Annotated in this window: 50 protein-coding genes and 1 pseudogene (1 of these 51 running past the window's edge); 22 read left to right on the top strand and 29 right to left on the bottom strand. The window is 59.7% G+C overall.

Annotated elements, in window-relative coordinates; translation table 11 throughout:
* The 3 genes in view from ACR0KW_RS19660 to ACR0KW_RS19650 are tightly spaced (at most 51 nt apart) and all read right to left on the bottom strand, a layout consistent with a single transcriptional unit that may run on beyond the window.
* A protein-coding gene (locus tag ACR0KW_RS19660; protein WP_480806503.1) for an MFS transporter crosses the window boundary here: on the bottom strand, positions 1-983 show its 5' portion. It extends 571 nt beyond the left edge of the window; the window shows 983 of its 1,554 coding nt (coding positions 1-983); the start codon lies at positions 981-983; its stop codon lies off the left edge, out of view.
* 51 nt (positions 984-1,034) lie between these two features.
* The gene (locus ACR0KW_RS19655) at positions 1,035-1,394 is read right to left on the bottom strand and encodes a hypothetical protein (protein ID WP_480806502.1); all 360 of its coding nucleotides are present in this window, start codon (positions 1,392-1,394) and stop codon (positions 1,035-1,037) included.
* Positions 1,395-1,405: 11 nt separating this feature from the next.
* Positions 1,406-2,167 (bottom strand): DUF6478 family protein, encoded by a 762-nt coding sequence (locus ACR0KW_RS19650; protein ID WP_480806501.1) that lies wholly within the window; start codon positions 2,165-2,167, stop codon positions 1,406-1,408.
* Positions 2,168-2,410: 243 nt separating this feature from the next.
* Between ACR0KW_RS19650 and ACR0KW_RS19645 the strand changes: the two genes are divergently transcribed.
* From ACR0KW_RS19645 to ACR0KW_RS19630, 4 genes are read left to right on the top strand one after another with little or no spacing between them, the layout of a single operon-like run.
* Positions 2,411-5,518, top strand: a complete 3,108-nt coding sequence (locus tag ACR0KW_RS19645; RefSeq protein ID WP_480806500.1) for an ABC transporter transmembrane domain-containing protein — start codon at positions 2,411-2,413, stop codon at positions 5,516-5,518.
* Positions 5,511-6,401 carry a CPBP family intramembrane glutamic endopeptidase gene (locus ACR0KW_RS19640; RefSeq protein WP_480806499.1) on the top strand — a complete coding sequence of 297 codons (891 nt, stop codon included), beginning with the start codon at positions 5,511-5,513 and terminating at the stop codon, positions 6,399-6,401. The genes ACR0KW_RS19645 and ACR0KW_RS19640 overlap by 8 nt, the downstream gene beginning before the upstream one ends.
* 58 nt (positions 6,402-6,459) lie before the next feature.
* Positions 6,460-7,392, top strand: a complete 933-nt coding sequence (gene accD, locus ACR0KW_RS19635; RefSeq protein WP_170546197.1) for an acetyl-CoA carboxylase, carboxyltransferase subunit beta — start codon at positions 6,460-6,462, stop codon at positions 7,390-7,392.
* Positions 7,389-8,663, top strand: a complete 1,275-nt coding sequence (locus tag ACR0KW_RS19630; protein WP_480806498.1) for a bifunctional folylpolyglutamate synthase/dihydrofolate synthase — start codon at positions 7,389-7,391, stop codon at positions 8,661-8,663. The genes accD and ACR0KW_RS19630 overlap by 4 nt, the downstream gene beginning before the upstream one ends.
* Before the next feature lie 76 nt (positions 8,664-8,739).
* Here the strand turns inward: ACR0KW_RS19630 and zapE are convergent, their stop codons facing one another.
* A complete protein-coding gene (zapE, locus tag ACR0KW_RS19625; RefSeq protein WP_480806497.1) occupies positions 8,740-9,798 on the bottom strand; it encodes a cell division protein ZapE in 1,059 nt (352 codons plus the stop codon).
* A 147-nt stretch (positions 9,799-9,945) separates the two neighbouring features.
* On the opposite strand from zapE, the gene ACR0KW_RS19620 reads away from it, so the two are divergent.
* Entirely contained in the window at positions 9,946-11,187 is a 1,242-nt protein-coding gene (locus ACR0KW_RS19620) for an MFS transporter (RefSeq protein WP_480806496.1), read from the top strand.
* Here ACR0KW_RS19620 and ACR0KW_RS19615 read toward each other — a convergent pair whose 3' ends face one another.
* The 6 genes from ACR0KW_RS19615 to ACR0KW_RS19590 all read right to left on the bottom strand — a co-directional run bounded on the left by ACR0KW_RS19615 (position 11,188) and on the right by ACR0KW_RS19590 (position 16,635).
* On the bottom strand, positions 11,188-12,096 hold the full coding sequence (locus ACR0KW_RS19615; RefSeq protein ID WP_480806495.1) for an ornithine cyclodeaminase family protein: 909 nt from the start codon (positions 12,094-12,096) through the stop codon (positions 11,188-11,190).
* Positions 12,093-12,713, bottom strand: coding sequence for an HAD family hydrolase (locus ACR0KW_RS19610; protein WP_480806494.1), 621 nt, complete (start codon positions 12,711-12,713; stop codon positions 12,093-12,095). Before ACR0KW_RS19610 ends, ACR0KW_RS19615 begins: the two co-directional genes overlap by 4 nt.
* Before the next feature lie 144 nt (positions 12,714-12,857).
* Positions 12,858-13,313 carry a YaiI/YqxD family protein gene (locus ACR0KW_RS19605; protein ID WP_480806493.1) on the bottom strand — a complete coding sequence of 152 codons (456 nt, stop codon included), beginning with the start codon at positions 13,311-13,313 and terminating at the stop codon, positions 12,858-12,860.
* Positions 13,310-14,767 carry a Si-specific NAD(P)(+) transhydrogenase gene (gene sthA / locus ACR0KW_RS19600; protein WP_170401571.1) on the bottom strand — a complete coding sequence of 486 codons (1,458 nt, stop codon included), beginning with the start codon at positions 14,765-14,767 and terminating at the stop codon, positions 13,310-13,312. The genes ACR0KW_RS19605 and sthA overlap by 4 nt, the downstream gene beginning before the upstream one ends.
* Positions 14,768-14,770: 3 nt before the next feature.
* Complete coding sequence (gene fghA / locus ACR0KW_RS19595; RefSeq protein WP_480806492.1) at positions 14,771-15,604, bottom strand: S-formylglutathione hydrolase; 834 nt, start codon at positions 15,602-15,604, stop codon at positions 14,771-14,773.
* Positions 15,605-15,705: 101 nt separating this feature from the next.
* Positions 15,706-16,635, bottom strand: a complete 930-nt coding sequence (locus ACR0KW_RS19590) for an AEC family transporter (RefSeq protein ID WP_480806491.1) — start codon at positions 16,633-16,635, stop codon at positions 15,706-15,708.
* A 183-nt stretch (positions 16,636-16,818) separates the two neighbouring features.
* On the opposite strand from ACR0KW_RS19590, the gene ACR0KW_RS19585 reads away from it, so the two are divergent.
* Positions 16,819-17,436 (top strand): TetR/AcrR family transcriptional regulator, encoded by a 618-nt coding sequence (locus ACR0KW_RS19585; RefSeq protein ID WP_480806490.1) that lies wholly within the window; start codon positions 16,819-16,821, stop codon positions 17,434-17,436.
* Positions 17,437-17,556: 120 nt separating this feature from the next.
* Positions 17,557-19,302: a sugar phosphorylase gene (locus ACR0KW_RS19580; protein WP_480806489.1), complete on the top strand. Its 1,746-nt coding sequence runs from the start codon at positions 17,557-17,559 to the stop codon at positions 19,300-19,302.
* On the opposite strand, the gene ACR0KW_RS19575 is transcribed toward ACR0KW_RS19580, so the two are convergent.
* From ACR0KW_RS19575 to ACR0KW_RS19555, 5 genes are all read right to left on the bottom strand, one after another.
* Positions 19,286-20,515, bottom strand: coding sequence for a glycosyltransferase family protein (locus ACR0KW_RS19575; protein ID WP_480806488.1), 1,230 nt, complete (start codon positions 20,513-20,515; stop codon positions 19,286-19,288). The two genes, ACR0KW_RS19580 and ACR0KW_RS19575, sit on opposite strands and share 17 nt — an antisense overlap.
* Positions 20,516-20,534: 19 nt before the next feature.
* Positions 20,535-21,371: an HAD-IIB family hydrolase gene (locus ACR0KW_RS19570; RefSeq protein ID WP_480806487.1), complete on the bottom strand. Its 837-nt coding sequence runs from the start codon at positions 21,369-21,371 to the stop codon at positions 20,535-20,537.
* 42 nt (positions 21,372-21,413) lie between these two features.
* Complete coding sequence (locus ACR0KW_RS19565; RefSeq protein WP_480806486.1) at positions 21,414-22,784, bottom strand: HlyD family type I secretion periplasmic adaptor subunit; 1,371 nt, start codon at positions 22,782-22,784, stop codon at positions 21,414-21,416.
* On the bottom strand, positions 22,781-24,511 hold the full coding sequence (locus ACR0KW_RS19560) for a type I secretion system permease/ATPase (RefSeq protein ID WP_480806485.1): 1,731 nt from the start codon (positions 24,509-24,511) through the stop codon (positions 22,781-22,783). The genes ACR0KW_RS19565 and ACR0KW_RS19560 overlap by 4 nt, the downstream gene beginning before the upstream one ends.
* Positions 24,512-24,572: 61 nt before the next feature.
* Positions 24,573-26,696, bottom strand: a complete 2,124-nt coding sequence (locus ACR0KW_RS19555) for a CHRD domain-containing protein (RefSeq protein ID WP_480806484.1) — start codon at positions 26,694-26,696, stop codon at positions 24,573-24,575.
* A gap of 324 nt (positions 26,697-27,020) precedes the next feature.
* Between ACR0KW_RS19555 and ACR0KW_RS19550 the strand changes: the two genes are divergently transcribed.
* The 7 genes from ACR0KW_RS19550 (at position 27,021) to ACR0KW_RS19520 (ending at position 34,855) form a co-directional block, all read left to right on the top strand.
* On the top strand, positions 27,021-27,941 hold the full coding sequence (locus ACR0KW_RS19550; RefSeq protein ID WP_480806483.1) for a LysR family transcriptional regulator: 921 nt from the start codon (positions 27,021-27,023) through the stop codon (positions 27,939-27,941).
* Positions 27,942-28,267: 326 nt separating this feature from the next.
* The gene (locus ACR0KW_RS19545; RefSeq protein ID WP_480806482.1) at positions 28,268-29,851 is read left to right on the top strand and encodes an ABC transporter substrate-binding protein; all 1,584 of its coding nucleotides are present in this window, start codon (positions 28,268-28,270) and stop codon (positions 29,849-29,851) included.
* 65 nt (positions 29,852-29,916) lie between these two features.
* The gene (locus tag ACR0KW_RS19540; RefSeq protein ID WP_480806481.1) at positions 29,917-31,011 is read left to right on the top strand and encodes a M24 family metallopeptidase; all 1,095 of its coding nucleotides are present in this window, start codon (positions 29,917-29,919) and stop codon (positions 31,009-31,011) included.
* Positions 31,011-32,018, top strand: a complete 1,008-nt coding sequence (locus ACR0KW_RS19535; RefSeq protein WP_170326437.1) for an ABC transporter permease subunit — start codon at positions 31,011-31,013, stop codon at positions 32,016-32,018. Before ACR0KW_RS19540 ends, ACR0KW_RS19535 begins: the two co-directional genes overlap by 1 nt.
* Complete coding sequence (locus tag ACR0KW_RS19530; protein ID WP_480806480.1) at positions 32,018-32,920, top strand: ABC transporter permease subunit; 903 nt, start codon at positions 32,018-32,020, stop codon at positions 32,918-32,920. The genes ACR0KW_RS19535 and ACR0KW_RS19530 overlap by 1 nt, the downstream gene beginning before the upstream one ends.
* Before the next feature lie 4 nt (positions 32,921-32,924).
* Positions 32,925-33,902, top strand: a complete 978-nt coding sequence (locus ACR0KW_RS19525) for an ABC transporter ATP-binding protein (RefSeq protein WP_480806479.1) — start codon at positions 32,925-32,927, stop codon at positions 33,900-33,902.
* Positions 33,899-34,855, top strand: a complete 957-nt coding sequence (locus tag ACR0KW_RS19520) for an ABC transporter ATP-binding protein (RefSeq protein ID WP_480806478.1) — start codon at positions 33,899-33,901, stop codon at positions 34,853-34,855. The genes ACR0KW_RS19525 and ACR0KW_RS19520 overlap by 4 nt, the downstream gene beginning before the upstream one ends.
* A 6-nt stretch (positions 34,856-34,861) precedes the next feature.
* On the opposite strand, the gene ACR0KW_RS19515 is transcribed toward ACR0KW_RS19520, so the two are convergent.
* Positions 34,862-35,536, bottom strand: coding sequence for a GntR family transcriptional regulator (locus ACR0KW_RS19515; protein ID WP_480806477.1), 675 nt, complete (start codon positions 35,534-35,536; stop codon positions 34,862-34,864).
* Between the two features lie 190 nt (positions 35,537-35,726).
* Here ACR0KW_RS19515 and ACR0KW_RS19510 point away from each other — a divergent pair, with 190 nt between their 5' ends.
* On the top strand, positions 35,727-35,987 hold the full coding sequence (locus tag ACR0KW_RS19510) for a hypothetical protein (RefSeq protein ID WP_480806476.1): 261 nt from the start codon (positions 35,727-35,729) through the stop codon (positions 35,985-35,987).
* A gap of 116 nt (positions 35,988-36,103) precedes the next feature.
* Here ACR0KW_RS19510 and ACR0KW_RS19505 read toward each other — a convergent pair whose 3' ends face one another.
* Genes ACR0KW_RS19505 through ACR0KW_RS19470 form a run of 8 tightly spaced genes read right to left on the bottom strand, consistent with a single transcriptional unit; the run spans position 36,104 to position 43,381 of the window.
* The gene (locus tag ACR0KW_RS19505; RefSeq protein ID WP_480806475.1) at positions 36,104-36,946 is read right to left on the bottom strand and encodes a fumarylacetoacetate hydrolase family protein; all 843 of its coding nucleotides are present in this window, start codon (positions 36,944-36,946) and stop codon (positions 36,104-36,106) included.
* An 18-nt stretch (positions 36,947-36,964) separates the two neighbouring features.
* Positions 36,965-37,711: an SDR family oxidoreductase gene (locus ACR0KW_RS19500; protein ID WP_480806474.1), complete on the bottom strand. Its 747-nt coding sequence runs from the start codon at positions 37,709-37,711 to the stop codon at positions 36,965-36,967.
* A gap of 8 nt (positions 37,712-37,719) precedes the next feature.
* Positions 37,720-39,222, bottom strand: a complete 1,503-nt coding sequence (locus tag ACR0KW_RS19495; protein ID WP_480806473.1) for an aldehyde dehydrogenase (NADP(+)) — start codon at positions 39,220-39,222, stop codon at positions 37,720-37,722.
* Between the two features lie 13 nt (positions 39,223-39,235).
* Positions 39,236-40,348 carry a fumarylacetoacetate hydrolase family protein gene (locus ACR0KW_RS19490; RefSeq protein ID WP_480806472.1) on the bottom strand — a complete coding sequence of 371 codons (1,113 nt, stop codon included), beginning with the start codon at positions 40,346-40,348 and terminating at the stop codon, positions 39,236-39,238.
* Position 40,349: 1 nt separating this feature from the next.
* A complete protein-coding gene (locus ACR0KW_RS19485; protein ID WP_480806471.1) occupies positions 40,350-41,180 on the bottom strand; it encodes an amidohydrolase family protein in 831 nt (276 codons plus the stop codon).
* A complete protein-coding gene (locus tag ACR0KW_RS19480) occupies positions 41,177-41,605 on the bottom strand; it encodes an RbsD/FucU family protein (protein WP_480806470.1) in 429 nt (142 codons plus the stop codon). Before ACR0KW_RS19480 ends, ACR0KW_RS19485 begins: the two co-directional genes overlap by 4 nt.
* A complete protein-coding gene (locus tag ACR0KW_RS19475; protein ID WP_480806469.1) occupies positions 41,595-42,647 on the bottom strand; it encodes an aldo/keto reductase in 1,053 nt (350 codons plus the stop codon). The genes ACR0KW_RS19480 and ACR0KW_RS19475 overlap by 11 nt, the downstream gene beginning before the upstream one ends.
* Positions 42,644-43,381: a GntR family transcriptional regulator gene (locus tag ACR0KW_RS19470; RefSeq protein WP_480806468.1), complete on the bottom strand. Its 738-nt coding sequence runs from the start codon at positions 43,379-43,381 to the stop codon at positions 42,644-42,646. The genes ACR0KW_RS19475 and ACR0KW_RS19470 overlap by 4 nt, the downstream gene beginning before the upstream one ends.
* Positions 43,382-43,463: 82 nt before the next feature.
* Between ACR0KW_RS19470 and ACR0KW_RS19465 the strand changes: the two genes are divergently transcribed.
* The 6 genes from ACR0KW_RS19465 to ACR0KW_RS19440 all read left to right on the top strand — a co-directional run bounded on the left by ACR0KW_RS19465 (position 43,464) and on the right by ACR0KW_RS19440 (position 51,269).
* Positions 43,464-45,017, top strand: a complete 1,554-nt coding sequence (locus ACR0KW_RS19465; RefSeq protein WP_480806467.1) for a UxaA family hydrolase — start codon at positions 43,464-43,466, stop codon at positions 45,015-45,017.
* A gap of 41 nt (positions 45,018-45,058) precedes the next feature.
* Positions 45,059-46,585, top strand: a complete 1,527-nt coding sequence (locus tag ACR0KW_RS19460) for a sugar ABC transporter ATP-binding protein (RefSeq protein ID WP_480806466.1) — start codon at positions 45,059-45,061, stop codon at positions 46,583-46,585.
* Complete coding sequence (locus ACR0KW_RS19455; RefSeq protein WP_480806465.1) at positions 46,582-47,589, top strand: ABC transporter permease; 1,008 nt, start codon at positions 46,582-46,584, stop codon at positions 47,587-47,589. Before ACR0KW_RS19460 ends, ACR0KW_RS19455 begins: the two co-directional genes overlap by 4 nt.
* Before the next feature lie 36 nt (positions 47,590-47,625).
* Positions 47,626-48,570 (top strand): substrate-binding domain-containing protein, encoded by a 945-nt coding sequence (locus ACR0KW_RS19450; protein ID WP_480806464.1) that lies wholly within the window; start codon positions 47,626-47,628, stop codon positions 48,568-48,570.
* 192 nt (positions 48,571-48,762) lie between these two features.
* The gene (locus tag ACR0KW_RS19445) at positions 48,763-49,407 is read left to right on the top strand and encodes a GNAT family N-acetyltransferase (RefSeq protein WP_480806463.1); all 645 of its coding nucleotides are present in this window, start codon (positions 48,763-48,765) and stop codon (positions 49,405-49,407) included.
* Positions 49,408-49,499: 92 nt separating this feature from the next.
* Complete coding sequence (locus tag ACR0KW_RS19440) at positions 49,500-51,269, top strand: adenylate/guanylate cyclase domain-containing protein (protein ID WP_480806462.1); 1,770 nt, start codon at positions 49,500-49,502, stop codon at positions 51,267-51,269.
* Positions 51,270-51,341: 72 nt separating this feature from the next.
* Here ACR0KW_RS19440 and ACR0KW_RS19435 read toward each other — a convergent pair whose 3' ends face one another.
* The 5 genes from ACR0KW_RS19435 to ACR0KW_RS19415 form a co-directional block, all read right to left on the bottom strand.
* On the bottom strand, positions 51,342-51,917 hold the full coding sequence (locus tag ACR0KW_RS19435; protein WP_480806461.1) for a hypothetical protein: 576 nt from the start codon (positions 51,915-51,917) through the stop codon (positions 51,342-51,344).
* A gap of 147 nt (positions 51,918-52,064) precedes the next feature.
* The gene (locus ACR0KW_RS19430; protein ID WP_480806460.1) at positions 52,065-53,357 is read right to left on the bottom strand and encodes a gluzincin family metallopeptidase; all 1,293 of its coding nucleotides are present in this window, start codon (positions 53,355-53,357) and stop codon (positions 52,065-52,067) included.
* Positions 53,358-53,400: 43 nt separating this feature from the next.
* Positions 53,401-54,711, bottom strand: coding sequence for a TfuA-like protein (locus tag ACR0KW_RS19425; RefSeq protein ID WP_480806459.1), 1,311 nt, complete (start codon positions 54,709-54,711; stop codon positions 53,401-53,403).
* Complete coding sequence (locus ACR0KW_RS19420; protein ID WP_480806458.1) at positions 54,708-55,913, bottom strand: YcaO-like family protein; 1,206 nt, start codon at positions 55,911-55,913, stop codon at positions 54,708-54,710. Before ACR0KW_RS19420 ends, ACR0KW_RS19425 begins: the two co-directional genes overlap by 4 nt.
* Before the next feature lie 94 nt (positions 55,914-56,007).
* The gene (locus tag ACR0KW_RS19415; protein ID WP_480806457.1) at positions 56,008-57,000 is read right to left on the bottom strand and encodes an aldose epimerase family protein; all 993 of its coding nucleotides are present in this window, start codon (positions 56,998-57,000) and stop codon (positions 56,008-56,010) included.
* Between the two features lie 138 nt (positions 57,001-57,138).
* Here ACR0KW_RS19415 and ACR0KW_RS19410 point away from each other — a divergent pair.
* Positions 57,139-57,671, top strand: a pseudogene (locus ACR0KW_RS19410) (IS110 family RNA-guided transposase); the annotation flags it as partial.

Here is a 57,671-nt window from a genome sequence, read left to right as displayed (position 1 = left end):
CGTCCCGACAGGATGGACCCCACCGCCAGAAGAACCGTCAGAGGTGCCAGCCCAAAAGCCGACTGCAAGGTCGACCAGCCCAGAACCTTTTGCATGTATTGCGGAAAATACATCAGCCCGACAAAAGCTGCCGACACGTTGAACATGTTCAGCCCCAAGGTGATGCGAAACTCTCGGTTGGCCATCATCTGCGGCAGCAGCAGCGGCTCTTTCACCCGTTTTTCCACCTGCGGGAACAGAACGAACAACACCGCGCTGACAAAGAACAGCATCAACAGCGGGGCCGAGGTCCAGCCCCAATCCGCGCCGACATCCAGCCCATAGAGCAACAGCAAGACCGCAAAGGACAGCACGGCCATCCCGGCAAAGTCGATATGTTCCCCCTGCTTGTGCTGAGTTTCGCGCTGCATCAACAGCAGGGCGGTCACCATCGAAATGGTTGAAAACACCACGTTGGCGAGGAAAAACAGCCTCCAATCCCCGAAATTCACTGCCGACCCGCTGATCAAAGGGCCGAACACGTTGCCGCAAGTGACGCCAGCCAGGATCAGCCCCATGATCATGGCCCGATGTTCGGGCCGCGAAACCTTGGTCGCCCCGAAAGCCAGCGTGCAGGGCCAAACGCAGCCTGCGCCAATCCCCTGCAGGGCGCGGGCAAAGATCAGGAAGTCCAGGCTGGGCGAGACAAAGCACATGATGGATGAAAACAGAAAGATCGACAGCCCGATCAGCATCATCTTGCGGTGCCCGAACATATCGCCCATGCGCCCGCCGGCGACCATAGTCATGGCGAAGAACAGAGCATAGATGTTCAGAACCCACTGCGTGCTGGTGATGTCCGCATCAAAGCTGTTTTCGATGGCCGGAACCAGGATCAGCGCGCCGGTAAAGTCGATGCCGATCCCGAACCCCGTCACCATCAATGCAATGACTTTGACGATGCTGCTGCGATCCATGAGCTTGCCCAGGCTGCTGCGGGTCACTCTAGGATGCACGGAAATGCGTTGAAAAGATAGGGATTTGCCCTAAGCGAATTACTCGGTGGCACTTTGCGCCCGGCGAAAGGCCCGCTTCAGCATGTCCAGTTCAGCGCGCAAAAGCTCGACCTCAGCCTGCAGATCATCCGCGGCGGGGGAGCCTGCAATGATGGTGAAATCGCCAAGCTTTTCCGAGGTTGCTGCATCAGCGATCACAAAGCAATGCACACCGTCAGACAACGCGGCTACGGGCACGGGAACCGTTAGGTCCCACCCGTCGTCAGATGCCGAAACACGCACGTCTTCGAGATTTTCGCCTAGATAGCGCACGTCGACCCGTGGTTCAGAGTCGGCCTTCAGATGCCCCTGCCAGAGGCCGTTTTCGAACCGGATGGGCGTCAAAATCGGAAGCGTCATGGTCGGAACTCTCACAAATCGGCGCGGTGGTGGCGGCAGAAGGTCAGATCGCGCAGCGTGGCGCGGTTCATTCGGGGATTGTCAAAGATCAGGTCCAGCCAGATCTTCTCGACCCGCTGTTCGTTCAGGGGCAAGTGGGCCAGATCGAAATCCACCGAGTTGGCCGCGGTGGACAGGTCCAGTTTGCGCAGCACCTGTTCGGTGTTGGGACCGTGCTGAATGTTGAGGCGGGCAAACACCTCGAGCGGTTGTTCCAGCTCGATCTGCACGTCGGCGCGCATCAGATGCTGTTTGGTCAGCCCTTGGGCGGCTTCGGGCGGCAACTCCACAGACAGTGACAGGAACGAACCTGAAAACCCGAACACATCGACCGTCAGCCCGAATGCGGCCAAGTCCTTGTCGCGGGAATTTCGCGTCTGCCGCATCCCGATCTCGGCCAGAGGGCAGTCATGAAACAGCGTTACCTGCCGATCCATCTGCGCCTTGCGCGGGGCCGAGGCCACCCCCGGGCGCGACAGCGGCCCGCGCCACAGATCCGGCCGCCAACACCAATCCGTACCCAGAGGTTTGGGGAACTGGATCGACCCAATTCTGGGTCGGGCCAACCGGCCATCAGCTTCGTGGATCAGCATATCCAGTTGCGTGCGCAGCTTGCGTGCGTCGTCTCGCTGTTGACGCAGCTGTGGCTCAGACGCTTCGGCCGCGCCGTGCAATGCCTTGCGCCAACGCGCAACAACCCGGCGGTGAATATAGCGATCCAGAAGTCTGCCCATGGCCCCAACATTCAGAGTGTGCCCCTGTTTAGTCAAAGACACCGCAGGGGTTAAAGGTGAATAAACGATATTGAGGATCAAAACTCTCTAATTCGTGAACAGATGGGCGGGTGGTCAACCCGGCCGCTATCTGTTACCTCGCCGCATTCTTGCAATCGCCGGGGCCAGTGCGTACCGTCTGTCACCTGATTGCATTGGATCATCCCAAAATCGCATCCAATAGATTTGAGGCACGACCGGCGCATGGAATCCACTCTGTTCGCATTCATCTGGAAACATTCCAGGAAACAACAGCTTGTCCTGCTGTTGCTGACGGTTCTGTCGTTTCCGTTCCTCTATGCCTCACTTGAACTGCCCAAGCAGATCATCAACGGCGCCATCGGTGCGCCCAGTGACTCGGTCGCGGTGCTGGGGTTCACGGTGACGCAGGTGCAGTACCTGATGATCCTGTGTTTTGCCTTTCTGGCTACGGTGATCGCCAGCGGGTTGATGAAGATGCGCATCAACACAATGAAGGGCATTCTGGCCGAGCGGATGCTGCGCCGCCTGCGGTTCACCCTGATCCACCGCACCATGCGATTCCCGAAATCCTATTTCGCCACCACCAGTCAGGGCGAACTGGTTTCGATGATCACCTCCGAGGCGGAACCGATGGGAGGGCTGATGGGCGATGCCATCGCCCAGCCGGTGTTCCAGTTCGGTCAGATGATGACCATCGTCACCTTCCTGTTCATGCAAAGCGTCTGGTTCGGGCTGGCCAGCATCGCGCTGATCCCGCTGCAGGCTTGGCTGATCCCGAAACTGCAGCGCCAGATCAACCTGCTGAACAAGGAACGTATCCAGGAGGTTCGCAATCTCAGCTCCGAGATCGGCGAAAGTGCGGCGGGCATCAGCGATCTGCGCACCAATGGCGGTTGGCGGTATCGGCTGGCCCAGTTCAGCCACCGTTTGGGGCTCTTGTTCGAGATCCGGTTCAAGATCTACAACAAGAAATTCTTCATGAAGTTCCTGAACAACCTGATCACGCAGATGACGCCGTTCCTGTTCTACTCGGTCGGTGGCTATCTGGCGATCAAGGGCGAGGTGACGGTGGGTGCGCTGGTCGCGGCACTTGGGGCCTACAAGGATCTGAGCGGCCCGTGGAAGGATCTTCTGACCTATTACAATCAGGTGCAGGACATGTCCCTGCGGTGGGAAGTGGTGACCGAACGCTTTGCACCCTCTAACATGATCCCGGAAGAGCTGTTCGTGGGTGAGCCCGTGGTAATCCCGCACCTGACCGGCGAAATCGAGCTGCGCAACGTCACCGTGCGCGACGATGACGGCAAAACCATTCTCGAAGACATCGACCTGACCATTCCGAAAGGCGCCAGGGTGGCGATCCAGTCGACCCATGCGTCGGAACGCAATGCGCTGGCACAGGTGCTGACCCGCGAAGTTTTGCCTGTTCAGGGTGAGATCATCATGGCGGGTCACAATCTGAGAGACCTGCACCAATCCGTGATCGCCGCCCGGATCGGCTATGCCTATTCGCGACCCTATCTGTTCAACGGCACGGTTGGCGACAACCTGATGATGCCGTTGCGCCCCCATCCGCAGCATGAGGCAGACGCCGCACAGGCCCCCAGCCGTTGGCAGATCGAAGCTGCGCGATCCGGCAACCCGACAGACTCGCTGACGGATGAATGGATTGACCCCGAGCTGGCCGGGCTGGATGACATCGAGGATATTCGGGACTGGTGGTTCCAGCTGGTCGAAGCAATGGGGACCGACGAGGTTTTGTTGCGCCGTACCCTGCGCACTCAGTTCGATCCCAAGCTGCACCCTGATCTGGCACGGGACGTAGTCAATTTGCGCGAAACGGTTGCCGAGCGGCTACGGGAAAATGGGCTGGATCGACATGTCTATCGGTTCGATCCTGACCGCTTTAACCCAACTGTGCCGCTTGGGGGGAACCTGCTTTTTGCCACCCCTTCGCGGGACATCACACCCGAATCCCTGGCCGACGACAGGCGGTTCAAGAACATCCTCAGCGCACATGATCTGGCCGAGGATGCCATGCACATGGCGAGCGACGTGGTCGAGACGCTGGATCAGGCCTTTGGGCGCGGCGGGACAGATCACCCTCTGTTTCTGCGTTTGGGTATGTCGAAGGACATGTTCCACCGTCTGCTCGATATCAAGGATCGACGCAAAGCCAAAGGCGACGACGACATCAGCGACGCCGAACGGTCTTTGCTGCTGACCGTTCCGTTTCTATTGACAGCCGAGCAGATTGGTCCGGATTTCCCGAAGGAATACAAGGACAAGATCCTTTCTATCCGAAAGGAACGGTCCGGACCACTTCAGGGCGCGCTGAACGGCATGTTCATTCCATTGTCGCCAGACAGCTACTTCCCACGCCTTACGGTGATGGAGAATGCGCTTTACGGGCGGGTCTCCATGACGGCTGGCGCCCACGCCGAAGAGATTGAGGATATTGTGGCGCACGCCATGAACGAGGCAGGCCTGCGTCGCCGGGCAGCGGCGACCTTGTTCGATCTGCAAACCGGGCTGGGCGGGAACAACCTGCCGACCGTGTTTCAGGAACGCGCGGCGTTTTCGCGGGCGGGGATCAAACGCCCCGATATTCTGATCCTCGACAAGGCGCTGGCCAGCCACGATTCCCAAAGCCGCCTGCGCACGCGCCTGCGGTTGCGGGAGCTGTTGCCTGACTCGATCATGATCTTCATGGAGGATCATTTTGCCCACCCCGAAGCCTATGATCTGTTCATCGAAATCAAGGACGGGCGCATCGACGGCGTTGCGCGGACCCAGGACCGCCACGAAGAAGGGGCCTCGGCCGATCTCAGCCGGAAGCTGCAGATTATCGCCTCGACCGAGCTGTTTTCGGGCATCGACGCCCGCAACCAACGCCTGCTGGCGTTCTCGGCGCAATGGTACGAAGTAGCCGAGGGGCAGATGATCTTTTCCCGCGGGCAAGCCCCCGATGCGGCCTATCTGTGCATCAAAGGGCAGGCCAAGCTGATCTGGACCGAAGAAGGTGGCGGCAAGCGACCCATCTCGATTATCGAACCCGGTCGCCTGATCGGTGATCTGTCGATCATCACCGGCGATCTCCGTCAACTGGATCTGGAAGCCATCACAGATTGCACCTTTCTGCGCATCGGCGCCGAAGAACTGCGGGCCGTGATCGAAAGCGACGCCTCGGTCGCTGTTCAACTGTTGCAGACCGTCGCCGGATATCTGACCACGTTGGCGAACAGGTTGAACGAGGTTCAGAACACCGCCGATGTCTTCCCGGATTTGCCGCAAACCATCGAAGGCGAAAGCACTAACAACAATGCGTGAACCCGCCGCCTATTCCGCCCATGAACAGCTTGTGGCTGACGCCCGCGCCCGCCCCGAGCTTTGGCGGCTACTGCTCGGCCTGTTCATTGTCGGTGTGCTGTATGTGACGCTGAATTCGGTTCTCTTCGCCCTCATCGGAGGTCTGATCCCCCCGGACCAGGCGCAGGGCTTTCTGCGTGGCACCTCTGTTTTGGCCACGCTGATTCTGCTGATGAGTTTCGGGTTTCTGACGCTGGGCGTCGCGGTTGCGGCCCGACAAATGCAGCAGCGTTCGCTGCGCGCAATTCTGGGTCCACGCAGCCTGTTTCGGCTGCAGTTCTGGCAAGTGGCGCTGGCCTTGGCCGTTCTCGGCGTGGTCATGGTCCTTTTGCCGCCATACGGACTGGGGGAACCGCTGACCCAGAACCTCGCCCTGTCCACATGGTTGTTATTGCTGCCGCTATCGGCAACTGCAGTACTGATTCAGACCAGCGCTGAGGAAGTGCTGTTTCGCGGTTATATCCAGCAATGTCTGGCGGCTAGATTCCGGTCTCCGGTGATCTGGATGGGCGTGCCCTCTTTTCTGTTTGCCGCCGGGCATTACGCGCCGGGTGTAACCGGGGACAATGCGCTTCTCGTGACGGTCTGGGCCTTTGTCTTCGGCCTCCTGGCGGCGGACCTGACCGCAAGATCCGGAACGCTGGGACCTGCTATCGCCTTGCATTTCCTCAATAATACCGTCGCATTGCTGTTCATCTCACTGCCCGACACTCTCAGCGGCCTAGCCCTGTACTTGCTGCCGTATGAGATGACCGAGACCGGGATGCTGCGGCAATGGCTGTTCGTGGATTTAGCGGTGATGATTGTCTGTTGGCTGACAGCGCGTCTTGCACTCAGGCGTTGATTGCATTTCCTTCCGTAGCGTCTTATTTGACGTCAAAGCCGCATAACAAGGTTCCGACATGAACTGGATCACAAACTACGTCCGCCCCCGGATAAACTCGATCTTCTCGCGCCGGGAAGTGCCCGAAAACCTTTGGCACAAGTGCGACGAATGCGGCACGATGCTGTTCCACCGTGAACTGGCGGAAAACCAGAACGTCTGCACGCAATGTGATCACCACATGGCGATCACCCCGCGCGATCGGTTCAAGCACCTGTTTGACGGTGGAATTTTCACCGAGGTCGAAGTACCTGCCCCGAAAGACGACCCACTCCATTTCCGCGATCAGAAGAAATACCCTGACCGCATGAAAGCCGCGCAGAAAAAGACCGGCGAGAAAGAGGCGATGCTGGTCGCCAGTGGAGAGATTGGCCGCACGCCGATCATCGCCGCCGCGCAGGATTTCTCTTTCATGGGCGGTTCGATGGGCATGTATGTCGGCAACGCCATCATCGCCGCCGCGCAAGAGGCGGTGAAGCTGAAGCGCCCGTTGATCCTGTTCTCGGCCGCGGGCGGCGCGCGGATGCAGGAAGGTATCCTTAGCCTGATGCAGATGCCACGGACCACCGTGGCCGTCGAGATGCTGAAAGAAGCGAACCTGCCCTATATCGTTGTGCTGACCCACCCGACCACGGGCGGCGTGACGGCGTCTTATGCAATGCTGGGCGACGTGCACATTTCAGAACCCAACGCGCTGATCTGCTTTGCCGGGCCGCGCGTGATCGAACAGACCATCCGTGAAAAACTGCCCGAAGGGTTCCAGCGCGCCGAATACCTGCTGGATCACGGCATGTTGGACCGCGTCACCAAACGCACCGAGATGCGCGAAGAGCTGATCACCATCACCCGTATGCTGATGAACCAGCCTCCGGCGGTCAAAGGCGACCTGCCTGCGCCCGAGCCCGAAGAAACCCCTGCCGAAACTCCGGCTGAGGACGCGGGCGAAAAATGACCGGCCAGACATCTGACCTCATCCTCGACCGGATGATGGCCTTGCACCCCAAGATCATTGACCTGACCTTGGATCGCGTCTGGCGTTTGCTGGCCGCGCTGGACAACCCGCAGACCAAACTGCCGCCGGTGATCCATATCGCCGGGACCAACGGCAAAGGCTCGACCCAGGCCATGATCCGGGCAGGTCTGGAAGGGGCGGGGCTGTCCGCCCATGCCTATACCTCGCCGCATCTGGCACGCTTCCACGAACGCATCCGTTTGGCCGGTGAGCTGATTTCGGAACCCGACCTGACGGCGGTTCTGGATGAATGCTATGCTGCCAACAATGGCGAGAACATCACCTATTTCGAGATCACGACCTGCGCCGCTCTGCTGGCTTTCGCCCGGGTAAAAGCCGATTACACGCTGCTTGAGGTCGGTCTGGGCGGCCGTCTGGACGCCACCAATGTCATCCACGAACCGGCCGTCACGGTGATCACACCAGTGTCGATCGACCACGAACAGTTTCTGGGTGACACGCTGGGCAAAATCGCGGCCGAAAAGGCAGGCATCATTAAACCCGGCGTGCCCTGCATCGTTGGCCCACAACTGGACGAGGCGCTGGAGGTCATCGAATACACCGCCGCGCGCCTCGGGGCTCCGCTGCTGGTCCACGGCCAACATTGGCACGTGCACGAGGAAAACGGACGACTGATCTATCAGGACGAAACCGGCCTGCGCGACCTGCCGCTGCCCAACCTGCTAGGCGCGCACCAAATCCAGAACGCTGGCGCCGCGCTGGCTGTTCTGCGTCACCTGAATCTGGGTGATGACGCCTATGAGGCCGCTGTGACCAAAGCCGAATGGCCCGCGCGGATGCAGCGCCTGAAGACCGGACCTTTGGTCGAGGCCGCCCCGCAGGCCGAGCTGTGGTTGGATGGCGGCCACAACGCCGCCGCCGGAATCGCGTTGGCTGATGTTCTGGCTAAGCTGCCCGACCGCCCCACGCATATGATCTGCGGTATGCTCAACACCAAGGACGTCTCCGGCTATCTGGCCCCGCTGGCGAAACAGGCGCAAAGCCTGACCGCCGTCTCCATTCCCGGAGAGGCCGCCACGCTCAGCGCCGAAGACACCGCCGCCGCTGCGGCCAAGGTCAACCTGCCTGCGACAACCGCCGACAGCGTCTCTGCTGCGCTGAACACCATCGTGGCGGCAGACCCGCAGGCCCGCGTGCTGATTTGCGGCTCGCTTTATCTGGCCGGTAACATCCTGCGCGAAAACGGCTGAAGACAGCCTGCCAAAGCTTCACCTGGCCAAAAATGTCCCGGGGGAGGCGCGCAAAGCGCAGCGGAGGCAGCACCCCCTATTTCCCCCAATCCTGATCCTGCATCTCGCGCAGGCGCGAGGCGGTGCGTTCAAATTCAAACGTCCCTTCGCCCTCGACATACAACATCTCGGGCTCGGCTGCGGCAGAGCAAATCAGACGCACCTTCGCCTCGTACAGCGCATCGATCAGGGTCACGAACCGCTTGGCTTCGTTGAAGTTGTTCCGTGACAGGCGCGGGATGTCTTCCAGTACCAACACCTTCAATTCCTCGGCAATCGCCAGATAATCCGCAGGCCCCAGCATCCGCCCGCACAAGTCATAAAACGACGCCCGCGCGACGCCATTGCGAAAGGCTGGCAGTTCGACCGCGCGGCCTTTGACCTGCAGGATCAGCGGTTCCGCTGCACCGCCGGACAAGTCGTTCCAAACGCTGCGAATGCTTTGACGCGCTTCCGGGCCGATCGGCGTGAAGTAGACCGGCGCACCCTCAAGTCGGTTCTGTCGGTAATCGGTAGGTGAGACCAGCTCCCACACCTGAAGTTGTTCCTTGATATGGGCAATGAAGGGCAAAAACAGCTGCCGGTTCAGCCCGTCCTTGTACAGGTCATCGGGATGCCGGTTCGAGGTTGTTACAACCACAACCCCGCCCTCATACAGCATGTCAAACAACCGCCCCACGATCATCGCATCAGTGATGTCGGTGATCTGCATCTCATCAAAGGCCAACAGCCTGACCGTCTTCACGACCTCCTGCGCCACCGGGGCCAATGCATCCTCGACACCATCCTGACGGGCCTTATGCATACCCGCGTGGATTTCTTGCATGAAGGCGTGGAAATGCACCCGTCGCGCCGGGATATCCCCCAGCGCATCAACGAACATATCCATCAGCATGGACTTGCCGCGCCCGACGCCGCCCCACAGATACAACCCTTTCGGAGGCGGAGGGGCCTTGCGAAACAGCCCGCGCTTGACCGGAGCCGAAAGGGCTGCACGAATGCGCTCGAAATGGGGCAGCACCGCCTCTTGCGCGTCATCCCGTGTCAGGATGCCCTGAGCAACGCGGTCGTTATAAAGCGAAATTAAATCCGTCATGAATCCGAGCCATAGCGCCCCCATTAAGGCTTGAAAAGCAGCCATTTTGTCGACGCATCAATTTTCCTTAACCGAGACCGCAAAACTGCTGATTTGACGCTGTGTGCAAAATCCATAACGTCCACCAGACCTAACCTCGAGGTCCCGATGCCGCAATCTGCCCGCCTGCTGAACCCGATCCTGATCGTTGGATGTATCATCATCACGGTCAATTTCGCCGTGCGCGCTTCATTTGGGGTATTCCAGATTCCCATCGCCAGCGAGTTCGGCTGGCTGCGCACCGATTTCTCGCTGGCGATTGCCATCCAGAACCTCGCCTGGGGCATCGGACAGCCGATCTTTGCGGCGATTGCGGAAAAGATCGGGGACCGAAAAGCGATCATCCTTGGCGCACTGACCTATGCCGCCGGGATGGTGTTGTCGGCATGGTCGATTACGCCGTTCGGACACCAGATGTATGCGTGGCTGGTGGGTTTTGGCATCGCAGGCACCGGCTTCGGCGTTGTGCTGGCTGTGGTCGGGCGCGCGTCGTCAGACAAGAACCGCTCGATGTCTCTGGCCATTGTCACGGCGGCGGGCAGTTTCGGTCAGGTGATCGGTGCCCCAACGGCCGAGTGGCTTTTGACCTTTCTGCCCTGGCAACAGGTCTTCATCGTCTTTGCGGCCGCAATCCTCGCCCTTGTGCTGACGCTGCCGTTCATGCGCGCGCCGCAACCGGTCAGCAAGACCGAGTTGGAAGAGAGCATGGGCCAGATTTTGGGCCGCGCCTTCCGCGATCCGTCTTACGCGATGATCTTTCTGGGCTTTTTCAGCTGCGGCTATCAGCTGGCCTTCATCACCGCCCATTTCCCTGCCTTCGTGACAGAGATGTGCGGCCCGATCCAGCCCGGTGGCGTCCTGCATTCACTGGGTATTACCACCACTTCGACCCTTGGGGCGGTGGCCATCTCACTGGTGGGCCTGGCGAATATCGGCGGCACGCTTCTGGCAGGCTGGGCGGGCAATCACTTTCCCAAGAAATACCTGCTGGCAGCCATTTATACCGGTCGCACACTGGCGGCGGCGATTTTCATCCTCATGCCCATCACTCCGATTTCGGTCATCGTGTTCTCGGTCGTCATGGGCTCGCTCTGGCTGGCCACGGTGCCCCTGACCTCGGGGCTTGTCGCGCATCTCTATGGGCTGCGCTACATGGGGACGCTTTATGGCTTCGTGTTCCTCAGCCACCAGATCGGAGGGTTCCTCGGTGTCTGGCTGGGCGGGCGCATGTATGACGTCTATGGCGATTACACGATGGTCTGGTGGATCGGTGTGGGCGTCGGAGCCCTCAGCGCCATCGTCCACCTGCCGATCCGCGAGAACAGGTCTCAGGTTGCGGCTGCCGCCTGATCACGCCTGGTATTTGCTTATGATGTATTGGCTGGTCATCAGGTCCAGATGCGCGCCACCGCCGTTCTTGAACAGCGTGATCGCAGTTGGGTCAGGTGCAAACTGGTCCAGATCATAATAGTCGGCCACCAAGTCGCCACGCGTGATTACGCCCTGTTCGATCGGAATTTTGATCTCACCAATATGGTCAACGGTTGAGTCGAAACTGTCCATGTAGATCCGGGCACGCTGCAGCGCCAGATCTTCGACCTCGCGCATGTCGGGCCGATAGGCGCCGACAAGGTTCAGGTGTTGGTCTGGGCGCAACCACTCGCCCTTGATGAAGGGTTGAGTGCTCATTGTGGCCGTCAAGACAATGTCGGCCCGGTCGACCGCATCTGCCAGGTCATATTCGACGTCGATTTGCCCCAGTGTCGCGGCCATAGCTTCGGCCTTGGCGGTGGTGCGGTTCCACACGCGTATTTTAGCTTGCGGGAAACCAGCAGCAAAGGCTTCGCACAGGGATCGGGCCACCGGCCCGGCGCCAACAATCAGGATGTTGCGGCTGTCCGGGTTCGCCAAACGCAGCGCGCCCAGCAGGCTGTCCCCGGCTGTTTTCCACTTGGTCACCAGGAAAAAATCGACCAATGCCGCCAATCGCCCATCTGCGTCGTCATAAATGCTGACGGACCCATCGATCACAGGGCGCCCGGCCTGAACATTGCCCGGGAAAATGGTGGTGGATTTCACGGCGATGCCCAAGCCGTCAATCCAGGCCGACCGCGACAGCAGCGTGTCCGCGCCGCGATATAGGAACGTATCTTCTATCTGAGCCTTGGGTCGCTGATGCCCTTCTGCAAAGGCTTGGGTCAGTTCCACCCAGTCCAGATTGGCCTCTCCTTCGGCAAACGGGATTTGCAGGACGTTCATCGGGCCTCATCCTCGGTCAACAGACCTTCGGACACCAGACGGTCTGCCCAGCCTTGCGGTCCGGTGAAGTGATGCGTTTGCCACCCGCGCGCCCGCGCCGTTTCGATATTGTCGATCCGGTCATCCGCGAACAGCAAAGCCTCGGGCGCCACGCCGCAATCTGCCTCAACCATTTCGTAAATTGGGACATGCGGCTTCACTGCCTTCATGCGGCCCGAGACATAGTGCCGATCAAACTCGTTCAGAAACGCGTAAACCGTGGTGGCATAGTCGAAATTCTGCACCCCGAAATTGGTCAGCGCGAAAACGGGGATGTCTTTGGCGCGCAAAGCCCGCTGCAGACGAACGGAATGCGGGATTTCGGGCGAGGCCAATTCGATCCACTTGTCATGCCACATGCGGATTTCGTCGCGCCATTCAGGGTACTTCTCGGCCCAGTCATAGATCGTATCGGTGAAATGATACCCTTGATCCACCAGATCGTTCATCCCGTGCAGATCGACCTCGGCGAACATGGCGCGACGGCGCTCTTCGCCAATGACCTTGTCGTAGTAGCGCTCCGGCTGCCATTCGATCAGAACGTTCCCGATGTCGAAAACCACGGCTTCAATCGGCATGATGTGCCCCTGTCAAATCAATCCAGTTTGCACCGACTGAACCAATACCCGCCCGGATTTACAAGGGCGGAACCGCAGCGCGCAGCGCTGCCCGGCCCAACCGGAGAAGACGCATCTATGATGCGTCGCCGACGGGCGGGAGGGTTAGCCCCGCAGGGCTGCCCTCAATTCCCGCTCCAGCGCATCCAGAAACCGGGACCGGTCCGCCTTGCCAAAGGGTTTGCCACCGCCGCCTGCGCCCAGCGGGTTGGCCGCGCGCAGGTCGGCCATCAGATCGCGCATCGCCAGTTGCTGGCCGATATTGGCGACCGTAAACGCCTCCCCATTCGGGCGCAGGACCCGTGCCCCGGCCTCGACGCATTTCGCGGCCAAAGGGATGTCCGAGGTCACTACCACATCCCCGGGTCCGCAACGCTCGGCAATCCACTTATCCGCTTCGTCTGCACCTTCCGCCACGATGACCACCTGCACCAGAGGGTTGGCCGATGGCCGCAGCCCGCCGTTCGAGACCAGCGCCATTGGCACCTTGTGCCGGGTTGCCACCCGTTCGGCCTCGACCTTCACCGGGCAGGCATCGCCATCGACATAAAGCGTGGTCACGCCTTTTTGACCTGTTTCTTTGCAGGCTCAGCGGGTTTCTTGCGCACTTTGAACTCTTCGGGGATCGGCATCCGGTTGAACGCGTCCAGACCGGCGATCTTGTAAGCCTCGGCCAGCGTCGGATAGTTGAACGTGTTCTGCACGAAGTAATCCACCGTGCCCTTCAGGTTCAGCACCGCCTGCGCGATGTGAATCAGCTCGGTCGCGCCTTCGCCGACGATCTGCACGCCAAGAACCCGGCGGGTTTTCAGCGAGAACAGCATCTTTAGCATCCCGTGCTCAAGGCCCATGATATGTCCGCGCGAGGTTTCACGGAACCGCGCCACGCCGACCTCATAGGGAATTCCACGTTCCTGCAGCTCCTCCTCGGACATGCCGCAGGTGGAAATCTCGGGCACCGAATAGATGCCGTATGGATACCACGGGCTTTCGGGCAGGGTGGGTGTGTCCAGTGCGTGGCACGCGGCGACACGGCCTTGTTGCAGCGAGGTCGAAGCCAGCGAGGGGTGTCCGATCACATCGCCTGTCGCATAGATATGCGGCACGGCGGTCTGATAGGTCTTGCGATCTACCTTGATCCGGTTGCGGTGGTCTGTTTCCAGCCCCACGGCCTCCAGATTCAGCTTGGACGTCGCGCCCATGCGACCGGCAGCAAACAACAGCATCTCGGCCCTGACATGGCGGCCGTTGTCGAGCGTGACTTCGACGTGGTCCCCCGCATCTTCGATCTTTTCCACGGCTGATCCCAGGCGCAGATCAACACCGTTTTCACGAATCTGATGGGTGAAATCATGGATCAGACGACTGTCGATGAAATCCAGGAAGGTTTCACGCGGCTCGATCAGCGTCACCCGCACGTCCAGCGCCGAGAACATGGTGGCATATTCCACCCCGATCACCCCGGCGCCGATCACAACCAGCGAGCGCGGGATTTCGGCCATCTCAAGGAACTCATCCCCATCCACGACCGTCTTGCCGTTGAAGGGCACATATTCAGGTCGATAGGTCTTGGTTCCTGTCGCGATCAGGAACTTGGCCGCCGTCAGGCGCGTGGTTTCGCCCGCGTCCGTCGCGACCTCAACCTCGTGCGGGCCGGTGAATTTGGCCAGCCCGTCCAGCGTTTCCACGTGGTTGCGGTTGAACTGATGTTCCAGCACGTCGACCTCGTGGTCCAGCGTCATGTGCAGGCGCGCCTTGAGGTCCTCGGCGCGGATCTGATCCTTGACGCGGTAGGAGCGGCCATAAAAGCTGCGTTCGCGCCAGCCGGACAGGTTCAGCACCGTCTCGCGCAGCGTCTTGGACGGGATCGTGCCGGTGTGAACCGACACGCCGCCGAACCGGTCCTTGCGGTCGATCACCAGCACCCGGCGTTTCAGTTTTCCCGCCTGAATCGCCGCCGACCGCCCGGACGGACCGGACCCGATGATGATCAGATCATAGTCGAATTTTCTCATGTCTCAGTCTCCGTACAGCGCTTCGGCGTGGAAGGTGATGTGGTCTTCCATGAAGGTGGACACAAAGAAATAGGAATGGTCATAGCCGGGTTGCAGGCGATTGATGGCTTGCTGGCGGCGCGCGGCGATCGCTTGGGCCAGCGCCTCGGGGCGCAGCAGGTCAATGAATTGATCATTGGTGCCGGTGTCGATCAGGATCGGGCCATCAAAGCCTTTTTCCTTCATCAGCACTGAGGCGTCGTGCTTGGCCCATGCAGTCTCGTCATCGCCCAGATAAGTGCTCAGTTGTTTGCGGCCCCAATCCGATCCGGTCGGGTTCGAGATCGGCGCGAAGGCCGAAACCGACCGGAACCGCCCCGGCAGGTTCATCGCCAGCGTCAGCGCGCCGTGACCGCCCATCGAATGCCCAGTGATGGCCTGACGGTCCATGTCGATGGCAAAGTTTTCCGCCAACAGGGCCGGCAGTTCCTCGGCCACGTAGTCCCACATGTTGAAATGCGGCGCCCAGGGGGTCTGCGTTGCGTTCACATAGAACCCCGCACCCTGGCCCAGATCATAGTCTTCGTGATCGGCCACGCCTTCACCACGCGGCGAGGTGTCGGGGAAGACCACGGCGATGCCCTGTTCCGCCGCCCAGGCCTGCGCGCCCGCCTTGGTCATGGCGTTTTCATGGGTGCAGGTCAGGCCGGACAAATACCACAAAACCGGAACCGGACCATCCTTGGCCTCGGCGGGAAGAAACAGGCCAAATGTCATGTCGCATTGGCAGGCTGCGGAGGTATGGCGGTAAACGCCCTGAACGCCACCGAAACAGGCGTTTTCCGAAAGGGTTTCCATCTGGCAAAGTCCTTAGCTTTGGGTCGCGACATGGCTAACCCTCCAAGGACCCGGCGTAAAGGCCGTGCGCCTTCGGCGAGAGTATTTTTTACAGATGGAGCTCAGAGTGTTGCGACCCAGGCGATCACAACCGGTACAGTCAGGATACTGGCGGCCGTCGACAGCAGGATGGCGGCGGATGCCCGATGCGGAGCCACACCGTAATGGGCCGCCAACATGTAGACATTTCCCGCCACCGGTAGAGCAGCGGCTGCAATGGCCACCGTAGCCGGAAACGCGGCCACCGGGATCAGCCACAGCAGCACCACGGCGACACAGATCGGGTGGATGACCAGCTTGCAAAAGCTCAGCCAGGCGGCAACCTGCACGCGTTCGGCGGATTTTGAGGCCAGCGAAGCACCGATGGCGAACAGCGCACCCGGCGTGGCGGCCCCCCCGAGAATGGTCAGAAAGTCGTTCAGAGGATCTGGGACCGGCACCTGGAATGCCGACCACAACAAGCCGGCAGAGATTGAAACGATCATCGGATTTTTCAGCAAGCCCAACCCAATCAACCTTAGGGTCGCCGGTGTCAGCCGCCCGTCGCGCCCGGCATTGATCAAAATCACGATCAATGAGGAGAACACCACCAGATCAACCGTCAGAACCAACATGACTGGCCCGATGGCGGCCTCGGAAAACAGCAGGGCCAGCATGGGCAGGCCCAGGAACCCGACATTTCCGATAGCAGCGCATTGGGCCTCAACCGCGGCTGTGGGGACGTCGAGCCCGCGCATCCAGGCCACAAGCGTTGCCAGCGCATAGACGGCCATAGTGCCTAGCAGATAGCCGATCACAAGGCGACCGTTGAAGATCTCGGCAAAGGGCAGGGTGGCGGCAAAACGAAACAGCATTGCCGACAGCGCAAAGAAGAATACGAATTTGGTCAGGTAGGCCGTTGCTTCTTCGGTGAAAAACCGACTGCGCCCGGCCCAGTACCCCAGGCCGATGATCGCAAAAAACGGAAGCGTGCGCAGAAAGATATCGACCATGGCCGGAGTGTTAGCATTGTTTTGCGGCGCAGCAAGCCTTTAGCCGACGCAATCTTCAGACTGTGGGTTCTGACGGGAAAATGAACAGAATCCACAACGTCGCGATCATGGAAATCACGCGAATCGTTGTATCTGAACCGAACGGTTTATAGTTTTAGGGGATCATCTAACCAAGGAGAACCCATGACAGAGACAGCCGCCATCCTTCGCACGGGCCGCAAATTCGATCAGGTTTTGCGTGGCGCCCGAGAGGTTTTCATGGCGGATGGGTTCGAGGGTGCAAGCGTCGATGACATCGCGCGCGCGGCCGGAGTATCCAAGGCGACGCTCTACAGTTATTTCCCCGACAAACGGCTTCTGTTCATGGAGGTCGCGCAGACCGAGTGCAAACGCCTGGCCGAAAACGTCATCTCGATGATCGACGATTCCAAACCCGCGCGCGAAGTTCTGACGATCACCGCAACTCAACTGACCGCGTTTCTGGTGTCCGACTTTTCGCAACAGGTTTTCCGGATCTGCGTGGCCGAACGCGACCGATTCCCCGAGCTTGGCATGGCATTTTTCGAGGCCGGACCTCAAAACGGCCAGCGCCACATGGTCGAGTATCTGGAAAAGGCCGTTCAAAAAGGCGAACTGGCCATCGAAGACGTCCAGATCGCGGCGGAACAATTCTCGGAACTGTGCAAGGTGCGTATCTGGACCAAGGCCGCATTGGGCATTCAGACCCGTTTCAGCCAGTCGGAAATCGACGAAATCGCCCTGCAGGCCGTGGACATGTTCATGGCCCACTACGGGGTCTGATCAAGATTTGGGCAGGCGTGCGGGCTTTTGCCCAAACAAGATCCGGCTGCGCAGTTGATGTTTGACAGGTTTACCGTTCTGGAAAACCATCGAACAGATACAGCGAAGGCCCTGTGACCCTTGACCAGTGTGAACACTAACTTCTCTCGCCGACTGAACGACCTGCTCGCTCAGATTTATCCCGATCATGATCAAGCCGAACTGGCCCGCCAGATCACCGAAGCTTTTTGGCCGGCGGGGACGCACCGGCGCAAACAGGGGCGCAAGCCGGGCAACAAGCTGTGGTCGGAAAAAGACAGCGTCCTGATCACCTATGGCAATTCGATCGAGGATCAGGTGCACAAGCCACTGGACCTGTTGCATGATTTTCTGACCCGACATCTGAGCGGCGTGGTGAACGGGGTCCACATCCTGCCGTTCTTTCCGTTCACCTCGGATGACGGGTTCGCGGTATCAGACTACTACTCCATCAGCCCGCAACTGGGGGATTGGACGGATATCACCCGGATCGCTGGCGACTTTCACCTGATGTCTGATCTGGTGCTGAACCACGTCTCAAGCCAGGGCGCGTGGTTTACCAATTTCCTGCAGGGCAAATCCCCGCACGACAAGTTTTTCTTCGAAGCCTCGCCCGAGGATGATCTGTCGCAGGTCGTGCGCCCCCGCACCACGCCCTTGCTGCGGCAGGTTGAGACCAATCAGGGCGAGAAATACGTCTGGTGCACCTTCAGTCACGATCAGGTGGATCTGGATTTCTCAAACCCCGAAGTGCTGATCGAAATGCTGCGGATCATTCGCCTGCATATAGACAAGGGCGTGCGGATCCTGCGGCTGGATGCGGTGGCCTTTGTCTGGAAAGAGATTGGCACCAATTGCATCCACCTACCGCAAACCCATGCCATCGTGCAATTGCTGCGACTGCTGTGCGACTACACCACCGAAACACTTGTGCTGCTGACTGAGACGAACGTGCCGCGCACAGAAAACCTCAGCTATTTCGGCAACCGGAATGAGGCGCACGCGGTTTACAATTTCCCTCTACCACCGCTGATCCTGCACGCGATGCAATCAGGTACGGCGCAGTATCTGCGTGAATGGCAGGCCGCGATGCCGCCCGCGCAGCTGGGCTGTGCCTTTCTGAACTTCACCGCCAGCCATGATGGCATCGGGATGCGCCCCGCCGAAGGGGTTCTGCCCCCCGACGAAAAAGAGCGCATGATCGACACGGTGCGCCGGATCGGCGGCCTGGTGTCGATGCGGGCGCTGCCGGACGGACGCGAGGAACCCTATGAGCTGAACTGCGGGTATTTCGAGGCGATGCGCGAGACATTTGCCGGTAAGGATCAATATCATCTGGCCCGGTTCATCTGCTCTCAGACCATCGTCATGTCCCTGGAGGGGATACCGGCCTTTTACATCCACTCTCTGCTGGCCACGCCCAACGATCACGAGGCGGTTGAACGGCGGGGCATGAACCGGGCGATCAACCGGCACCGCTGGCATTACCCTGATCTGTTGGCGCGTCTTGCCGATCCGGGGTCCAATCAGGCACTGGTGTTGTCAGAGCTGTCGCGCCGTTTGCGCCTGCGGTCGCAGCAGGCGGCATTCCACCCGAATGCCACGCAGTTTACTCTACGGCTGGACGACCGCGTGTTCGGCATCTGGCGACAGAGTCTGGACCGCAGCCAGTCGATCTTTGCGCTGCACAATGTCTCGGATGAGCAGGTGCATGTCAGCCCCGCCGAGATCAACATGATCGCCGAGGAGGTCTGGACCGACGCCCTGACCGGCGAGATTCTGGCCGCCAACGGCCCCGAAATCGTGCTGGCGCCGTATCAGTGCCGCTGGATCACGAACGCGGCGTGAACTCGGCCAGATCGTCGGACACCGCCGCCTTCAGGCGCAGCAAAAATTCAGGGTCCGCCGAGTGGACGCGGTTCCATGTCGGGATAAACGGCGTTTCGTGCGGATTGTCGAGGAAAACCTGACCGGCGCGAATGATGTTTTCCGCGAAAAGCTCGATGGATTTCTCTTCCTTGTGCCGGTCCAGTTCCAGCCCGTTCATTTTGGCGTCGGTATAGTAGCCTTCCAGCAGGTCCAGCGCGGATCGGTAGTAGGTGGCCTTGAGCGTGCGGAAGGTGTTGGGCGTAAACACGGTGCCATCGGCAGCCAGCTTGCGGAAGATCGCCTTGCAGATATCGGTGGACATGCGGGACAGACCGCGATTGGCATCCTCGGGCGACAGGTCTTGATGTTTGTGGTCGTAGTTATCGGCGATCTCAACCTGACAGACGGATTTTGGCGCCAGATTGCGCCATGCCTCGGACAGAACGCCGATCTCCAAACCCCAATCCGATGGGATGCGCAGGTCGGGCAGGATGGGCGTGCGGATCGCGAACTCGCCCGACAGCGGATAGCGGAAGCTGCGCAGGTAATCGAGGTAGTCTCGATCGCCGATCACTTTCTTCAGCGCAATCAGCAGCGGACTGACGAGCAGACGGGTCACGCGCCCATTCAGCTTGCCCTCGCCAATGCGGGGATAGAACCCCTTGGCCATCTGGAACGGAAAGGTCGGATTGACGACCGGATAGACCAGACGGGCCAGCATTTGCCGGTCATAGGTCACGATATCGCAGTCATGGATCGCCATGACCGAGCTGTCGGCGCAAGCCAGCAGGTAACCGATGCAGGACCAGACATTCTTACCCTTACCGGGTTCCTGCGGAGCCAGCCCCAGTTCCTGCAGATGCGACTGCAGCGTGGTCAGGCGGGGGCTGTCATTCCAGATCACTGCATGGTTCTGCGGCAGGTCGGCAAAGAAGGCGCGGGCGTGGCGGTACTGCGCCTCATCCGCCTGATCCAGACCAATGATGATGCGATGCAGATAGGGCACCTGCCCCAGTTCCTTCAGAATGCCTGCCAGCGCCGGGCCTTCCAGTTCGGAATAGAGGCAGGGCAGGATCAGGGTGATCTTGCGTGTTTCGGCAAAGACCGAGATTTCATGCGCCAGTTGCCCGGGCGGTCTGCTGCGCAGGTTGTGCAGGGTGGTGATGTTTCCGTTTTGGTGAAAATCTGCCATGTCGGTTGCCTTTTCTGGGTCAGAGCCCTGCCGTCAGCATCAGGATCGCGTCGGACCAGCCGCGCGGGCCGCTCTGGGTTGTTCTGAGGACCCGCGCCTCTATCTCGGGCGGGAAGGGGGGTATCGACGGGCCGTCCGGATTGGCAATGACCACACCCTGATCGGCTGCGCGGATCATTTCGCTATCGTTGGGGGCATCACCCAAGGCGATGGTGCGTGCAGGTTTCAGATGTCCGACGATTTCATTCATCGCATCCGCCTTGGTCGCGCCAAATGAAAGGGTCAGAAACCGCCCTCCTTGCCGCGCATGTAGCCCCGCGTCTGCAACAGATGAAAGGAACGCCTGCAAACCGGGTTCCGAACCGGTCCACAGCCCCGGCTCACCGAACCTGCGCTGCTTGGCAAGGGCGGCTTGAGCAAGATTCAAACCGGTTTTCTGCGCGACTTCCCGATCTGTCAGATCGCCAAAGCCGACAAAACCCGTCGGCAGAGCCTTTAGCATAGACCGGAGACGCAGATAGCAATCGCCGTCCTTGTCAGATCTACCGGGCCAAAGTATCCCGGCCCCGTTTTCGACGATGGCGGGCATGTGGGTCACGCCCATCTCGTGTTGCAAAGGCCGAATTTCCGCCGCCGTTTTGCTGCTGGCCAGTACCAGCCCCGCGCCCAGCTCTTTCAGTCGGGCCAGTCCCGGTCTGGCCGCTTCCCAGCCATAGTCGTGGTGGTCCAATAACGTGCCATCCAAATCGGAAAACACCAAAAGGGGCAGGGCAGAGGCAGCGGCGTCGTTCATCGCCCACAAAGTAGAAATCTGCAGATGCGTGATGTAAATCCGTGCTGAGGAATTTTCGATCAAACGGGCTGCCTGCGCCTAATTTTTAAGCACAGGCAGCCCGACTCACTCGATGAAAGTTCTGGCCAGCCTGTCGCTGATCGGTTGCGACAAATAGCTGATCACCGCGCGTTCCCCGGTGTTGACGAACAGATCGGCGGGCATACCGGGCACTAGTTCCAACGATGCGACCTCCTGCGGCTGCTGGGCATCCAGCTTGACCCGCGCCCTGTAGTAGGGCTCCCCTGTGCGCTCATCCTCAAGCGCATCCGCCGAGATATCGAATATCCGACCGCTTGCCTCAGGCACGTCCGCCTGCGCGAAAGCCGAAAGGCGAATGCGCGTGGACTGACCAATCCGCAGCTTGTCTATATCACCGGTCTTGACCCGCGCCTCGACGATCAGAGCTTGATCGGTGGGAACGATTTCCATGATCGGCTCACCCGGGCGGATCACGCCGCCTGCCGTTGTAACACCAAGGTTCACAACCCGCCCGCTGGTGGGTGCCAGAACCTGCACGCGCTTCAGCCGCGCCAGTGTTCCCATGAATTGCGGTCGGATCAGATACAGTTGCGCCTCGACCACGGCCAGTTCCCCGGCGATGACCTCATCCCGCAGCTTTTGCTGACTGAGCAAGGAAAGCTCCAATTCCTGAACCTGATCCTCGGCTTGTGCGATCTGGGTGCGCAACGAAGCATCAACGCCGCTAAGACGCTCCAGCTCGATCTGCCGGGCGCTGACCCGCGTGACGGCAACCAGTCCCTTAGCCAGCAACGATTGCAGGTTCGTCAGTTCGACTTGCGTGATGTCCATCTGGTTCTGCGTTGTGTGTCGTTGTTCGTTCAGCCCTGTAATCTGGTTGCGTAGCCCCGCGATCCGTTGCGCGTTGATCTGTGCTTCGGTGCGCCGCGCGCGGGCTTCTGCGTCGAACAGTTGTTTCTGGGTCAGGAACGGGGACACCCAATGCAAGCGCTCCATCCCTTGGCGAAATCCAGCCAAAGCGGTGGCCTCGTCAAATGCATCCTGACCACTCATCTGCGCCAACAGGCGGGCACGGCGGACCGAAAGCTCTCCCAATTGGCTGCCCTGCACGCTGAGGTCGACGTCGATCTCGGTACTGTCGAGTTGCACCAGGGGTTGGCCGGCCTCGACGAATTGCCCGTCGGTCACCAGAATGGAGTGGATGATGCCACCATCAAGATGCTCTACCGTCTTGCGGTCGCCCTCAACCACAAAAGAGGCGGGCGCAACCACGGCCCCGTCCAGTTTCGAGGCAAAGGCCCAATAGACGCTGCCCCCGACAAACACTGCCAGAGTGAACAGTCCGAACAGGACATACCGCCCGATGCTGGGTGATGTGTCGGTGATCTCTTGCAACTGCGCCTGGTGGAACCCGACGGCATTGCGGGAAGGAGTGTATTTGATCAGTTCCGTCATTGGGCCGCTCCTGTGATCTGAGTTTCGTTGGCCGGACGTGGGGGTGTCTGCAGCACGTTACGGCTGTTCACCTTCAACACGTCCTGTTTGTCGCCAAACTGGGCTTGGCTGCCGTTGCGCAGAACCAACACCTTGTTGGCAGCCTGCAACGTGGCCGGGCGGTGGGTCATGACAATCGCAATTGCACCCCGGTCCTGCACAGCAAGCAACGCATCGCGCAGGGCCTGTTCACCCTCGGCATCCAGATCCGAGTTCGGTTCGTCCAGCACCAGCACAAACGGATCGCCATACAGCGCCCGGGCCAGAGCCAACCGCTGACGCTGACCGCCGGACAGAAAGAACCCACGGCCAATCCGGGTTTCGTACCCGTCGGGCAGGCTGCTGATCAACTCATGCACGCCGGCTTCACGCGCAGCGCGCAGCACCTCGGCATCGTCAATGGCGGTCGAGAACCGGCCGATATTCTCGCGAATGGTGCCGTCGAACAATTCCACGTCTTGCGGCAGGTAACCGATCTGATTGCCCAGATCCTCGGCATTCCATTTCGACATCGGGCTGCCGTCCAGCAGAACCTCGCCCCGTTGCGGATTCCAGATACCGGCCAGCATCTTGCCCAAAGTGGTCTTGCCCGACCCGCTCTGGCCGATCACGGCCAGAACGTCACCGGCTATCAGGCTGAAATCGATCCCGCGCAGCGTTGCGTTCAATGCTCGTGGGGGCGCCGCCTGCGCGATCCGGACGCCCAGAGATTTGAACGCACGCGGCAGGTGCAGATTGGGCGGTGTCTCGGCGAAATCTTCGGTCAGTTGCCGGATTTTGCTGTACGACCCACGCGCCGCCAGAAAAGTGCGCCACTGGCCGATCAACTGATCAATCGGAGCCAGCGCGCGGGCCAGAACGATGGTGGCGGCGATCATCACACCCGCCGTGGATTCTCCGGTTATTGCCAGCGCCGCGCCCAATCCCAGAGCCGCGGACTGCAGACCCATACGAATGGTTTTTGACATCACCGAAAAGCTGGCGATCCGATCCGCAGCGCGGGTTTTATGCTGATGGGCATCCTCCTGCAGGGCAGTCCAGCGGCGCACCAGATCGTCCTTCATTCCCAACGCGTGAACCAACTCGGCGTTTCTGTCGCTGGTTTTGAACAGCGCGTCCGAGCGACCCCGCGCCTGCGATGCCTGCTGCATCGGCGCACGAGCCCGGGCGTTGTTGATCAGCGCCATGATGGTCAGTGTGACGGCTCCGGCCAGGCCAAGCAGGCCCAGATAAGGATGCAGCACATACAGAACCATCAGGTAAATGGGAATCCACGGCGCATCGAAAAAAGCGGTCAGGGTCGTGCCCGAGATGAACTCGCGGAACCCGTTCACATCCTCGACCAGGTTTTCACCGGCCTCGCTTTCACCCTGAACCCGACGGCGCATGGCAGCGCCAAGAACAGGTGCGCCCACGCTCAGCTCAAACCGTGCGGCCAGCCGGCCAAGGATGCGCATCCGCATCAGGTCGAGGCAGGCAATCACCACGAAAACCCCGGCCAGCAGCAGCGACAGGGCGATCAGGGTGTCAGGGTTCTGGCTGGTCAGCACGCGGTCATAGACCTGCAGCATATATAGCGGTCCGGCCAGCATCAGAAGGTTCAGAAACAGGCTGAAAACCGCGACCGCAACAAAGCCTTTGCGCAGCGACCCCCAGGCGGTTTTGACGGGATTGGCGTTCTGGAACATGTCTTGGACCCTTTCCGGTAAGAAAAACGGGGCGACCAAAGGCCGCCCCGCTGCTGCTCGATTAAGCGACGAAGTCGTCTTCGGTCAGATCAGCGCTGTTCACACCTGCCAAGCGAACCGAACCTTCGCCGCCGAACGAGATCACGGCGTCGTTGCCGTCTTGCGCAACACTCACCGCGCCACCGAAATCGGGACCGAAATCACCGAATTGCAGCTGATCGATTCCGACCTCAAAGTCCTGGATCACATCGGTGCCGAAGTTTGCTCCGAAGGTGAACGTGTCCGCTCCGGCTCCGCCGATGAGGATGTCATCGCCCCCTTCGCCCGAGATCAGGTCATCACCTGCGCCGCCGTTCAGCACATTGGCCTGATCGCTGCCAACGATCACGTCGCCATCATCGGACCCGACGACGTTTTCGATGGAACGCAGCACATCGGTCTCGATTTGGTTGTCGATGACGTCCTGACCGATCACGCCGGTACCGTCGACAGCGTCCACATCCAGCGTCGCGCCTGCGTCGACCAACGTGTCCTGAACCACCGGACCGTTCGCACCCGCCGGGGCGTTGTGCAGATGGATCGCCGAAACCACACCCGGGATCGGGGTGTTCAGATCCGCCTCATTCAGGCCAACAACGCTGAGCTCACTGGAATAGGTGACCACACCCGTGTTCAGGTCTTGCGTGATGACGACCGAGGCTTCGCCTGTTGCCTCGCTGTCCGAGGTCGGCCCCGGTTCCTGCGACGCATCCAGACTACCGCTGAGTGTGACTGTCCGGATGCCATTCACGGTTTCAATGCTATCGACCAGAAGTTGCTCGCGAATTTCCCCGCCGGGGAAGTCTGCGGTGTGGATGTTGTAATAGAGGTTGCCCAGGATGGCTTCCTCAACAAACCACGCGGCATCCGGAATGTTCGATCCGAACTGGTCCGGGTCATCAACGACCGCATCGGTGACAGAGACGGTAAAGCCGGTGTCACGGGTCGCAGTGCCATTGCCATTGGCGTCCAGACGAACCTCAACCGCAACATCCAGATCCGAGAAATCGGCCGTGTCGATACCTTCGCCACCGTCGATTAAGTCGTTGCCCAGACCTCCGGTCAGGACATTATCCGCACCACCCGCGATCAGAACATCATCGCCCGCGCCACCTGAGATATCACCATTGGTGGTTCCCAGATCGACAAAGATGTCATCGCCAGCGCCCAGCAGAACGTTACCGTTGATCACACCTTCGTCGTCATTGACGATGGTCACGGTGCCCGCATCTGATGCGTCGATTGCATTGACCGTGCCGCGGATCTCACCTTCGTTCAGGATTGCGCCCAGAAGGTTCAGGCCGCCATCCACGCGGATACCCGCTGCGGCGTCCGAGTCTTCCGACCCCGCGATCAGGCCTTCGTTGACCACTACTCCGGCAAAAGACGCATCGTCCTGATTGGTGAACAGGCGCAGGCCGTCGCCGACCTGATTGCCCTCAACCGCGTCTCCGCGCCCCTGAAACGTGCCTTCATTGACAACAACTGCCGAGACCACATCACCCGGGACGTCCCCGGTTTGCAGCGAAACAGCCGAGCCGTTGTTGCCGTCGACTGCATCCACAAGACCGGTGTTGGTGAAGCTGTAATTGTCGGCAGTACCATCGGCATACACCGTACCGTTGCGCTGGTCGCCGGTGCCGATGATGTCGCCAAAGTTGCGCACATCGACGCCTTGGCCCTGAATATCGACCGCGCGGCTGTCCGAACTGATCACACCACCGCGGAAGTTATCGAGACTGCCCGAGCTGTCGGGACCTGCAAATTGCACGCCGTTGAACTCACCCGCGATCTCACCGAAGTTTCGTACCGAAGCGCTGCCGGTGACCTGAACGCCGGTCGCCAGCGCGTCGGGGCCATTGTTGGCCTCGATCCGGCCCGAGCGGAAGTTGAAGACATCAACGTCCTGACCCTGCGCCAGAACCGCCGCAACTGCGTTGTTGGTGACGATCTCGCCGAAATTCAGCAGACGCGAGGCATCATTGGCCAGAACAAAGGCCGGGGTGTCATCGACAACCGTGCTTTGGAAGAAGTTGTTGATAAGGGTTTGGCCGTCGCGGGTTGTCTCTTGCGCAAGGGTGGACGTGTTCAAAAAACGGGCGCGTAGGCTTTCTATGAATTGGGACAGCATGGGGGACTCCATCATGGGTTTGCGTCTTGCGGCCCGCCCGATGGTCTGGGCGCTCCACGTAGCAAAGGGGTAGGACCCGCTGCCCGTCTGCTAAAATTCATCCTGCGAATTGGGGGTATAACCAACGCAAATAGTCACGGCTCTCGTGATGTCCGGCTTCAACGCAACGTGTGTTTTCAACGGGTTACGCAACCTCCGGCGCACGCGCGAAACTATTCGATGGCGCGTTTTGACGGATTTGTCAGCGATTGTGATCCCGAATTCCTACTGCCTTGCCCCGAGCGGCGTATGTTAAGAGCATCCCCGCGGGGTCGAAACACGCAGCACCGGTTTACGACCATGAATTTCAGAGATTTGGAATATGTCCTTGCCATCGCCAAACATGGCCAGTTCAGCCAGGCCGCCGTGGCCTGCAACGTTTCGCAGCCCGCAATGTCCAATCAGGTCAAAAAGCTCGAGCAGGAATTGGGCACCGACCTATTTCTGCGCCTCAACAACGAAGTGCGCCCGACCGCCTGCGGCGACCGCGTAATAGCCATAGCCCAACGCATCCTGATAGACGCCCAGACCATCCGGGACACCGCTACCCAGTTCCGTGTCCCCGAGGCTGTCCCGTTCCACGTGGGTATGACTCCGACGCTGGCCCCTTATCTGACACAGTATTTTTCGGAACTGTTCAGCACATTGTTCCCCAACATGCGGGTTACGATGGTCGAAGACCTGCCGCAGAACATGTTGCGAATGGTCGAAGATCACACTCTGGATGTGGCGCTGGTGGCAAAGGTCAACACGGCGGCGACACTGGATTTCACCTCAATCTGGTCCGAGCCTCTGTTTCTGGCCGTCCGCGAAGGTCACCCGCTGTGCCATTTGCCGTCGATCGCGCCCGAGGACGTGCCCGCCCACGATTTCATCCGGTTGCCTCACAGTTTTGGCTATGATCTGGAAGACCGTCTGCCCAAGTCGGACCCTGTACACCGGGTCGGCAAACGGTTCGACCTTAGCGCCCTTCGGTTCGAGACGATCTGCCGCCATATCTGCCACTCAGACGATTGCACCATTGTTTCGGCGCTGGCAGCCGAACAGTTCAGACGCGACAGGTGGCCTCTGTGCTTTGTGCCCTTCGACGCACCGGGAAACCTGCGCAGCCTTGGAGCGGTAACGCGCCCCGGCTGTCCACGCCGACCGCTGCTGGACCGTATCGGCACCTATATCAACGCGACACCGCCAGTCGGCGTCACCCCAACCTTTTCGGGGTGATGTCATCCCAAAGGTCGTGATATCGCCTTGGCGGTCACAAAACTGACCGCTCAAAACCCACATCTCAAAGGCTCTTTTTCGACGAGAGGGTGCGGTCGGGTCACCTGAAAATCTACTTGCCCATATCATCCAAAAAGCCGAACGTGTCGGTGTATCCAGCCGGTTTGCCAACTGCCCGCGACGTCCTGCGCAAGTCAGTTGACAATGGATTTTGTATTTTGGATACATTGGGCAGAGATTTCGCGGCGATCAGAGTCGTCCAAGAATGCTCTGACCACAAAGAGCAACGCGAATGTCTGTATAAAAACCATTTTTGGGAGACCCACATGAAACTGAAACTAATGGCCGCAACTGCTGCGATCGCCTTGTCGGCTGCCGCGGCACAAGCGAACACGCTGGTCTATTGCTCGGAAGGCTCGCCCGAAGGCTTCGACCCGGCCCTGTTCACCGCCGGCACGACCTTTGATGCCTCTTCGCACCCGATCTACAACCGCCTGCTCGAGTTCGAAACCGGCACCACCAACGTGATCCCCGGCCTGGCCGAAAGCGTCGAGGCCAGCGATGACGGTCTGGAATACACTTTCAAACTGCGTCAGGGCGTCAAGTTCCACTCGAACGACGAATTCACACCGACCCGTGATTTCAACGCGGATGACGTGATCTTCTCGTTCATGCGCCAGAAGGACGAGGGCCACCCGTACAACCAGATTTCGGGCGGCACGTGGGAATACTTTCAGGGTATGGGTATGCCGGAACTGGTCGAGTCCATCGAGAAGATTGACGACTACACGGTGAAATTCACCCTGACCAAGCCCGAGGCGCCTTTTGTCGCCAACATGGCAATGGACTTCGCCTCGATCCTGTCTGCCGAATACGCGGATGCGATGATGGCAGCGGGCACGCCTGAAAAGCTGAACACCGCACCGATCGGCACCGGCCCGTTCTCGTTCGTGGCCTATCAGAAGGACGCAGTGATCCGCTATGCCCAGAACGCCGACTACTGGAAAGATCCGGCGGCTGTTGAAAGCCTGATCTTCGCCATTACCCCGGATGCTTCGGTTCGCTACCAAAAGCTGAAGGCAGGCGAATGCCACATCATGCCCTATCCAAACCCCGCCGACATTCAGGCGATGAAGGATGACGCGGACATCAACATGATGGAGCAAGAGGGCCTGAACGTCGGCTATCTGGCTTACAACACCACCATGGAGCCGTTCGACAACCCGAACGTCCGCAAGGCGCTGAACATGGCGATCGACAAGAACGCCATCATCGACGTGGTGTTCCAGGGCTCGGGCCAGGTTGCCAAGAACCCGATCCCGCCGACCATGTGGGGCTATAACGACGCGATCACCGACGACGCCTATGATCCCGAAGCGGCCAAGGCGATGCTGGAAGCCGAAGGCGTGTCCGATCTGTCAATGAAGATCTGGGCAATGCCGGTGCAGCGTCCCTATAACCCGAACGCTCGCCGTATGGCCGAACTGATCCAGGCCGATTTCGACAAGATCGGTGTGGGCGTCGAGATCGTGTCCTACGAATGGGGCGAGTACCTGTCGCGCTCGAAAGAACTGAACCGCGACGGTGCCGTTCTGCTGGGCTGGACCGGGGACAACGGTGACCCAGACAACTTCCTGGCCGTGCTGCTGGGCTGTGACGGCCGCGAAGCGTCGAACCGCGCACAATGGTGCCACCAGCCGTTCGAAGACCTGATCCTGAAGGCCAAGCAGACCACCGATCAGGCCGAGCGCGCCAAACTGTACGAAGAGGCTCAGGTCGTCTTTAAAGAGCAGGCACCCTGGGCGACTATCGCACACTCGGTTGTCTTCATGCCGATGCGCAACGAAGTGCAAGGCTACAAGGTGCACCCGCTGGGCGGCCATATCTTCTATGGCGTAAGCGTCGAGTAAATCACCACTCACTGACCGGAGCCGCCATCGGCGGCTCCGGTTTTCTTTTTGGGAGGTCGGCGTCAATGCCGGATTTGTCCGAGTACCGTCAACTGGCAAAGGACATGTCAGTGGATGCAGTGGCCCTTGTGCCCGGTCCGAATTTCACCCGCGCTTTGGGAAAACCCTTCATGAGCCACGAACGGCCCTTTGTGGTCGTGATCCCGGCCGAAGGGGCGCCAGCCGCGGTAGTCCCCAATCTCGAGCTTGGGTCATGGGAACTGGTCGGGTTCGAAGGCGCTGTCTTCGACTGGTTCGATCAAACCGGCTATGACGACGCATTTGCGGCACTGGCCGATCATATGCCGCTGACGTCACTGGCCGTCGAAGGGCAGGTGATGCGGGTCTTTGTGTCCAAAGCATTCACCAACGCGCTGCCAAACCTGCGCATCGTGGATGCTGAGCGTGAAATTTCCGGCCTGCGGATTTGCAAAACCGAAGCCGATATCGCAGCAATGCAGGCGGCAATTGATATCTCGGAACGTGCGTTGGCCCGCGTGATCGCGGATGTGCGTGTTGGTCAGACCGAGGTTCAGATCGAGCAAGCCCTTATTCAAGCCCTGTTTGCCGAAGGTGCCGCCTCGCTGGCTTTTGCGCCGATCGTTACCGCGGGGGATAACTCGGCGCGGCCCCATGGCAAGGCGCGTGCGGATTACCGGATCAAACCGGGCGACGCGCTGTTGTTTGATTTCGGTGCCCGCAAACACGGGTTTGCCGCCGATATAACCCGCACCTTCTTTGTCGAAGAGGTCTCGGACGAGGGCAGGGACGTCTACGACACCGTTCTGCGCGCCAACCTCGCCGGATTCGAGGCCTGCCGCCCCGGCGTCACCGCACACGATATCGACGACGCGGTGATCAGCGTGCTCGAAGCCTCGCCCTATGCCGACCGCATCCGCACCAAGACGGGCCACGGTTTGGGCCGCGATGTGCACGAAGCACCGTACATCATGCGCGGAAATGATCAGAAAATTTTGCCCGGTATGGTCTGGACCAACGAACCGGGACTTTATGAGCTGGACAATTTCGGCGTACGCATAGAAGATGACGTGCTTGTTACCGCGGATGGCTGCCGGTCTCTGACCAGCTTTCCCAAAGATCTCACAATCATAGGTCGCTGATGTTTGGCTACTTACTCACACGCCTTGGCATGTTCGTTCCGACATTTCTGGGCGTGACGCTGATTTCCTTCATGTTCATCCGGGTCCTGCCCGGTGACCCCATCATCGTCATGGCCGGTGAACGCGGCATGACCGAAGAACGCTATCAGGAGATGGTCGAGAAGCTGGGCTTCGACAAACCGGTCCTGCAGCAATACTGGGACTACCTTGTTGGTGTCCTACACGGCGATCTGGGCGAAAGCTTTGTCACGAAGAAGCCGGTCTGGGATGAGTTCTTTGCCCTGTTCCCCGCCACGCTGGAACTGTCGATCTGCGCGATGATCTTTGCCGTTGCGCTGGGATTGCCTGCCGGTGTGATCGCGGCGGTCAACCGGGGCAAGTTCTTTGACCGGGCGCTGATGTCCTCGGCATTGGTCGGGTATTCGATGCCGATCTTCTGGTGGGCCCTGCTGCTGATCATCGTGTTTTCGGGCAATCTGGGCTGGACGCCGGTCTCGGGCCGGATTGACCTGCTGTATTACTTCCCAAGCGTCACTGGCTTTATGCTGATCGACAGTTTGTTGTCGGGGCAACCGGGTGCATTTGGGTCCGCCGTTCGACATCTGATCCTGCCGACCATCGTTCTGGGCACCATTCCGCTGGCGGTGATCGCGCGCCAGACACGCTCGGCCATGCTTGAGGTGCTGGGCGAGGACTACATCCGCACCGCTCGCGCCAAGGGCCTCTCACCTTCACGGATCAACGGGCTGCACGCCCTGCGTAACGCTCTGATCCCGGTGATCACAGTGATCGGCCTGTCGGTTGGTACACTTTTGGCTGGCGCAATCCTGACCGAGACGATCTTTAGCTGGCCCGGCATCGGCAAGTGGATGGTCGATAGCATTTTCCGCCGGGACTACCCGGTGGTACAGGGCGGCCTGTTGATGATCGCCGTGATTGTCATGCTGGTGAACCTGCTGGTCGATGTCCTCTATGGCATCATCAACCCCAAAATCCGGAGGCGGTGATGGCTGAACTTTCCGCAAACGCGCCCAAAACCGAAGACCGCCCCAGCGCCCTGCGCGAGTTTTGGTATTATTTCAGCGAAAACCGCGGTGCCGTGTTTGGCCTGTGGGTCTTCTTGGCCTTTGTCTTCTGTGCCGCCTTCGCACCCCTGTTGGCGCCCTATGACCCGACCGAGCAGTTCCGGAACCACATCCTCCAGCCCCCCGCATGGCAAGAGGGCGGTAGCTGGGCCTTCCCGTTGGGCACCGATCCGCTGGGCCGGGATATGCTGTCGCGTCTGATCATGGGGTCACGCTATTCCTTCTTCGTCGGCATCGTCGTGGTCTGTGTGGCCGTGACCGGCGGTGTGATCATCGGGCTGCTGTCCGGCTTCGCTCCGAAATGGGTCGATACGCTGATCATGCGGGTGATGGACATCATCCTGTCCTTCCCATCACTGCTGCTGGCGCTGGTGCTGGTCGCTATCCTTGGCCCGTCGCTGACCAACGCGATGATCGCCATCGCCATCGTGTTTCAGCCACATTACGTGCGCCTGACCCGCGCCTCGGTGCTGTCGGAGAGGCAGAAAGACTATGTGACGTCGGCCCGCGTGGCCGGTGCAAGCAAAGCACGGCTGATGTTCAAGACGGTGCTGCCCAACTGTCTGGCCCCGATCATCGTGCAGGCGGCGCTGTCGTTTTCGACCGCCATTCTGGACGCTGCCGCCCTTGGCTTTCTCGGCATGGGCGCGCAGCCGCCCACACCGGAATGGGGCACCATGCTGGCCGAAGCGCGTGAATTCATTCTGCGTGCTTGGTGGGTGGTGACATTCCCTGGCCTGGCCATCCTAGTCACGGTGTTGGCCATCAACTTGATGGGCGACGGTCTGCGCGACGCGCTGGACCCGAAACTGAAGCGGAGCTGACGACATGAGCCTGTTGGATATCCGAAACCTCACCGTCGAATTCGCCACTGCTTCGGGCAAGTTTCGCGCTGTGGACGGCGTTGATCTGTCGGTCGACAAGGGTGAGCTGATGGCCATCGTCGGCGAAAGCGGCTCGGGCAAATCCGTGTCGATGCTGGCGCTGATGGGACTGCTGCCATGGACCGCCACGATAACCGCTGACCAGCTGAGTTTCGAAGGAATCGACCTGACCAAAATCTCAGCCCGCGACCGGCGCAAGATCATCGGCAAGGACATCGCCATGATCTTTCAGGAACCGATGTCATCGCTGAACCCCTGCTTCACGGTTGGTTTCCAGATCAAGGAGGCCCTACGCATCCATCTGGGCCTGAACCGCAAGGAACGGCACCAGCGTGCAATTGAGCTGTTCGATCAGGTCGGCATCCCCGCCCCGGAAAGCCGCCTCAACACCTTCCCGCACCAAATGTCGGGCGGGATGAACCAGCGCGTCATGATCGCCATGGCCATCGCCTGCAAACCCAAGCTGCTAATTGCGGATGAACCGACTACGGCGCTAGACGTTACCATTCAGGCACAGATCCTGGACCTGCTGGTCCGGTTGCGCGATGAGCAGGGCATGGGTCTGGTTCTGATCACCCATGACATGGGTGTGGTCGCCGAGACCGCCGAGCGGGTGCAGGTACAGTATGCTGGCCAGAAGGTCGAGGAACAGCCGGTCAAGGACCTGTTCCGCACGCCGCGCCATCCTTATACGTCGGCCTTGCTGAGCGCGCTGCCGGAACGGGCGACATCGAAAATGTTGCCGACCATTCCAGGCGTGGTGCCCGGTCAGTTTGACCGACCCAAAGGGTGCCTGTTCAGCCCCCGATGCCAATATGCCGATGATCTCTGCCGGACATTGCCACCGACACCCCACAGCGCTGAGTATGGCAAAGCCCGCTGCCACTATGTTGAAAAGATAACCGCCGGAGAACTGGCATGACCGCCCCCATTGTTCAGGCCAGTTCGTTGGCCAGGTTCTACACCGTCAAAGGCGGTCTTCTGTCGAAACCGGCAACGGTCAAGGCCCTGTCCGGCGTGGATTTCGATCTGCAACCAGGCAAAACACTCGCCATTGTCGGCGAGTCCGGTTGTGGAAAATCGACACTGGCGCGCGTTGTGACGATGATTGAGGAGCCGACCTCGGGCAACCTGACCATTGACGGCGTCGACATCACTCCATCGAAATGGGCGCAGATGCGCGAGACGGTGCAGATCGTGTTTCAGGACCCCTATGGCTCACTCAATCCGCGCCAGCGGATCGGCCAGATTCTGCAGGAACCGCTGATCATCAATCGCCCTGACATGTCGGCAGCCGACCGCGAGGCGCGGGCGCGCGAGATGATCGACCTTGTCGGTCTGCGTCCCGAACATTACGACCGCTACCCGCACATGTTCTCGGGTGGGCAGCGCCAGCGTATCGCCATCGCGCGGGCACTGATGCTGAACCCCAAAGTGCTGGTGCTGGATGAACCGGTCTCGGCGCTGGATGTATCAATCCAGTCGCAGATTCTGAACCTGCTGGTCGAGTTGCAGGAGCGCCTGAACCTGGCTTACCTGTTCATCTCGCATGACCTGTCGGTGGTGAAGCATTTCGCCGACGACGTGATCGTCATGTATCTGGGTCGCGCTGTCGAGAAAGCCCCGAAAGAACTGTTGTTCGCAGCCCCCCGGCACCCCTATTCCAAAGCGCTGCTTTCGACGACCCCGCGTGCCGACCCCGAAGCACGGAAAGAGCGGATCAAGCTGGAAGGAGAGCTGCCTTCACCGATGAACATCCCAAAGGGCTGCGCCTTCGCACAACGCTGCTGGCTGGCGACCGAGGAATGTCGCGCCGCGCCGCCCGAACTCAGCGGTGAGACCCATCAGGTGGCCTGTCTGCATCCCCTGGACTGACCGGGCTTATTCGCCTTTGCGCGTGGCAATGACCATTTCCAGTAACTGGTCCTTGGTGCGCCGAATATGCCGGGTCAGCAGGGCGCAGGCGTCCTCGACCCGGCCGTCGCGCGCCAGCGACAACAGCTCCCGATGGTCTTTCTTGGCCGGTTCACGTTGTTCCATGACACTAAGATGCATCCGGACATACCGGTCGGACTGCACATTGACGCGCTGCAGAATTTCATTGCTCAACCCGCGACCCGCAGCGGCGTAAAGCGCCATGTGGTATTCGTTGTTGAGGCTACCCCAGCGGCCCACATCATAGGCGTCGTAGGACTTTTCCATCTCGTCCAGAATCCGGTCGCACTCGGCGAAGTGTACCTCGGTCATTTGTGGGATGGCACGTTGGAACAGGTCCACTTCCAGTAGCACGCGCAGATCGAATATCTCTCCGATTTCCGACAAAGAGTGCTTTGTGACCGCGGCGCCCCGATTGTTGGTCAGCTGTACAAGACCCTCGGCATCCAGCCGTTTTAGCGCCTCGCGGATCGGCATACGCGAAACATCGTAATCCTCGGCCAGAGCTTCCTGCCGGATCGTTTCACCTTCGGCCATTTCGCCGCTTAGAATCCGCTCACGCAGATCGTTGGTGATGACATCCGGCAGGCTTTGCCGGGGAATTGCGCGGGTTCTGGGCATTCGGTCGGTCTCGGGTGCGAAAAATTTGTATCCAAAATACAAAAGGAGTGGTCGATTTCCAAGTCCCATGCAAGCCTTGATTACAAACAGGTGACTCACTGCGCTCGGCTGAAATTCAACGGGATTTCATCCCCGTTTCACGACCTTTCCTCAAACTGGTTGCGGGCGGTTAACATGAGAGGGCCGGAGAATGCCGCAGGGGGTTCTAATCGATAATCGAAACCTGACCCATCTTTCGGAGCGGTGGTGGCATTTGCAGCAAGTCACCCGATCTCTGGAAATGAAAACGGGGACTGAGGGCCGCACCGCAACCGCGGTGATCGCGGCAAACTATACGCCCAAACTGACCCGCTACGAGCACAGCCAGATCCTGCAACTCTTGGGAACAGCCCAGCCAGTGGATCGAAATGTCCCCACGTCGGCATCAAGAAAGGCGTTATCAAAGCAATGAAATTCTTCGCCAACGTCAGAACATACTCCTTCCCCTGATCGGGGTAGTCGCCTGTCAGCAAAAACAATAAGGCCCCGGTCCATGCGGCCGGGGCCATTTTAGTTCAAGTAGGCCGGTCAGCCTTGTACGACATCCTGACGCTGCACACCCAGCCCTTCGATGCCCAGCTCCATCTTGTCGCCCGGCTTCAGATAGGTCTGTGGGTTCTGCCCCATGCCCACACCCGGAGGTGTTCCGGTCGAGATTACGTCGCCCGGTTGCAGCGACATGAATTGCGACAGGTGCGAGACAACGGTGGCGACACCAAAATGCATCGTGTTGGTTGACCCATCCTGATAGCGGTGGCCGTTGACCTCAAGATACATCGGCAGGTTTTGCGGATCGGCGACCTCATCCCGCGTCACCAGCCAGGGGCCGATCGGGCCGAACGTGTCGGCTGATTTGCCTTTGACCCACTGGCCCGAGCGGTGCAGCTGAAAGTCACGCTCTGACAGGTCGTTGACCACGCAATAGCCGGCCACGTGGTTCAGCGCATCGGCCTCTGACACGTATTTCGCCTCTTTGCCGATAACGACGCCCAGCTCAACTTCCCAATCGGTCTTGACCGATCCGCGCGGGATTTCGACGGTATCGTTCGGGCCGACGATCGCAGAGGTCGCCTTGAAAAAGATCACCGGTTCGGCGGGCAGTTCCATACCGCTTTCGGCTGCGTGATCGGCATAGTTCAGGCCGATACAGACGAACTTGCCGACCTGACCCACACAGGCACCGATGCGCGGGTTACCTTCGACAACCGGCAGCCCGGCCAAATCAAGCCCGCTCAGGCGCGCTAAGCCTTCATCGCCCAGCACATCGCCTGCGATATCATCAACGACGCCGGACAGATCGCGGATATTGCCCTCCGCATCCAAAATGCCGGGCTTTTCCGCGCCAACCGATCCATAGCGTAAAAGCTTCATTTCCCGTTCCTTTTCAGCTCAGATGGTCCAGCCGCCGTCGATGGCAAAGGGCTGTCCTGTGGTGTAGTTGCTGGCATCGCTTGCCAGATACAGCGCAAGTTCCGCCACTTCCTCGGCCGTTCCGATCCGGCCCATCGGCTGGCGTGCGATGAAATCCGTCATGGCTTGTTCATAGTCACCGGTGGCGCGCAATCGGTCATGCAGGCTGGGGCTGTCGACCGTACCGGGACAGATCGCGTTGCAGCGGATGCCTTGCGTCACGAAATCCGCAGCGACGGACTTGGTCAAGCCGATCACGGCAGCCTTGGAGGCACAATAGGCGAACCGGTTCGGCACACCTTTCAGCGACGACGCAACCGAGGACATGTTGATGATCGACCCGCCGCCATTCTCCAACATCGCAGGCAGGGTCAAGCGGATCAGCCGGTACATGGCCTTGACGTTCAGATCAAAACTGAAATCCCAGTCTTTTTCTTCGCATTCCAGAATAGACCCGCCCGCAACATAGCCCGCGCAGTTGAACAACACGTCCAGCGGCGGCAGGTTCGCCGTGGCGGCCTGAACGGCATCTGTGTCAGTAACGTCCAGTTTCAGGGTACGGATACCGGGGATAGATGCCAGTTCAGCCAGCGAAGCGTCATTGATATCGCACGCGATGACCTGCGCGCCCTCGGCCGCAAAAAGTTCGGCCGAGGCACGCCCGATCCCCTGACCTGCGGCGGTGATGAGGGCTGTTTTGCCGGACAGGCAGTTTGAGGAAGTCATCGCAGCTCTCACAGTTGTTCAGGCAAAAGGTCGGTCGGCAGGTTTTGATAGCAAACCGGCCGCAGAAAACGCCGGATCGACAGAGTGCCAACCGAGGTTGCGCCGAAATTGGTCGAGGCAGGGTAGGGGCCGCCATGCACCATGCTGTCACAGACCTCGACCCCGGTGGGGAAGCCGTTGGCCAGAAGCCGTCCGGCCTTGCGTTCAAGTACCGGTACCAGTTTGCGCGCGGTGTCCGCATCCTTTGCGTCCATATGCAGGGTGCAGGTCAACTGCCCTTCGACTGCGCGTGCGATGTCGGACATCTGTTCGACGTCCCGGGCGCGCACGATGATACCGATGGGGCCAAAGACCTCTTCATGCAGGCTGTCATCAGCCAGCCAATTGTCGCCGGAGACGACAAACAGGTTCGGGGCGGCGCTGCGGGGGGAGCTGTCTTTGCTGACAATCTGAACAACTCCGACCCCCTCGGAGAATTGCGCCACACCCTTGCGGTACGCGTCCGCAATACCGCTGGTCAGCATCGTCTGTTCTGCCATCTCGTCCAAAGCGGACTGCGCCGCCGCCTGCAGGGCATCCGCATCTGGTCCGTCCACCACGATGGCGATACCGGGATTGGTGCAGAACTGACCTGCACCCATAGCTAGGGAACCGGCCCAACCGGTGCCGATCTCGGCTCCTCGCGCCGCCGCAGCTTCGGGCAAAACGAACATCGGGTTGACTGAGCCCAGCTCACCAAAGAAGGGGATGGGCTCCGGGCGCTGTGCGCAGATGTCAAACAATGCGCGACCTGCGCGCAACGATCCTGTGAACCCCACCGCCCGGATCAACGGGTGTTGGGCCAAGGCTGTTCCGACCCCGATCCCGTCGCTTTGGATCAACGAGAACGTTCCGGCAGGGGTGCCGGTCGCCTTGATCGCGGCATCAATCGCCTGCGCCACGATCTCGCCCGTGCCGGGATGTGCTGGGTGGCCTTTGACGACAACCGGGCAGCCCGCAGCCAAGGCCGCCGCCGTATCTCCACCCGCGACCGAGAACGCCAGCGGGAAGTTCGACGCCCCAAACACCGCAACCGGACCCAAGGGGCGCTGGATCATCTGCAGATCAGGGCGGGGCAGCGGCGCACGCTCCGGCAGGGCGGGGTCGTGGCGATGGTCCAGATAATCACCGGCTTCGATATGGTCCGCGAACAGGCGAAGCTGGCCGACGGTACGGCCTCGCTCACCTTGCAGCCGCGCCTCGGGCAGGCCGGTTTCCTGGCAGCCGATCTCGGTGATTGCATCGCCGCGTGCGTCGATCTCGTCCGCGATTTTCCGCAGCAGCGCCGCCCGCTCGGCCCGTGTGGACCAGCCGAAGGTGGCAAAGGCCTCTTCAGCGGCCTGAACGGCGGCATCCACATGCGCAGGTGTCCCCACCGAGAAGTCATGGATTGGCCCGTGCGCGGGGTCCGACGCAAAAGTGGCCTCGGTCCCGACCCATTCGCCAGCGATCAGGTGTTTTCCGGTCAACATGTTCAAATCTTCCTTAAATCAGCCCGCGCCGGGCGAGGTTTCGCATCAGATGGGACGCCCCGAATTTCCATTCCGGGCATTCGGTCGACAGGCGCACCGTATTGGTCAGCGCGCCCAGCTTATCGTTTGAAATCGTGACAATATCACCCAGTTTATGAGTGAACCCACCCCCCGGAGTATCGCGATCCTGGGTCGGTGCAAAGAGTGTTCCGAGAAACAGCATCAACCCGTCGGGGTATTGGTGATGCCGCCCGATGGTCTGGGCCACCAAATCCTGCGGATCACGGCTGATCTGCGCCATCGAGGAATGACCCGTCATCTGAAACCCGTCAGGCCCGGTCACCGTCAGCGTCAGTTCGGCAGCGCGTACGTCATCCAGCGTGAAATTGTCATCGAACAGCCGGATCATCGGTCCGATCGCGCATGAGGCGTTGTTGTCCTTGGCCTTGCTCAGCAACAGGGCCGAGCGTCCTTCGACATCGCGCAGGTTGACGTCATTGCCCAGCGTGGCGCCCTTGATCTGACCCTGTGAGGTGACGGCCAGAACCACCTCGGGTTCTGGGTTATTCCAGGTCGAAATAGGGTGCAGCCCAACGTCTGCACCGTACCCAACCGAGGACAAAACCTGCGCCTTGGAGAACACCTCGGCATCCGGGCCGATCCCGACCTCCAGATATTGGCTCCAAAGCCCCTCTGTGATCAGCGCCTCTTTGACCTGCGCGGCCGCTTCGGACCCCGGCACGATATTGGTCAGGCTGTCGCCAATACGTGCGCCGATGCGCGTGCGGATCGCGTCGGCTTTGGCCGGATCACCTGCGGCTTGCTCTTCGATCACCCGCTCGACCATGGAGCCTGCGAAGGTGACACCACAGGCCTTGACCGCCTGCAGATCACACGGAGCCAGCCAGTTGTGGTCGGCATCCAGAGAACCCAACGCCTCACCAGGTGCGGAACGCGTGTAATCGGCGGCATCCTCGCGTTCGAGGATATCGCGTACCGTCGGTGCCTCTTTGGAAGTGATATCAAACAATTGTCCGTCGCGCGGGGTCACGACGCAAGGACCTACACCCTCGCGTTCCACACGTCCCAGCCACAGCCCGCCGGTATCCAGTTTCGGAAATGTCATTTTAGTTCCTGAGGTTATAGGCCCGGGCAGCATTACCCCCCAGCACCGCATTGCGTTCGGGTTCGGTCAGTGCGCTCAGTAGTTTGTCGGTGGAGTCCAGCCAATGCTGATAGCTGCTGGCCAAAGTACAGACCGGCCAGTCGCTGCCCCAGATCAGGCGGGACGGGCCGAACGTATCCAGTAGGTGATCAACATAGGGGCGCAGGTCATCAACGGTCCAATCCGGCGCGGCTTCGGTGACCAAGCCGGACAGCTTGCACCAGGCGTTAGTGTCGCGGGCCAGCGCGGCCATGTCTTCGGCCCATCCCGAAATCACCCCGTCCTTGATCAGGGGTTTTGATCCGTGATCGATCACCACCCGAATCTTAGGATGGCGCGCCAAAAGTTGGCGCAATGGCGCAAGATGTTGCGGCAGGGTCAGGGCATCAAAGGTCAGACCCTTGCGTTGCACCTCCTCAAATGCCGGTGTCAGAGCATCCCCCAGCATCCAGTTCGGATCAGGAATGTCCTGAATCATCGGCCGTACCCCGACCAGAGCCGGGTGCGCGGACAGCGCCTTGATCTGCGCAGGCGCATCGGCGGCTTCGAAATCAACCCAGCCGACCACGCCTTTGATGAATGGGGTTTGATCGGCTAGAGATAGCATATACTCCGTCTCGGCCACAGTTGCGGCAGCTTGCACCAGAACCGTGCCTTCAATCCCTGCCTTTTCAAGCAGCGGCATTAGATCTTCCGGTGTGAAATCCCGATAGATCGCGGCAAGCTCTGGCGTCAGCCAGCCGTAGTCGCCCCGCGCCAACGCCCAGAAATGCTGATGTGCGTCGATCCTCATCCAATGACGCCTTTCTTGAGGATGATGTTGCCGTACAGCCTGCGCTCGCCTGTCTGAACGATGGCAAAGGCGCTGACGGCGCGGTCGTAGAAAGCAAACCGTTCCACTCCTTGAATGCGGGCAGGGCTGTCTGCTGTAGCATCGATGATGGTTTGAAACTCCGCCACGGCTTCGGGCACGGTGCCCGGGTCACCGACAACCTGCATGGTCAGCGCCGGATCAGGTACAAACGCGTCCAGCGGCATGACGGACAGCACTGCCTTCACCATTTCACTGGCCGAAGACCCATCGGCGCGGATGCAAGTCGGGCCAATGCTTGAACCTGGAAAATTCGCGTCCGCGATCACGATCTCATCCCCGTGACCCATAGCGCGCAGCGCGTGCAGCAGTTCCGGCGAGAGGATCGGGTCGATGTTACGCAGCATTGGCGGCCTCAGTTGGCAATGGCGCATCGGGGCGGATCAACCCCTCGGACCGCAGATCAGACCAAAGCCCGAACGGGATGTCGCGGTTCAACAAGGCGACATTGGCCTGTACTTCGGCAGCACTGACCGCGCCGGGGATCACGGTTTTGACACTGGGATGGCCCAAAACGAACTGCAGCGCGGCCGCAATCAACGGCGTGTCATGCGCGGCGCAGACCGCTTCGATCTTGCGCACTCGATCCAGAATATCCTTGGGCGCTTCGGCGTAGTTATACTTGGCGCCCGGCACGGCCCCGGTGGCCAGAATGCCCGAGTTGTACGGCCCGCCCAGAATGATACCCACGTCCCGCTGTTCGCAAAGTGGCAGGAAACTGTCCAACGCTTCTTGTTCCAGCAGAGTGTACCGGCCAGCCAACAAAAAGCTGTCGAAGTCGCCCAACGCCAACAGTCTTTCGCAAACCTGCCATTCGTTCACTCCGGCACCGATTGCCGCAACCTCACCGGCATCGCGCAGCTCGGTCAGCGCCTTGTAGCCGCCACCATCGAACAGCTCGCGGACCTTCGCGTCCGACATCTCCTGACTGCCTTGGCTGAAGACACAGACATCATGCACCAGCAGGATATCGGCCTTGGCGACACCAAGCCTTTCCCGGCTCGCCTCAAAAGACCGCATCACGCCGTCATAGGTGTAATCGAACACGATGCGTTTTTGCGGCACATCTACAAAGGCTTCGGGCGTTACCTCATGCGGCTCGCAATCCAGCAGCAGACGTCCAATCTTGGTCGAAAGCTGGATGTTTTTGCGTCCAAAGCGGGCGATGGCCTCACCGAACCGATGCTCGGACCGACCAAGCCCGTATTGGGGCGCGGTATCAAAGAACCGGATGCCCGCATCATAAGCCGCTTGCAAAGCGGCCTGCGCATCATGATCCGAGACTTTACGATAGAGGTTGCCCAAAGGTGCGCCACCGAACCCCATGCGAGTCAGCGGCACAGGTCTTTTGGTGCGATGGTTCAAGAGTTCGGTCTGCGAAACGGTCATCCTGCTTCCCGTGTTGGCTGCGTGGTAATGTTGAAGAGGTGCGGCTGCTCCTGAATTAGAACGTCGATCCGCGGCATCAGCTGCCCCAGATGGTGCCGCATGGCCTCCTGCGCCGCCTGTTCATTGCGGTCCAGAATCGCGGCGTGAATGGCTCGATGCTCTGCCAGGGTTTCCGCAATCCGCCCCGGTGTCGGCAGCAACAGCATCCGGGCGCGACTGACTTGCAGGGAAACGGTCTGCGCCACATCGCCCAGACGCTTGAAGCCGGTGAATTGCATCAGCAGCGCGTGGAATTCCTCGTCCGCCTGATAGAAGCCGGGAATATCGTCATCTTCGATCAGCAGCTCTTGCAGACGCATGTTCCGGCTGAGTTTCTTGCGCTGATCCTCGGTCAGATCGCGCGCCACCTTGGCGACGGTTGCCAGTTCCAAGGCCTCACGCAGGAACATGCCTTCGCGGATTTCCGGCATTGAGAAATAGGACACTCGCGTTCCCGATTGCGGCACCACGTCCACCAGCCCCTCGGCGGCCAGCCGGGCAATCGCCTCGGTCACTGGCGCGCGCGACACACCCAGCCGTTCGCAGATTGGCGCCTTTCTGAGCGTCGCACCAGGTGGGAAGCCCAATGACAAAATTGCCTGTTTGATCGCCAGATAGACTCGCTGCGCCAACGAGCCTTCATCCGATGCAATATCGCGCAACAGCTGCGCGTCGATGTCTTGTGGTTTGGTCATAGTCACGATCTATCATACTAACATGTTAGTTGACAAGTACGTGATTGCGCTTTAGCAATCTGGGCAGGCAAGCGGGGACGAAATGCACGCAGACCAAGAAAATAAGGCCTCCGAGACGGCGACTCGTGACACGGTCAAGCTGAACCCAGTTGATAATGTCGTGATCGCGCTGCGCGATATGCACGCCGGAGATCAACCATTCGGGCTGACCTCACCGCTGACTGGCCCCGTTCATCGCGGACATAAGATTGCCATCACTGCGATTGCTGCCGGTGAGAATGTCATCCGCTATGGCCAGATCATCGGTCAGGCCAAAAGTGAGATCAGCCCCGGCGACCATGTCCACGTGCACAACCTTGGCATGGGCGCTCATCAACAGGACTACGCCCATGCCAGCGCCAACACACCATTGGCGCCACTGGATGAAGACCGCACGTTTCAAGGCTTTCATCGCGCCGATGGGAAAGTGGGGACGCGTAACTACATCGGCATTCTGACAACGGTAAACTGTTCGGGCTCGGTCGCGCGCTTCATTGCTGAAGCGGCTGAGAAAACGGGCCTTTTGGATAGCTATACGAATGTAGACGGAGTGGTGCCGATCGTGCACGGCACCGGCTGCGGCATGTCCGGCAAGGACGAAGGCTATGCGACCTTGTTCCGCACGCTGGCCGGCTATGCCCAGCATCCGAATTTCGCGGGCATATTGCTGATCGGGCTGGGCTGCGAGGTCATGCAGGTCGCGGATCTGGTCGGTGGCCGCCCGATCCGTCAGGACGGCGCGCTCCGCTATATGACAATCCAGAACGAAGGCGGCACCCGCCGCACCATCGAACGCGGCTTGCACGAACTGCGCGGTATTGCGGAGCTGGCCAATCAAGCCACGCGGCAGCCCGCCCCGGTCAGTGCGATCACGGTCGGGATGCAATGCGGCGGATCGGACGGGTATTCAGGGATCACCGCCAATCCGGCGTTGGGGTATGCCTCGGACCTATTGGTACGCCATGGCGGCACGACAATCCTGTCGGAAACCTCGGAAGTTTATGGCGCCGAACATCTGCTGACCCGCCGCGCCGAAACACCCGAAGTGGGCCAGAAACTGATCGAGCGTATCCACTGGTGGGAGGATTACACCGCCCGCAATGGCGGCGAGATGGACAACAACCCCAGCCCCGGCAACAAGCGGGGCGGGCTGACCACAATTCTTGAGAAATCGCTGGGCGCTGTAGCCAAGGGCGGCACCGCACCGATGCGCGACGTCTACAAATTTGGCGAGATGGTCGACAAAAAGGGCTTTGTCTTCATGGACAGCCCCGGGTTCGATCCGTGTTCGGTCACGGGGCAGGTGGCCTCGGGCGCGAACCTGATTGTGTTCACCACCGGGCGCGGTTCGGTTTCCGGCTATCAGCCGACGCCCTGCATCAAGCTAGCAACAAACTCCGAAATGTATGCGCGGATGGCGGACGACATGGACCTGAATTGCGGGGACATCGTCACCGACGGGATCAGCATCGAAGCCAAGGGCGACCAGCTGTTCGAAATCCTGATCCGCGTCGCATCCGGTGAGAAAACCAAAAGTGAGGAACTTGGCTTTGGGGGCGTTGAATTCGTCCCCTGGCAAATCGGCGCGGTGATGTAACCCGCGCAGCCCTTGGGGAGAGGGGCGATATGGGAGGAGAAATGACAAAACTGGTCGACATGACGGGGATCGACAAACACTTCCCCGGGGTGCACGCGCTGAAATCCGTGCAGTTCGATCTGTTTCCGGGCGAGGTGCACGCGCTGATGGGCGAGAACGGGGCCGGGAAAAGCACGCTGATGAAAATCCTGTCGGGGATTTATCAGCGCGATGGCGGCGATCTGGTGATCGAAGGCAAATCGGTCAGCCCCACCACCCCGCGCGAGGCGCAGGACCTGGGCATCGGCATCATCCATCAGGAACTGAGCCTGATGAACGACCTGACCGTTGCGCAAAACATCTTTATCGGGCGCGAACCGCGCAAGAGTCTCGGCCGACTGGACGAGGCCGCGCTGAACGCGCAGACCGCCGAGATTTTCGCCTCGATGAACCTGTCTCTGGACCCGAAGACTCTGGTTGGCAGCCTGACCATCGCCAAACAGCAGATGGTCGAGATCGCCAAGGCGCTGTCCTACCGGTCAAAGGTTCTGATCATGGACGAACCCACAGCGGCGCTGAACGACGCCGAGATTGCCGAGCTGTTCGTGATCATCCGCCGTCTCAAGGCCGAAGGCGTCGGCATCGTCTACATCAGCCACAAGATGGATGAGCTGAAACAGATTGCTGACCGCGTCACCGTGATGCGTGACGGTGAATATGTTGGCACCGTGGACGCGGCGGGCACGCCGATCAGTCGGATCATCGCGATGATGGTGGGGCGCGAGGTGAACGAGGAACCTCTAATCGTGCCTGATCTGGGTGAGGCCGAGGTTTCATTGCAGGTGTCGAACCTGACGCGGGGCAAGGATATCCGCGAAGTCAGCTTCTCGGTCCAGAAGGGTGAAATCCTGGGCTTTGCCGGGCTGATGGGGGCAGGGCGCACCGAAGTGGCGCGGGCTATTTTCGGGGCCGACCCCAAGGACAGCGGTGAAATCCGTGTCCATGGAAAGCCGGTCTCGATCAAGTCGCCCAAAGACGCGGTGCGCGCTGGGATCGGGTATCTGTCGGAAGACCGCAAGCACTTTGGTCTGGCCACCGGTATGAACGTGCGGGACAATATCGCGCTGGCCTCGATGGACCTGTTCACCACAACGGGTGGCGTTCTGAACGACGGTGAGATCAGCACCACCGCCAAAAGCTATATCCAGCAGTTGGGCATTCGCACCCCGTCTGATGTGCAGGAGGTGCGACTGCTGTCTGGCGGCAACCAGCAGAAGGTTGTCATTGCCAAATGGCTGCTGCGCGACTGCGACATTCTGATCTTTGACGAGCCCACCCGCGGCATCGACGTGGGCGCAAAGTCCGAGATCTACAAGCTGCTCGAAGAACTGGCGGATCAGGGCAAGACGATCATCGTGATTTCGTCTGAACTGCCCGAGATCATGCGCCTCAGCCATCGCATCGCCGTCATGTGCGAGGGCCGCCTGACCGGCATCCTACCCGGCGGGAAAGACACCACTCAGGAAGACATCATGCATCTGGCCACCCAACGTAAGGCGGCGATGCAGATAACAGGGACAGCACAATGACCACAGCCACGGATATCGACAAAAAGAAACCCCTCGCGGGTCTGTCGGAAAGCGGCGCCTATCAAAAGCTGCTGGCGTTTGCCAGTTTGATCGCCTTGCTGATCGGGTTTTCGATCGCGTCGCCGAATTTCATGCAGACTTCGAACATGATCGCCATTCTGCAGGCCACCTCGGTTAACGGGGTGCTGGCCGTGGCCGCGACCTTGATCATAATCACCGGCGGGATCGATCTGTCGCTGGGCACGCTGATGACATTCTGCGCGGTGATCGCGGGGGTGGTGCTGACCTATCTGGGTATGCCGTTGCTGCTGGGTGTTGCGGCGGCCATCGCCGCGGGTGCGCTCTGCGGGCTGTGCTCCGGCACGTTTGTCGCCAAGATGAAAATCCCGCCCTTCATTGCCACGCTGGGCATGATGCTGATCCTCAAAGGCTTGTCGCTTGTTATCTCGGGCACGCGGCCGATCTATTTCAACGACACGCCGGGATTCGACCAGATTTCGCGCGGATCGCTGATCGGAGAGGTTTTTCCGGCGCTTCCCATTCCGAACGGTGTGCTGATCCTGTTCCTCGTGGCCATCGCAGCCTCGTACATTCTGGGGCGCACGGTTCTGGGGCGCTACACTTTTGCGTTGGGGTCAAACGAAGAGGCGGTGCGCCTGTCCGGTGTGAACACCGACATGTGGAAGATGCGCATCTACGCGCTGGCCGGAGCTATCTGCGGTATCGCGGGTATCCTCATCGCTTCACGCCTGAACTCGGCACAGCCCGCTTTGGGTCTGGGCTATGAGCTGGAGGCCATCGCTGCCGTGGTAATTGGGGGTACATCTCTGTCCGGCGGGCGCGGCACCATTCTGGGTACGCTGATCGGGGCTCTGATCATGGCGGTGCTGACAAACGGCTTGCGCGTGCTGTCGGTGGCCCAGGAATGGCAGACCGTCGTGACCGGCGCGATTATCATTCTGGCCGTTTATGCCGACATGGCGCGGCGCAAGAAAACCGGCTGAACAAACATACAAACGACCAACTAGGAGGAGAAGAACATGTTTACACGTCGTTTCATTCTGGGGGCGCTGAGCGCTGCCACTCTTGCCGCACCGGCCTCGATGGCCGCGGCCGAGGACATCTACATTCCGCTGGTGTCCAAAGGTTTCCAGCATCAGTTCTGGCAGGCGGTGAAGTTCGGCGCGGAACAGGCCGCAGACGAATATGGCGTGAACATCACCTTCGAAGGCCCCGACAACGAGACCATGGTAGATCGTCAGATCGACATGCTGGCCGCAGCGCTGGCCAATAATCCCAAGGCGATCGGCTTTGCCGCGCTGGACAGCCAGGCCGCCATTCCACTGCTGAAACAAGCCGCCGATAAAGGAATCCCGATCATCGCCTTTGACAGCGGCGTCGACAGCGATATTCCGGTCTCGACCGCAACCACAGACAATTTGGCCGCCGCAGGGCTGGCCGCAGACAAGATGGCCGAGAAGATCGGTGGCAAAGGCAAGGTCGCCGTGGTCGCGCATGACCAGACCAGCCGCACCGGTATCGACCGGCGCGACGGTTTCGTTAATCGCATCGCCGAGAAATACCCCGATATCGAGGTCGTCACCGTTCAATACGGCCAGGGCGACCACCTGAAATCAACCGAGGTCACCAAGGCCATCCTGACCGCAAATCCGGACCTGAACGGCATCTTCGGCACCAACGAAGGGTCGGCCATCGGCGTGGTGAACGGCGTGCAGGAATTGGGCACCGAAGGGCTGGTCATCATCGGCTATGACAGCGGCAAGGCCCAGAAAGACGCGATCAAAAGCGGCCTGATGGCAGGTGCCATTACCCAGAACCCGGTCGGGATCGGTTATGAAACGGTCAAAGCTGCTGTTGCCGCCCTGAACGGCGAAGAGGTTCCGGCCCTGATCGACACCGGCTTTTACTACTACGACGCGTCAAACATGGACGACCCGAAAATCTCGGCCGTTCTGTACGACTAATACCCAAACCACTCACGGTGAACCGGTCGGCCTGCTTCAGGCGGGCCGGTTTCCGTTTGGTCTCGGTCAGTCACGCGAAGGCCCTTCGGAACATACTTGCCGAAGCTAACATATTCTCATTTCGTATTTGTTGAACAAGTGTGTTAGGGTCCGGAATGTATTTTCTAACTTATATTAAGGGTAGTTGATCCATTGCCAGACAAACCCACCAGCGTATTCAAGCTGCGCCCCCTGGAGAAGGCGGATCTGGAGGCCATCACCCCCTGGTTTCAAGATATCGAGGACCTCGCCCGATTTGACCGCACATCGCGCATTCCGTTCAATTTGGCACAATCCGAGGAAGTCTGGAGCGATGTCTTCAACGCATCCGGAAGCTGCTGCAAGTGCTGGTTCGCTGTCGAATCCGACAGCGGGCAGGTTCTGGGGCTGGCCGGCCTTGAGGCCATATCCTCGGTCAATCGGGACGCCGTTGTCGCCATGTTCGTTGAAAAATCAGCCAGACGGTTAGGTTTGGCTATCAGAGCGACCGCTCTGGTTGTGGATTTTGCGTTCCGCCAGCTTGGCTTGAACCGACTTACCTCGTATTATCGCGACGATAACCACATTAGCCGCGACCTTGTGGAAAGGCTGGGATGTCAAGTCGAAGGAACCATGCGGCAAGCCTGGTACGCGGATGGAACATTTCACGACATGATCGTCGTTGGTGTTCTCAAGCAGGATTGGATGGACAGACGCCCCATCTTGGCAAAGGAACTGGACCCGGGGACGATCGTTACCTTCGGGTCGGATAGGATTTCAGGCTGGTCCTGGCCACCGCAAGTTGATGAGTGTGAGTAACGGGGTGTGATTTTGCTTTCTGAGTGCAAAAGCACATTTTGCTATAAACTGACGATAGGGTTCGAACGCAGCCCCTCAGAAGAGTATTGAATGTGAACACCACAAGTCCAAATCCTACCATCACGCAGAAGCTGGGCGCCATCCTGTTTGCCGATGTCGTCGGTTATTCGCGTCTGATGAGCGAGAATGAGCTGGATACATATAATGCTCTGAAGTTGTTGATGTCTCAGCTGGAAGAAACCTGTGCCGCGTTTCAGGGCCGGGTGGTCGAGGTGCGCGGAGACGGTATTCTGGCCCTGTTTGACACCGCCACCAGCGCGGTCGAGTTCGGGGTGGAGCTGCATCGTATCGCCAGCCAGCACAACCAGGAACGCACGGATAATCAGCGCCTCATGTTCCGCGCTGGCGTCCATCTGGGCGAGATTCTGATCGATGATCGTGGCATCCATGGCGACAACGTCAATATCGCCGCCCGGCTTCAGGAAATCGCGGAACCTGAAAGGGTTTACGTCAGTTCTGCAGTATATGATCAGGTCTGCAACCGCCTGCGTTACGGGTATGAATTTCTTGGCCCGAAAAAGCTCAAGAACATCCTGTCGCCCATCTCGACCTATTGCGTGCGCAGCGAGGTTGCCGGGGCGACGATGGCCGGGACGATGCGGCCCGACCTTCCCGGAGACGTGCTGGAACGCCCCGACACGCCCTCGGTCGCCATTCTGCCCTTCAGCAGCCAGGGCGGCGACGAGTCCGACAGCTGGATCGCCGAAGGACTGACCGACGACATCATCATGAACCTGTCCAAGTTCCGCAATCTGTTCGTGATCGCGCGGAATTCGTCTTTTTTCTTCAAAACTCAGGCGATGCCGCCGAAAGAGGCCGCGCAAAAGCTGAACGTGCGCTATGTCGCCCGGGGCAGTGTGCGACGGTCGGCCAGCCGTATCCGGATCACAGCGGAACTGGTAGACGCCACAACCGAACGCACCATCTGGGGCGAACGATTTGATCGCAAGATCGACGATATTTTCGACATCCTTGACGAAGTGACCGAGTGCATCGTGGCGGCCACCGCAGTGATGATTGAATCGCACGAAAAGCGGCGCATGATTCAGGCGATCCCGTCCGACTTGGAGGCGTATGGGTCCGTGCTTCAGGGTCAGCACCACATATTCAAGTACACACGAAACGACAACCGCAAAGCGCAGAGCTTCTACGAGTCGGCCCTTGAACTGGACGAAGGCTATGCCCGCGCGGCGGCGGCCTTGTCGCGGACACTGAATATCGACTGGCGCTATTCTTGGTCCGAGGACCCTGCCACCGCGCTGGATCAGGCCCTGACCTTTGCGCAGCGCGCGATCGAGCTGGACCCCACCGACGCGCGCGGGTTTGGCGAATTGGGCTATGTGCACCTGTATCGCAAGGAACACGACGCGGCGCTGCAATCCTATCGCCGTGCTCTGGCACTGAACCCGAATGACGCTGACATGCATTCCGATTACGCCGATGCGCTGGCGCACTATGGTGACAACGAAGCAGCAATCTCCCATCTCCAACAGGCAATGCGGTTGAACCCATATTTCCCGGACCAATACCTGTGGCATCTGGGCGGCGCATATTTCAATCTTCACCGCTATGAAGACTCCATTGAAGCCGTCAACAAGATGAACAACCCCACCGAGGGACAACGCTTGCTGGCCGCCAGTTTCGCGCAGCTCGATCAGTTGGACATCGCGCGTGACATTGCAGAACGGCATCGGAAGGCGCACCCCAACTTCTCGCTGAAACGCTGGGAGAGCGTGCAGCCGGACCGTCTGCCCGAAGACACTCAGCACTTTGTTGAGGGGCTGAAAAAGGCAGGCTTCTGAACGAAAAAGGCCCCGCTTGGCAGGGGCCTTTTGCAAATCCAACCTGATGTGAACCGTAAACTTGGTGCCGGATCAGTCTTCTGAACCCCGCGCACGTGCACCGCTGACCCGGGCTCCGCTGACACGTGCCCCACTTACGCGGGCGCCGCTGACACGCGCACCGCTGACCCGAGCACCACTCACACGCGCGCCGCTGATTGCAGGGCTGTCGAACCCGAAATAGATGTCCAGCAGAACCTGTTCGAACATGCCTGCGGTGACATCCATACGCATGGTCTGGTCGGCCTTGTCATAGGCCCAGTACATGACGTCATTGGCCATCTGATAGTCGGCGGCCGCAACACCGCTTTTTGACGGATCGTTGGGCGCCCGAGACGCTAGGTTCCCCGGCAGGTTCCCATCCGTGGCGCTTTTTCCTTTGCCATGTACAAGGAAAATTGCGGGTTCGGGAAGGTCGTAATACGTACCTTCATAGGCAAAGCCGTAAATCTTGGCGAACCGGGGCTCATCTTCACCATCCTTGGCAAATTGCTTGTCCAGCTGCTTGTTATTTCCCTGTCCGCGCTTGTCGGTGACAACGTATTTCATGTCCTCAAGGACGCGTCCGAAAATCAACACTTCGGAAAAACTGAGTAAAGTCTCTGGCATAAACTCATCTCCTAATTGCAGGCTCGACAGCTGTGACCGCCTTGCCCCCCCTGACGAAGACCCGAAAACTCACGAGCCAAATTACTTCCAATAATCACCCCTCGATTGAATGCCACAAAACCATTTAAAAATAAAGGGTTTTAGGCGTTACTCCGGTACTTGAGTACGGACCGAATTCGAATGGCTGTCTTCTTCGGGGTCAGGCAGGCGCGGCCCTGCGGTGGTCAACCCAATTTCGCGCATCCGGAAGTTGCCTTCGATGATATTGCGGAAGGCACCACCTGTGATCTCTTGATCCACCGCCAGCAGTGCCTTTTCCACCCCGAAGTAACTGAGCATATCCGCGTCCAGCATCTCCCACGTGTCGGCCAGATAGGTGCCCAGAAAGTCGCGTGCTTCAAGCAAGGCAATACGGAACCCTTCGGGGTTTTCGGCGTATCGTTTGTCGAAAATACCCTGCATCACACGGCTGTAGTCAGGTGAGCCTTCCAACTGATCTGACAGGTGCTCTTCCTCGGGCGAGATCAGGTCATGCACCAGCAGACGCTCATGATAGATATCGACGAAGATATCGAACATCGCGCCGGTCAGGGGTTCGGACAAAGCGTGCTCGCTGGACCAGCCGGCAGCGAATTCCGACAAGGACCGGTCATTGGCCGCAATTCGGATCTGCGCGTTTTCCGACAGTTCGGCAAATCGGCTGAGGCGGTTGAAGGTATAGAGGTTCCCGCGCGTGTTCTCCAGCAAGTCATCGACCACCGAGCCGAAATGCAGCGACGCCAGCAAAGCCACCAGATCAGCCGCGGATTCATGGAACCCATAATACTCGCCCGAGGCATCGCCGTTAGACGGCATCCCGATCACGCTGTAGATGATGGCATGGCCGATTTCATGCGCGACCACGTCGAAGTTCAGGCTGTAGGGACGGTATTCATCGCCGTGTTCATGGGTGCCGCCGGTTTCCAGAAACCCCCAGCCGATATGTGCGTTGTCGAGGCTGGGCAGCAGCGACAGTTCCAGCCTGTCAAAGTCACGCGCAAAATGCCACGGGATCGGGCGGTCGAAATAACCCTGCCAAACATCCATGGTGAAATGGGCCGAACCGAACAGATGCGCGGCCTCAAAAGCGGGGTCGGTGGGATCGATATGGATGAAGTTGCCGAACTCGTCCGGCATGGGGGGCGGTTGGATTTGACCGTCCCAGGGCGGCAGATACATGCCCGGTCCGTTCGGCCCCGGCACGATCGCGCCGTAAGGTGTGGTTTTCCCCACCGGGTCGACCGTGTACATGCGCGGCCCCGACGGCCCGGGCCCGATGCTGCCCTGTGGCGCAGAAATCTCGACCAGTTCCAACTGGGCATTGGGCTCCAGAAACGGAGACTGTGGATACAGCAGAAACCGGGTGCCGGGTTCTTCTTCGATCTGTTCGGGTAAGTTCACAAAACGCCCTCCCGCGTGGTGCCCGGTCAAATCCGGCGGCTTCTCATTCGGCGGCTCCGCTGTCGGCACCCTTGTGGCAATACAAAAACTCGGCTTCTATCATCTCAAAAAACGCATCGCGCCCGGTCAGACCAAGCGCCACTGCGTAAGAGTCAAGATCATCGGGTACCGGCTGGTCAAGGCGAGATTCAAAATACCACATCAGCACCCGCAACCGGTCGACGCCGGATTGGCCAGTCGGAAGAGCCTGTTCCGCCTTGCTAACGGCCCGATCCCGCAGTTGAGTGTATTGATCCGAACGGCGCAGTTCGGACAGCAGCTGCGTGTCCAGACGACCCGCCCGTGACGCAGTGGCGGCTTCGATCCGGGCAGCGTCCGCCAGCATCGCCTCGTAACTCTCGGGGTTCAGGTCATTCGCTTCAATCCAAGCCATCAGGTCGGACCGCCGTGACAGGCCGACATTGGCCCGGTGGTCCTCCATCTGCCGGACCAGCTCGGCACGTTCTGGGGTGCGATCCTGTCCCGAGGCCTCCTCGCGCGACAGCAGGGCCAGAACCGCACGGTCCCTCAATGTAGAGTAAAGCTCTGGCTGCAGCCGCAATTCGTCGATCACGTTGCGGTCGGCGACCGAGTCCCCGGCATCGATCCGTGCGCGCAGTGCTTTCCACATTAAAGTGCGTTCGGTGCGTGCAATGTCCGTCGGGGGCAGGGGGCTTCCGGCCAGATGTTCCGACATACGTTCCAGCATGGCAACAGCATCCCGGGCCTTGGCGTCGATGCGCCCCGTCGGCAGCCAATCCGCGAATTTGGCAATGCCCGGCAGTTCCTGCAGCGCCGCAAGAATGTCTGGCCAGAAGCGATTACGGTAGTGCATCGTCTTGGCGCAGCGCAGCACCTCAGAGGCCGTTTCCGGTGGCAGGATCCCGGCGGTCTGAGCCTGCGTCACAGTCGCACGGATCGATACCATCGGCTCACTCAGAGGCTGAAAGCCCAACTCAGCCGGGCTGTGCAGCACCGCAACCTCGTCATCGTCCTGCAACGTGCCGTCATAGTAATCCTCGAAGATGCCGCCAACGCCGATCATTCCGAAATCGGCCAGCTCTGCTGCGCGCAAGGCACCCATGCTGGCGCTGCCGAAGACCGGAATGCCCTGTTCGATCGCCCACAGGATTTCCTTGTGCCAGACCGAGGGCACGCCTTCGAAAAATCCATCGATGATACCTATCGCCGTCGGTTTGTCGCCCACTACGCGGTACACATCACCCTGCCGAACGGGCGGCAGGATCGTGGCGTCCAGACATTCCGAGATCGCCTCTGGCGCAAGGGTTGGACCTACAAAAACCACCGCCGTCATGTCAGATCTTCCCTGATGCGCCGGGCCCGGGGGCCGGGGATGTAATCCGGTTCGTCATGCGGGGCCTCAAGCCGAGGGATAACGGCCCGCACCACGGCGATGTCATATTCCGGCCGAGACAGATCGACCATCACCACTTGTGCGGCGCCCACAGCGGAGAGCCGCTGCAACAACAGCTCCAAATCCTCGTCGAAAGAGTTGGTTACATGAGACGGGCAGTCGCCAAAACTCTGCTCTGCCGCAGTGCCATCGATCAAATCGCGCACGTATTTGCCGCGATCCGTTTTGGCCTGATCGGTGAATTCTTCGGGGTCCAGATCATCACGCGCGCCCGAGATATAGGTCAGCCGCGTCTGCGCCGCCTCGGTCAGAGCACGCAACAAGGCGATGGCGCGATCCGGGTGGCACCCGTCACCGATGCCGATATGCCCGGGCTGCCCGCCACCTTCGCAGATCACACAGCGAAAACTGGCAATGCCGACGTCCGAGGTCGTGTTCCATAGCCCGACCTCCAGCCCCGCATCGGTGATCATTTCAATCGCCTGACGGCAGCGCGGATCATCGACGCTATCGGGATTAAGACGCGGCAAACCCGGTTGGTGATGCCACAGGGTTGTGGCATCCCGTTCGATCAGTTCACAGATGGCGTGACAGCTGGCCTCGGCCAGATTGTTGCCCGACGCAAGCCCATTGGTGGTGCGGGGAAAGGCCGCCTGACCGCCGACCGGCGCGCTGGTGTAATCGGTATCGACCATCTCAAGCGGGACCCAGCATGGTCCACCCGTGCCCAGATCGTGCCCCTGAACCCAAAGCATATTGCCATGCGGGTCAAAGTGCCCTCTGGTCACTTGCGGCAGGGCGGTTACGTCCACCACCGCGGTTTCTTCGGCAAGCTCGGCATATCTGGCCAGCCGTTGCGGCAGCTGAACCCGTTCGGCGTGCCAGGATTCAATTGCTTCCATCACACCCGAGGCTTCGGCCGCGCGCAGCGACAACCCTTTGCCCAGCGATACCGCAACTGATCGGGAATTTGGCCTTGCAACCATCACCGTGGGCAGCCCAATCCGGTCCAGCCCGGTCAGGTTCGCGATCCGGGTGATGCCCATGTCTTTCAGAAACGGCTGGACGATCTTTAGGGTCTGTTCGGGGTCGCGCAGCCGATGTGTGTCCAGCACATATTGCTTTTGCGATGCATCAGGCATGTTTCGGACCTTGCTAATTTAAATGACCGCAATGAAAAATAACCGCGCCGGGTCAGTCTGTTACGGCGCAGGATGCTGGATCGAATCCGTTCGGTCAACCGTTGTGGTGCGCTGACCGGCTGAAGCTGAGCCGGGATGCATGGCGATACCGTTCCCCAGCCTGCAGGATCACGCTGGGATAAGAGGGATTGTTCGGTGCATCCGGCCAACCTTGCGGCTCCAGAGCCAAGCCTGAATAGGGCACGTATGGTTCGCCGGACAGGGTCTCACGTTTCAGATGGTTCAGATGTGTTCCGGAATAGACCTGCAAGCCCGGTTCGGTAGAAGACAGCGCCATCCGGACACCGGACAGCGGGGACTCCAATACCGCCACAGGCTTTTCCGGCGTCCGCTGGTCGGAGATGCAGAAATTGTGGTCGAACGGGAAATCCCCAACCATCCTAGGCGTGCGGAAATCGAACTCAGTGCCCTGAACAGGTGCTGGATCGCCCAAGGGGATAAGATCATCATCAATAGGGAGATATCGATCGGCGGCGATCTGCAGGTTGTGGCCGGTTATGTCTCCGCCACCATTCAGATTGAAATACCAATGTGGCGCAAAATTGCAGACTGTCGGAGCATCCGAACGCGCCTCGATCTCCAGACGCAACGCCGCCGGGTTTTCCACGCTGTACCGGGCCGACACGAATAGATCTCCACCGAAACCCATGTGCCCATCGGGCAAATGCAGAGTGAATGTCACGCTGGTCGCAGAACAATGCGCAACCTCCCAAAGCTGCATTGCGGCCCCATCCTGCCCGCCATGCAGGCAGTGGCGGTCGCGAAAATTACGGTTCAACTCAAACGTCTCACCGCCGAGGTGAAATGACCCCGATGAAATCCTGTTTGCACAGCGGCCGACAATGGGCCCCAAATACTCATCCCTGCGCAAATATTCTGTCGGATCACGCCATCCAAGCACCAAGGAGTGGTCGAATCTGTCCAGACGCAGATCGCACAGCGTCGCCCCCAATGGCATCAGGGTCGCCATCAAAACCCCGTTTGAAATCGTAATCGGTTGCGTTTGGCGCTTAGAGGTATGTTGCATTCTGACCTCTTAGAACGTGATGTCGATGGCAGCCCAAACGTGTATAGCGGCCAAACTTGGGGATCTGAAGGTGTAGACGCCCCCGCTGGCCTCGATGTGCCATTGTGGGTTTGCAAACAATCCGATTTGGAGGCGTCTATGGAACAGATTAGCATTATTGGCTTGGACCTGGCGAAGAATGTGTTTCAGGTTCATGGTTCGGATGAACTGGGCCGCACGGTTTTGCGTAAGAGGCTGCGCCGAAATCAGGTTCACCAGTTTTTCAGCCAGCTGCCTCTTTGCGTGGTTGCGATGGAAGCTTGCTCCAGCGCGCACTACTGGGGCCGGGAGATTGGTCGCCTTGGTCACGATGTCAGGCTTATTCCGCCAGCGTATGTGAAACCTTTTGTGAAGCGGTAGAAGAACGATGCCGCGGATGCAGAGGCCATCTGTGAGGCTGCGAGCCGCCCGACGATGCGTTTTGTCCCCGTGAAAAGTGAGGAGACCCAAAGCGCAGCAATGGTGTTTCGAGCCCGGGGAACTTCTGGTTCGGCAACGCATACGGCTGACCAATGCCCTACGCGGTCACCTGGGAGAGCTAGGTCACGTGGTCCCGCAAGGTGCCCGCAACATCCATAAGCTGGTCGACATAGTGGAAGGTTGTGAGGCCTCTATACCGGAAGCGGCGCAGG

The organism is Ruegeria sp. CG11 (genome assembly GCF_056537245.1).
This window is presented reverse-complemented; position numbering and strand designations above follow the sequence as displayed.

What these genes read in the sequence shown, in the direction of transcription:
- ACR0KW_RS19655 (WP_480806502.1), bottom strand. Translation starts at nt 1,394, where the DNA reads ATGACGCTTCCGATTTTGACGCCCATCCGGTTCGAAAACGGCCTCTGG.
- ACR0KW_RS19650 (WP_480806501.1), bottom strand. Translation starts at nt 2,167, where the DNA reads ATGGGCAGACTTCTGGATCGCTATATTCACCGCCGGGTTGTTGCGCGT.
- ACR0KW_RS19645 (WP_480806500.1), top strand. Translation starts at nt 2,411, where the DNA reads ATGGAATCCACTCTGTTCGCATTCATCTGGAAACATTCCAGGAAACAA.
- ACR0KW_RS19640 (WP_480806499.1), top strand. Translation starts at nt 5,511, where the DNA reads ATGCGTGAACCCGCCGCCTATTCCGCCCATGAACAGCTTGTGGCTGAC.
- accD (WP_170546197.1), top strand. Translation starts at nt 6,460, where the DNA reads ATGAACTGGATCACAAACTACGTCCGCCCCCGGATAAACTCGATCTTC.
- ACR0KW_RS19630 (WP_480806498.1), top strand. Translation starts at nt 7,389, where the DNA reads ATGACCGGCCAGACATCTGACCTCATCCTCGACCGGATGATGGCCTTG.
- zapE (WP_480806497.1), bottom strand. Translation starts at nt 9,798, where the DNA reads ATGACGGATTTAATTTCGCTTTATAACGACCGCGTTGCTCAGGGCATC.
- ACR0KW_RS19620 (WP_480806496.1), top strand. Translation starts at nt 9,946, where the DNA reads ATGCCGCAATCTGCCCGCCTGCTGAACCCGATCCTGATCGTTGGATGT.
- ACR0KW_RS19615 (WP_480806495.1), bottom strand. Translation starts at nt 12,096, where the DNA reads ATGAACGTCCTGCAAATCCCGTTTGCCGAAGGAGAGGCCAATCTGGAC.
- ACR0KW_RS19610 (WP_480806494.1), bottom strand. Translation starts at nt 12,713, where the DNA reads ATGCCGATTGAAGCCGTGGTTTTCGACATCGGGAACGTTCTGATCGAA.
- sthA (WP_170401571.1), bottom strand. Translation starts at nt 14,767, where the DNA reads ATGAGAAAATTCGACTATGATCTGATCATCATCGGGTCCGGTCCGTCC.
- fghA (WP_480806492.1), bottom strand. Translation starts at nt 15,604, where the DNA reads ATGGAAACCCTTTCGGAAAACGCCTGTTTCGGTGGCGTTCAGGGCGTT.
- ACR0KW_RS19590 (WP_480806491.1), bottom strand. Translation starts at nt 16,635, where the DNA reads ATGGTCGATATCTTTCTGCGCACGCTTCCGTTTTTTGCGATCATCGGC.
- ACR0KW_RS19585 (WP_480806490.1), top strand. Translation starts at nt 16,819, where the DNA reads ATGACAGAGACAGCCGCCATCCTTCGCACGGGCCGCAAATTCGATCAG.
- ACR0KW_RS19575 (WP_480806488.1), bottom strand. Translation starts at nt 20,515, where the DNA reads ATGGCAGATTTTCACCAAAACGGAAACATCACCACCCTGCACAACCTG.
- ACR0KW_RS19565 (WP_480806486.1), bottom strand. Translation starts at nt 22,784, where the DNA reads ATGACGGAACTGATCAAATACACTCCTTCCCGCAATGCCGTCGGGTTC.
- ACR0KW_RS19560 (WP_480806485.1), bottom strand. Translation starts at nt 24,511, where the DNA reads ATGTTCCAGAACGCCAATCCCGTCAAAACCGCCTGGGGGTCGCTGCGC.
- ACR0KW_RS19555 (WP_480806484.1), bottom strand. Translation starts at nt 26,696, where the DNA reads ATGATGGAGTCCCCCATGCTGTCCCAATTCATAGAAAGCCTACGCGCC.
- ACR0KW_RS19550 (WP_480806483.1), top strand. Translation starts at nt 27,021, where the DNA reads ATGAATTTCAGAGATTTGGAATATGTCCTTGCCATCGCCAAACATGGC.
- ACR0KW_RS19545 (WP_480806482.1), top strand. Translation starts at nt 28,268, where the DNA reads ATGAAACTGAAACTAATGGCCGCAACTGCTGCGATCGCCTTGTCGGCT.
- ACR0KW_RS19540 (WP_480806481.1), top strand. Translation starts at nt 29,917, where the DNA reads ATGCCGGATTTGTCCGAGTACCGTCAACTGGCAAAGGACATGTCAGTG.
- ACR0KW_RS19535 (WP_170326437.1), top strand. Translation starts at nt 31,011, where the DNA reads ATGTTTGGCTACTTACTCACACGCCTTGGCATGTTCGTTCCGACATTT.
- ACR0KW_RS19530 (WP_480806480.1), top strand. Translation starts at nt 32,018, where the DNA reads ATGGCTGAACTTTCCGCAAACGCGCCCAAAACCGAAGACCGCCCCAGC.
- ACR0KW_RS19525 (WP_480806479.1), top strand. Translation starts at nt 32,925, where the DNA reads ATGAGCCTGTTGGATATCCGAAACCTCACCGTCGAATTCGCCACTGCT.
- ACR0KW_RS19520 (WP_480806478.1), top strand. Translation starts at nt 33,899, where the DNA reads ATGACCGCCCCCATTGTTCAGGCCAGTTCGTTGGCCAGGTTCTACACC.
- ACR0KW_RS19515 (WP_480806477.1), bottom strand. Translation starts at nt 35,536, where the DNA reads ATGCCCAGAACCCGCGCAATTCCCCGGCAAAGCCTGCCGGATGTCATC.
- ACR0KW_RS19510 (WP_480806476.1), top strand. Translation starts at nt 35,727, where the DNA reads ATGCCGCAGGGGGTTCTAATCGATAATCGAAACCTGACCCATCTTTCG.
- ACR0KW_RS19505 (WP_480806475.1), bottom strand. Translation starts at nt 36,946, where the DNA reads ATGAAGCTTTTACGCTATGGATCGGTTGGCGCGGAAAAGCCCGGCATT.
- ACR0KW_RS19500 (WP_480806474.1), bottom strand. Translation starts at nt 37,711, where the DNA reads ATGACTTCCTCAAACTGCCTGTCCGGCAAAACAGCCCTCATCACCGCC.
- ACR0KW_RS19495 (WP_480806473.1), bottom strand. Translation starts at nt 39,222, where the DNA reads ATGTTGACCGGAAAACACCTGATCGCTGGCGAATGGGTCGGGACCGAG.
- ACR0KW_RS19490 (WP_480806472.1), bottom strand. Translation starts at nt 40,348, where the DNA reads ATGACATTTCCGAAACTGGATACCGGCGGGCTGTGGCTGGGACGTGTG.
- ACR0KW_RS19485 (WP_480806471.1), bottom strand. Translation starts at nt 41,180, where the DNA reads ATGAGGATCGACGCACATCAGCATTTCTGGGCGTTGGCGCGGGGCGAC.
- ACR0KW_RS19480 (WP_480806470.1), bottom strand. Translation starts at nt 41,605, where the DNA reads ATGCTGCGTAACATCGACCCGATCCTCTCGCCGGAACTGCTGCACGCG.
- ACR0KW_RS19475 (WP_480806469.1), bottom strand. Translation starts at nt 42,647, where the DNA reads ATGACCGTTTCGCAGACCGAACTCTTGAACCATCGCACCAAAAGACCT.
- ACR0KW_RS19470 (WP_480806468.1), bottom strand. Translation starts at nt 43,381, where the DNA reads ATGACCAAACCACAAGACATCGACGCGCAGCTGTTGCGCGATATTGCA.
- ACR0KW_RS19465 (WP_480806467.1), top strand. Translation starts at nt 43,464, where the DNA reads ATGCACGCAGACCAAGAAAATAAGGCCTCCGAGACGGCGACTCGTGAC.
- ACR0KW_RS19460 (WP_480806466.1), top strand. Translation starts at nt 45,059, where the DNA reads ATGACAAAACTGGTCGACATGACGGGGATCGACAAACACTTCCCCGGG.
- ACR0KW_RS19455 (WP_480806465.1), top strand. Translation starts at nt 46,582, where the DNA reads ATGACCACAGCCACGGATATCGACAAAAAGAAACCCCTCGCGGGTCTG.
- ACR0KW_RS19450 (WP_480806464.1), top strand. Translation starts at nt 47,626, where the DNA reads ATGTTTACACGTCGTTTCATTCTGGGGGCGCTGAGCGCTGCCACTCTT.
- ACR0KW_RS19435 (WP_480806461.1), bottom strand. Translation starts at nt 51,917, where the DNA reads ATGCCAGAGACTTTACTCAGTTTTTCCGAAGTGTTGATTTTCGGACGC.
- ACR0KW_RS19425 (WP_480806459.1), bottom strand. Translation starts at nt 54,711, where the DNA reads ATGACGGCGGTGGTTTTTGTAGGTCCAACCCTTGCGCCAGAGGCGATC.
- ACR0KW_RS19420 (WP_480806458.1), bottom strand. Translation starts at nt 55,913, where the DNA reads ATGCCTGATGCATCGCAAAAGCAATATGTGCTGGACACACATCGGCTG.
- ACR0KW_RS19415 (WP_480806457.1), bottom strand. Translation starts at nt 57,000, where the DNA reads ATGCAACATACCTCTAAGCGCCAAACGCAACCGATTACGATTTCAAAC.